This is a genomic window from bacterium (assembly GCA_035549195.1).
Lineage (GTDB): Bacteria > Oederibacteriota > Muellerivitia > Muellerivitales > Muellerivitaceae > DASZRK01.
In genome coordinates this window covers 1-57,270 of record DASZRK010000060.1, presented here as the reverse complement: position 1 = coordinate 57,270, position 57,270 = coordinate 1, and the positions used below count along the sequence as shown (strand labels likewise).

Sequence of the window (57,270 nt, the reverse complement as noted above, 5' to 3'; positions counted from 1 at the left end):
GGTTGGCCTTCTGGGCGAAGAAGGCCGCGATGGAATGGGCCACGATGGGGCCGATGCCGTCGGTGGCGGTCAATTCCTCCTCGGAGGCCTCGCCCACCTCCCAGATGTCCCGGTAGCGGGCGGCCAAGATCTCCGCCACATGCACGCCCACGTGCCGGATGCCCAGCGCGAAGAGGAGCCGCCCCAGGGTTCGCCCCCGGCTGTCCTCGATCTGGCCGATGAGGTTCTGGGCCGACTTCTCGGCCTTGCGTTCCAGGTCAGCCACGTCCTTGGGCTTGAGCTTGTAGAGGTCGGCATAGTCGTTGATGAGCTTCTCCTCCAGGAGCTGTTTCACCACCGCCGGTCCCGCGCCCCGGATGTCCATGGCGTCGCGGGAGCAGAAATGCTGGATGCGGCGCTCCACCTGGGCCGGGCAGGCCAGGTTCTCGCAGCGCCAGACCGCCTCTTCCTCCTCCTTGACGAGCTTGGAGGAACAGACCGGGCATTCGGCGGGCATCTTGAAACGGCGTTCCTTGCCCGTGCGCTTTTCCGGGAAGGACTGAAGGACCTTCGGGATGACCAGGCCGCCCTTTTCCACCAGCACCCGGTCGCCGACCCTGAGGTCCTTGCGCTCGATCTCGTCCTGGTTATGGAGGGTGGCCCGGGAGACGGTGGTCCCTTCCAGCTGGACCGGTTCCAGTTCGGCCACGGGCGTGATGGCCCCGGTGCGGCCCACCTGCAGGGTGATGTCCTTGAGGGTGGTCTCGGCCTTCTGGGCGGCGAACTTGAAGGCGATGGCCCAGCGCGGGATCTTGGAGGTGGTGCCCAGCTTCTCCCGTTGGGCGTAGTCGTCGATCTTCAGCACCACCCCGTCGCAGTCGAAGCCGATCTTGTCGCGTTTGGCCTGGTATTCCTCGCAGTAGTCGTGGACCTCGTCGATGGTCTTGGCGAGGCGGTGATGCTCATCCTCGGGGAAACCCATCTTCTTGAGCCAGGCCAGGCTCTCGGCCTGGGTATCGAAGGGCAGTTGGCCGGGCGAGAAGACGTAATAAAGGAGGATGCGCAGGGGCTTCTTGGCCGCTTCTTCCGGGTCCACGGTCTTGAGGGTGCCCGCCGCGGTGTTCCGGGGATTGGCGAAAAGGGGCAGTCCCGCGTCCTCCCGTTCCTCGTTGATGGCCTCGAAATCCTTCCGGGTGAAGAAGACCTCGCCCCGGATCTCCAAGCGGTCGGGATAGCCGGACCCCTTCAGGGTCGCGGGCAGGCCCTTGATATTGCGCACATTGGCGATGACGTCGTCGCCCTTTTCCCCGTCGCCCCGGGTGATGGCGTGGGTGAGCTTCCCCTTCTCATAGATGAGTTCGATGGAGACCCCGTCGATCTTGAGTTCGCAAACATACTTGTACTTCTCGCCGCCCAGGCCCTTTTGGACCCGCTCGTCGAATTCCTTCAGTTCTTCCAGGGAATAGGTGTTGTCCAGGGACAGCATGGGCACCCGATGGGGCAGGGTCTTGAAGTGCTTGCCGGTGGTCTCGAAGACCGTTTGGGTAGGGGAATCCTGGGTCTTGAGGGAGGGGTATTGGGCCTCCAGGTCCTTCAGTTCCCGGTAGAGGCGGTCATACTCGAAGTCGGTGATCTCGGGGCTTGCCTGGTCGTAGTAGAGCTTATCGTGATGCCGGATGGTCTCCCGGAGCTTCTCGACGCGTTTTTGAACGGCTTGGGGAGCCCCATCTTTCTTCATGGTCATTTCTTTTCAGGCAGGCCTTTCAGCCATGCTTTTTCGAATTCCTTCACAAATCCGTCAAAGGCCCTTGGATCCAACTTGGACCTTTTTGAACGAATATAAGTATTGTAAAGACGGTTGAAGCAATCCTGTATCCCGACTTCGGCCGGGTCGGTTTGAACGTCCTCAAGATCACTGCCAAGATCAACGCCGACAAGTCGGCTAGTTCCGGTGCCCGGGTCCACTTCGAAAGTGGCGACCGCGGCGCAACAGATGGAACAAGATTGCAATCCTTCCAATTTTTCCGGACCCAACCTCAGACTCATCAGGTCATAAGGTGTGACATTGACCTCCGCGAGGATCCTTCCATTTTCAGCCTTTGCTGAAAGCAAACCGCCGTTGCATCGATCTCCGCCCAGGACATTGAACACCTTCAGTAATGTCCTTCCTTCAATCCGGACGCCTGCCAACCCGCTGAAGATACCGGTCCCGCCGCCACCCCATTGGTATAGGACAATATAGTTATCCCCGAATTTTCCCACGAACCGATAGGCGGAAAATGGATGACGGCCTCCGTCTTCCCCATCTTTGGGATCCATGTCCTCAAATTCGATCATCCCTTGGGGCCGGGTCTCGACGCCTTTCCAATCGACTTTGCACTTCGAGAGATCGACGCTTTCTTTTCCCTCATCTTCGACCAATTCCCCCAAACAACTGGGATGGATGGGTTTACCGTCATAGGAAAAATCTTGTCCCGAGGCCAACAAGGACGAAGGAAACAAGGAAGGAAGGAGAAGAAGAAGGAGGAACCAGTTCATTGGCCAGTTATTTTCCCGTCTTCAACCGCTGGGCGAGATATTCGGGAAGCCCGGCGTCGAGGGTCTTCTTGGCGGTGGTCTCGAAGTCGTAGTCGAGCCGCTTGATGGAGAGGGTCTTGGCGGTGGAATCGTAGAGCACCCAGCAGGTCTTGGGGCTGCCGTCCCGGGGTTGGCCCACGGACCCCACGTTCACCAGGTAGCGGCATTCCGGATCCAATTGGTAGTCCGCGTCCTCGATGATCCTCACCGACCCGTCCTTCTTTTGTTCGGCGATGAAGGGTTTGTGGACGTGGCCGAAGAAACAGATGAAGCCCTGGAAATAGCGGAAGTTGCGTTCCAGGTCCTCCTGGGCGGTGAGGTAATGCCACTCCTCGCTCTGGAGCGGCGAGGAATGCACCAATTGGATCTCGCCGATCTCCTCGCGCAGGCGCAGGCCCTGGAGGAACTGCCGGTTCGCGGGGGTGATGCGGCCCCGGGTCCAAAGGATGGCCTCGGCGGCGGGTTTGTTGAACTTGTCGAGGGAGGTGAGGCCCAGGAGCCCGGCATCGTGGTTGCCCATGACCGATTTCCAGCAGTCGAGGGACCGGATGAGATCGATGGTCGCGTTGGGGTCGGCGTAATAACCGACGAAGTCCCCGCCGCAAAGGGTCTGGACGACGCCCGCGTCCTTCATGGACTTGGCGACGGCCGTCATGGCCTCGAGATTACTGTGAACGTCGGAAAAGAGCCCGTATCGCATGGGAGGCATTTTAACACAAGGGACGCGGCAAACCTTGCCGGAGCGGAGGGAAGAAAGACGGCTTTACCGGACCTTTTTCTGGAGCAGGTAACTGAGGATCCGCAGGCGGTTCTCCTGGTTCTCGTTATAGGCCCAGAAGCGCTGGAGGGATGCATAGCGGTCCGAGTCGGGGTTCAACCGGCAGACCAATTCCCCATCCCCCCTCTTCTCCATGGTGATCAGCCCCAATTGTTGCAGTTTCCGGGCCGGTTTTTCCACATCCTCGGCCATGCGGCCCAGCATCTGGGCGGCTTGGGCGGGCGTGTGCGATTCGAAGTTCTTCTTGGAGCAGAAGATCAGCAGGTCCCACATGACGAAGGAATCCACCACTTCGTCCAGGAAGGTCCGGATGTCGGACGGGATGTCGATTTCCACTCTCTATCTCTCCATATGGTGCGGCAGGACGGAACGATCCACGGAATAAGGAAACAGCATATCCAAACCAGCAGGACCCTTCATTTGTCGGAGCCTTTAGGCCGGTTTCTCCAATTTGTCCAAGATGCCGTTCACGAATTTGCTCGACTCGTCGGTGCTGAAACGCTTCACGATCTCGATGGCCTCGTTGATGGCCACCGACTTGGGCACTTCCTTCTCATAAAGGATCTCATAGGCCGCCAACCGCAGGATATTGCGGTCCACGGCGGCCATCCGGGCCAGGTCCCAGTTCTCGGCCAATCCCCGCAGGCGCTTGTCGATGTCGGCCAGTTTGTCCCAGGTGGCCCGCACCATCTGCAGGGACAGCACCTTGGCCAGTTCGGGGGCGCTGGCCTGGGGTAGGAAGTTCTCCTCCAGGTCCTTCATCTGGACCGTTCCCATGTCCATCTGGAAAAGCATCTGCAACGCCAATTCACGGCTGCGTCGTTTCACGCCCATGACGGCCCCCTCATGACAATTGCCCCAGGACCGAAAGGGTCTCCAATAAATGAAGGGCGGCTTCCGCCCCCTTGTTGTCGCTATGCTCCCCCGCCCGGGCCAGGGCCTGGTCCAGGTCCTCGGTGGTGAGGACCCCGAAGGCCACCGGAAGACCGTAGCGCTCCGTCAATCCCCTCAAGGCCGCCGAGACCTCGGAACCGATATGCTCGTGGTGGGTGGTCTCGCCCCGCACAATGGCGCCCAACGCGATCACGCCGTTGAACTTCCCCTGGGCCGCCATCCGGGCCGCCACCACCGGGATCTCCCAGGCGCCCGGCACCCAGGCCACCTCGATATCGCCCTCGGCCACGCCCCGGGCCTTCAAGGTCTCCAGGGCGCCCTTGAGCAGGCGCTGGCCGATCAGGTCGTTGAAGCGGCTCACGACCACCGCGATCCTCGCGCCCTTCCCTTCGGGCTTTCCTTCGATGACTTTCAAGGCCGACCTTTCCATTTCCGGCCGGGACCTTCCGGTCACACGGCCACGCATTGTAATGCCCGCCCCTACTTTTGGTCGGTTTTTTTCCCGAGAAAGTGGCCGAGCTTCAAACGTTTCACGTCCAGGTATCTCTCGTTCGAGGGATTGGGTTTAACCTCAATGGGAACACGTTCGACCACGTGGAGCCCGTAGCCCTCCAGGCCCACGATCTTCTTGGGATTGTTGGTCAACAGGCGGAGGTCCTTGATCCCCAGGTCCACCAGGATCTGGGCGCCGATGCCGTAGTCCCGCAGGTCCGCCGGGAACCCGAGCTTCTCATTGGCTTCCACCGTGTCCAATCCCTCGTCCTGGAGACGGTAGGCCTTCAACTTATTGAAGAGCCCGATGCCGCGCCCTTCCTGGCGCATGTAGAGGATCACGCCCCGACCCTCCTTTTCGATCTGGGCCATGGCCGCGTGCAGTTGTTCCCCGCAATCGCAGCGCAGGGACCCGAAGACGTCGCCGGTCAGGCATTCGGAATGGACCCGCACCAACACCGGACCGCCCTTCAGGTCGCCCTTCACCAGGGCCAGGCTGTCGTCGTCCTCGGTCTGGGCCCGATAGACATGGACCCTCCATGGGCCGGTCTCGGTGGGCAGGGGCACTTCCAGGACCTTGCGGACCAGTTTTTCCTTCTGGCGGCGGAAGCGGATGAGTTCGGCGATGGTGATGAGGGTGAGCCCGTGCTTTTGGGCGATGAGCTGCAGGTCCTCCAGGCGGGCCATGGTGCCGTCGTCGCGCATGATCTCGCAGATGACGCCCGCGGGCTTCAAACCCGCCAACTGGACCAGGTCGATGGCGGCCTCGGTGTGCCCGGCCCGACGCAGGACCCCGCCGACGCGGTAGCGGAGCGGGAAGATATGGCCGGGCTTCACCAGGTCCGCGGGACGGGAAGCCGGGTCCATCATCACCTGGATGGTGCGGGCCCGGTCGGGCGCCGAAATGCCCGTCGTGACGCCCTGGCGCGCGTCCACGGAAACGGTGAAGGCGGTGCGGAAATTGTCCTGTTGTTCGGTGACCATCATGGAAAGCCCCAGCCGGTCCAGGTCCTCCCCCAGCATGGGCACGCAGATGAGCCCCCGGCCTTCCTTGGCCATGAAGTTCACGGCTTCGGGCGTGGCTTTCTCGGCGGCCATGACCAGGTCGCCCTCGTTCTCGCGGGTCTCGTCATCCACCACCACGACCATCTTGCCGGCGCGGATGTCGGCGACGGCCTTTTCGATGCGTTCAAATTCCATTTTCAGGTCCTGGGGGGATCCCCCGCTTAAAGATAAGTGTCCAACAACATGCCCCGGATCTCGTCCAGGGCGGCGATGAGGCGCATGGGGTCCTGCTGGCCCGCCAGGAGCATCTGCCCCAGGATGTCCAGGGCCCCGTCCACCTTCTGCATGGTCAGGTAGACCACGAACTTGCCATCCTTCTTGTGGCCGTGCTTCTCCTCCAGCTTGAAGGAACTGGCCACCACCTTGTCCATGAACTTCTTGACCGAGCGCTTGTAGTTCTCGAACTCCCGGCGGCCCTTGCCCGCCAGGAGCTTTTTGCCCTTCTCCTCGACCTCAACGATAAGGTTGGAGAGCTCGGCCCTCAAGACCGGGTCCCCGACCTGTTTCATGCGTTCGGTCAACGCGGGAGCGAAGAGCTCGGAAATGGAGGACGGCTTCTCGGGAGCGCCGCCGTCGCCGACCTTTTCGATCTTCATGCTCATGCCTTCCCTCCGGCCGGGCCATAGGCGCCGGTGAGGCGTTCCACGTATTTCGCCAAGAGGTCCACCTCCACCTGCACACCGTCGCCGGCCTTCCGGAACTGGAAGACGGTCTCCTTCAAGGTGTGGGGGATGAGGGCGACCTCGACCTCATCCCCCTTCACGGCGGCCACGGTCAGGCTGACCCCATCCAGGGCGATGCTCCCCTTTTCCACCACATAGCGGGCGAATCCCTTCGGGAGCCGGATCCCCAAGCGGGCCCCGCCCTCGAAAGGCTCGAGTTTCGTCAGGGTGCCCACTCCGTCCACATGCCCTTGGACGAAATGGCCGCCGAGCGCGGCGGAGGCCGTCAGGGGCGGTTCGAGATTGACCCGGTCGCCTTCCTTCAGGCCCCCCAAAGCGGTGCGTTGCAGGGTCTCCGGGACCAGTTGGAAGACCAATCGGGGCGTAGCTACCTCCACAACGGTCAAACAGCATCCATTGACCGCCAGGCTGTCCCCCACCTTCAGAGCCGGGGCCGTCTTGGGGGCCTCCAGCGTGAGGGTCAAAAGGTCCGGGGTCCGTTGGACCCGCAGGACCCGCCCCATCTCTTGGATCAAACCCGTGAACATGTTCTTTCCCTCAAAAGGTCCCATGGACCCAAAGGTCTCCTGCCAGTGGCTCGACTTCGAGCCCCTTGAGCCGGACCGCCAGGTTGGGGTCCGTTACACCCTTTCCCCCGGCCCAGGAGGGCGCCTTTCCCCCGATCACCTTGGGGGCCACGAACAAATGAAGCTCGTCGGCCAGCCCCTCTTCGAGGAAGGACGCATGGACCGCCCCGCCCCCCTCCACCAAAAGGGACCGGACCTCCAGCCCCTGCAGCAAGGCCAAAATAGCCTTCAACGATAACATCTTTCCACGGGAAGGCACCCGAAAAACTCGGGCACCCAGCGACTCCAAGGTCCTTTGTTTCGCCTGGGGCGCTTGGGGCGCGGCGAAAAGGACCGTTCCCGCGGGACCCTTCAGCACCCGGGCCTTGAGGGGGATGCGCAAACGGGAATCCAGAACGATCCGGAGGGGCCATCCGTCCTTCCGGCGCCAGCCCGGCAGGCGGACCGTCAAGGAAGGGTCGTCTTCCAGGAGGGTGCCCGAACCGACCAGGATGGCGTCCGCCCGGGACCGCAGGAGATGGGCCTTTTGCCGGGAGACCTTGTTCGTGATCCAACGGGATCTGCCGGTCACCCCGGCGATGCGTCCGTCCAGGCTGGTCCCGGCCTTGAGGGTGACCCAGGGACGGCCTTGGGCGTGGCTGAAGAAGAAAGCCTGGTTGAGCTCGATCGCCTCGGGCGCCGCGGGCCCCACCTGGACGCCGATCCCGGCCGCCCTCAACAGACGGAAGCCCTTCCCGGCGACCTTGGGGTTGGGATCGCCCGTGGCGGCCACCACCCGGCGGACACCGGCGTCGAGGATCGCGTTGGCGCAGGGCGGGGTCTTGCCGTAATGGGAGCAGGGTTCCAAGGTCACATAAAGGGTGGCGCCCCGCGCGCGGGATCCCGCCCGTCGCAGGGCCATGATCTCGGCGTGTGGGCCACCATAGGGTTGGGTCACCCCTTCCCCCACGATACGGCCGCCGCGAACCAGCACCGCGCCCACGCGCGGATTGGGCGAGACATAGCGGGCCCGGGTTCCGGCCAGATGCAGGGCGCGCTTCATATATTGGAGGGCGGTCATGTCTTACCTTGTTCTTTCGGATTTCCAGTATGCCGAAACCCGCGGGGGGGTTCAAGGCGCGGCCTTTAAGGCTTTTCAAGGACGGAAGGCGAGGTTAAAATCACCGCTCTTTGGAGGATCACGACGCAAAGGGGCTCCCATGCCGACTCTCGTTCTGGTGCGACACGGACAATCACAATGGAATCTGGAGAACAAGTTCACCGGCTGGGTGGACGTTCCCCTGACCGAACTGGGCGAGCAGGAGGCCCACCGCGCCGGCCGGCACCTGAAGGGCATGAAATTCGACATCGCCTTCACCTCGGACCTCCAGCGGGCCCAGAAGACCCTGGCCGTCATCCTGGATGAGATCGGCCAGGCCGGCCTCACCACCGTGAAGGACAAGGCCCTCAACGAACGGCACTACGGCGCCCTGCAGGGCTTGGACAAGGCCCAGACCGCGGCCAAATACGGCGAGGACCAGGTCAAGATCTGGCGGCGCAGCTACGACGTGCCGCCCCCGAAGGACCAGGATGGTTTTTCCGAGTCCCTGAAGGACACCGCCGCCCGCACCCTCCCCTATTTCGACGAGAAGATCGTCCCCTATCTCCAGAAGGGCAAGAACGTGCTGGTGGCCGCCCACGGCAATTCCCTGCGGTCCATCGTGATGCACTTGGAGCATTTGACCAAGGAACAGGTCCTGGAACTGAACCTGGACACCGCCGTGCCCCGGGTCTATGAGCTGGACAAGGACCTCAAGATCCTTTCGTCCAAGGACCTGAAATAAGTCCCGTCCTTCCCGTCCTACCCCTGACCCACCGCGCCTCCCTGTTGGGGTGGCTGGCTTTCGTCCTCATCCTGGGGGGGTGCGCCACCCCCCGTCCGAAACCATCGGCCGCTCTCCCCGCACCCGGGTCCGGACCCATAACCGAGCAACCACCCGCCTTCCCCACCCCGCCGCCCCTGACCGACCGGCAGATCCTGGGCTTGGACCATCCTCCCGGACTGGTCCAGGACCCGGCGAGCGGGCAAAAGGCCCAGGGACCCGTCCTGGAATATTTCTGGAAGCTCAAGGAAAAGGCCAAGAAGGACGGCTGGGACCTCATCCTGGTCTCCGGTTTCCGGTCCTTCTATCACCAGCGCCAGATCTGGAACCACTACGACCGTCTTTATAAGAAGTCGGAGAACTTGGACCAGAAGGCCCGGGTCAGGGCCGTCATGACCCTGGTCTCGATCCCCGGCCTTTCCCGGCACCAATGGGGAACGGACCTGGACATCTCGGAGGCTTCCCTGCGGGGCCAGTTGGAGAACGTGAACCCCGGGACACCCAGCCGGGTGATCGCCTTCTACCGCTGGATGGAGGATAACGCGCCCGACTTCGGTTTTTGCAAGACCTACCAGGGAAAACGGGGCGCGGTGCGGGACGAGCCCTGGCATTGGAGCTTCGTGCCTTTCGCCAAGGTCTATGAGGCCCATATCAAGGGATTGGGCGACTACCATTTGATCATGAGCGACCGCGTGGCCGATGTGGACTACCTGATGCGGTATTTTCCCCAGTTGATGGCGGCCGAAATGAAGTCCATCAGCGATGACTGTTCGAAGGGAAACACCGGCCCGGACGGCCGCTGACCCCTCAGCCCTTGACGCCGATCAGGCGAAGGGGGCTTTTCGAAGGCCCCACTTCCAGCCGGTCCCCCAGCCGGAAAGGCAACCACAGGTTCGGCCCGTCCACGAAGATCCGCCCTTCCTTCATCCGGGAAACGATCCCCAACCTTTGACCCGGTCTTAGAATGCCCCGCACCAGGCGCCGGACGCCGAACTTCCGTTGGTAGGGTTCGCGGACCAGGAATTGGAAGGACCGGGACGTCAGGGACTGGGCCTTCCCGCCCGCTGAGAAGATGGCCGCACTGGAGCCCGCCGCCGTCGAAACCCAGATGCCGCTGGACATTTGTTCCTCGGACCTATCACCGATCTCCAGGAAATAGCGGGAAGTACCGGCGGGGCTGGCCGTACAAACCAGGAGATCGTTAAGGACCCGCCAAGGGTTCGGGCGACCATTGACCCGGAACTGGAGCCTGGGGACCGGGACAGGCTTGGTTCGTCCTTCGAGATGTCCCCGAAGGACCTGGGGAAAATCCTCCAACCGGCATCCGCTGAAACGGGCCACACTGCGCATCGGGTCCGAGTTGACGCCAAGGATGGGGACCCGTTCGACCAGGTGGGAGGCGTCCAGGAGCGTCCCATCCCCCCCCACCGAGACCACCAAGGCATAACGGTGGTCCACGTTCCGGAGCCGGTAGGCCTTGTGGCGCAGGACCCGGTCCACGGGGAGACCTTCGGCCGCCAGGGCCTTCAGGACGCCGGCCAGGGTCCGGTGGTGGCGGTCATGGCTTCCCCGCACCACGGCCAGGTAATCCCCTTTTTTCAGTCCCTTGGTCAAGGAGCCCGAAGCCTGGAACTGGCTGTAGGCGCTTTCCTTATAAATGACCAGGACCTTGCGGTTCTTCATGACCTCAACCTTGGAAGAAGTGATGGAGGGAAAGCAGGCCGGAGCGGATCATCATCACCGCGTAGGCGGCCATGAGCAGGGCGGCCAACTTGGAGACCACGCGGCTCCCCGCGGGCCCCATCCAATGCATCAAGAGCTCCGACTTGCGGAAGACGACCCAGGCGATGGCCAGGTTCGCCAGGAGGGAAGCCCCCACTTCCAGGGGGGAGAACCGGTCCCGCAAAAGGATGAGGGTCGCGAAGACCGCGGGCCCCACCAGCAAGGGGATGCCGAAGGGCACGATCCCCGCCCCTTCGGAGGACTCGCTCAGGCTCAACATCTTCTGTTCCCAGACGATGTCCCGCAAGGCCACGACCAGGACCAGGAGCCCGCCCGCCACCTGGAAATCGCCCGTCTGGAGGCCCAGGACACCCAGGAGCCAAGGGCCAAAGGGGATGAAAAGGAGCCCCACCACCCCGGCCGTCAGGATGGAAAGATCGACGACCCGTTTTCTTTTGGGGGCCGAAAGATCGGACGTGAGTTGGATGAAGGCCGGAAAGAGACCCAAGGGGTCCATGGCCACGAAAAGAGGGAGAAATAACCCCAAAAGGACGGAAGTGCTCATGGAAAGATTATGGGGCCAAGAAAAGGTCGGGACAATGGCTTTAGGAAAGCCGAAGCCTCAACCGCCACCGCCGCCGGAATAAGTCTCATTGGTGCAATTGGCTTTCCCGTAGCTGGTGGCTTCGTACTTCATGTAGGAATAACCTTGGGTATTGACCCGGAACCCAAAATACACCTCATCCCCGGACCCGCAATTGTAATCACCGGTGATCTGGAGCCAAACATGGGACGTGGGTGAAATTTGGATCGCGTAGACATCGCCGTAAGCCATGCCGCCATTGCCGGCCCCCAGAATGGCGGTCTTGGCGGCTTCCGAATCGGCGTAGTAAACGGTCCCCGACGGGATCTGGGTGTAGTTCAACCAATCCCCCGTTCCGAGATAGGCGAAACCATGGCTGGCACCGGAAGGGCTGGTCATGGTTTCAGTACCATTGTTCTGGTCGTATACGATCTGTATGTCACCCGTATCGAGGTTGGTGGAATAACCAATAAAACCCGAATCGAAAGTGAAGATATCCCCGCTATAGGTCGAATAACAGCTATTTGGATCGGCCAGGTAATCGTAGGAGCAACCATAAAGGGTGACATCCCCCATCTGGAGGTTCAGGTTGGTGGTCCCATTGACCACGGCCTGATCCGCGCCGATGAACCGGGGGTTCCCGTATTCGAGCCACTCGGCCGAAACCAGCCAAGTTCCATTGTGCGGCAGGGGAATGCTCACGGTCCCCATGGTCACTCCGTAGGAAATATCCACGAAACCCGTCACCGCCTCCGAACCGGCCGAGATGTTGTATTCGAAAGTCCCATAGCTCAGGGGTAAGGCCGATTTCGGAGAAGGAACCCCCGACCGGGACCTGTTCTTTAAGGCCGGAGAGACCGTTTTAGGCACAGGAAAGGCGATGACCAAAGACGCCGAATCCCGGGGAGTGACCGGAGGATTGGCTTGGTTACAACCCGTCAAGACCAACAAACCGCCTAAAACAAGCAACCCGATCGGGAACAGAATTTTTTTTACCATTTGAACCCCACATTCGCTCCGAAGGTGAATTGATTGAAGGTGACATTCGTCAACTGACCGCCCGTATCCTTCGCGTAATCTTTCGCAAGAACATATTGATAAGAACCGGCCAAATTGAAGAAGGTCGCGGGATCGACCTGGAAGGTAGCGCTTTGCAACGCCCCCAAGAGGTCGCCGCCACCGTTATAGGCCTGGTCATCGGTCGCGTAACCGTTCGAGAGGATATGTTTCCACTCCAGTCCGCTTTCCATCGCCACGCCCGGGGCGAAAACCCAGGCCAGGAACGGCCGGACCCGGAGTCGGTCACCCAAAAAAGTCTCCGAGGTCGGTGAATTGATGCCGGAGGACATGTCCGGAAAAGTGCTTTGGCCGAACAGGTCATAGGACACGGTCAACTGAAGGCGATCGCGACCCAGCTTCTTGACCCATTGCCCGGACGCTTCCACGGTCGGGCTCAGGGTGAAAGCACCCGACACATGGGGAGCGTTCGCAGCCAGGGGCCGGCTATAGACACCGCGCAAGGCAAAAAGCTCGTCCGCCCCGGCCGGAAAACCCAAAGTCCCCATTCCCACCAAAGCCCCCCAGGGAGCGGGCGCTTCACCCGAATTGAGATAACTGGAGGCTTGAAGGAACCCAAACCCAACACCCCACTGGGTCCCTTGCCCCAGCGAGTTGAGGGTATAGAAGACGTTGAAATCCCAACCACGCCCATGGTAATAGCTGGGGTCGAAATTATAGGGAACCGCTCCATCCCCCGCCTTCGCTTCCCACTGGTCATCGCCCGTGGGGATGTTCAATCCTCCCGAAAAACTGGACTTCACATCGCCTCCCGTCGGAAGGACGACGGAAGCCCGGAGGCTCAGGTCGGAGAGATCCTGACCGCTGAACTTGGAAACGTCCGAAGAGGGGGTTGCGTCCGCCTGGTAGTCGCCCAGAACGAAAGCGGTCGAAAGTTGGAAGGACCACTTCTCATTCGAAAGACGATAGGAAAGGGGTAGACGGCTTTCACTGCCGTGATAGATGAAATTCGAATTCCAAAAGTCAAAGACATAACCCGTCTGGAGTTCTTGGTCCCAAGCACCGGCCTTCGAAAGACCGAACACCAAGAAACAGGCAACAAGCGTCGAGAAGAAAGAGGGCGAAATCTTCATTTCCCGCCTCCTCGGACAGACGGTGATCCACCGCCACCACCACCCAATGGATTACCGTATTCAGGAAAGTCCAATTGAAGGACCAGGCCCGCGCGGCCCGTCTGGTTACGGCCGTCATCCCCGGTCTGGCCGACCACATCCCCCGTGCCACCCGAAAGATCACCCAAGAGAGCACCCGGATCATCCCCACCGTTCCCGTTGAACCCGTAGAAGGGGTTGAAGTCGTTCCCACCTTTGCCCTGGTTCCCGTTCCCGTTATTGCCGGTCCCGTTGCCCTTATCAGGGTTCCCATTGGTGAAGGACCCACCTTGGCCTGCGCCGTAGGTATAGGTGTTGCCTCCCGACTGGACCCAAACGGTCCCGTCGAGCACTTGGATATTGGTCTTTCCGGTGGTTGGATCGTATTGCAGGGTGTACTCGGTGCCACGAACACCGCAGACCACGCCTCCAGCCTCGATCTCGAAGGATGATTTGGAGGACGCCAATTTTTGGACCGAAGCGAAGAGTTTCCCGACCAGAAGCTTGAAATGGAGGACCTTGTCCTGACCTGCCAGCTTGCGCATCTCGCCCATTTGAACGTCCGAACCGGGGCTGACCGACAATTGGGAGCCGTCGAAGAAACGGACAATGGTCTTGGAATCGGCGGCCGTGACCACCCGTTCCCCTTCTTTGACCTTGGACCCATCCTTGGCGTCACGGACCTTTTTACCGGACCGGTCCTTCACCTGGACCTTGCCCGCGACCTGGGTCAGGACCCCGGATTCCGTGGACGCAGCCCAAAGAGGGCCGACCGCCATCAGGAGCAGAAATACCGCAGAAAGCTTAAGGAGTGTTTTCAAAAGACCCTCGATCGTTGGGGATTGGAATGGGGCGAATTCTACCAAAGTCCTTATGAATATCAAATCTCAGGACGAAATTTACTCTACCTAAACCTACCGACCGACTGACGGATCACCAAAGGGTACTGCACCCGCCGCCCGTATCCGCCGGGGTCCGAAAATAGGAAAAATACGGGTTCGGCGAAGCCCGGAAAAGGAAACTGGGTCCCACGCTAGCGGGATCACCCGGGTTGACGACTTGGACCCAGGCAAAATCCCCAGGAGTACTGGTCAATTTCAGGCAATAAATATCCCCTGTCTCCAAGGTCGGGACCGCTCCTCCCTTCGATATCGTGGAATCGGCATAAAAGGCAGTGGAAGCGGGCACATAATCAAAATCGACCAAATCGCCGGTTCCCAAGTAGGCGATCACACTGACCGGAAGGCCAACGGGGGTGGCCTCTTGAAAATAGAACTGGTTCGTTGGCGGACCATAGGGATTCACGATCAGGTCCGTCGTGGAAAGCGGGGTCAATGTATTGGCCAAGAGGTCATTGGTGAAATTGTAGATCATTCCCGAATAAAGGATCGAAACCGCCGCGGACTGGGTATTGGTGAAATAGCAATTGCGGATCACGGAGCCTAAATCGATGGATATCTGTTTGGTCGGCGCCGAAACCAGGTCCAGCCTGTCGGCACCGATCGCCAAAGGCGAATGGGTAGCGGCGTCATTCAGTTGGACCGACAGGACCATGTTGTCCTGGCTGGGCACCTCAAGTGAAAAATTCAGGGAACCGGAACTGACCGCGGCCGAAAAGGGGCCGACGCTCCCCTTTTGGATCAAGCTATGATTGGGGCCGTCCAGGCGGTACAAGACCTCGTTCTGGGTGATCCCTAAGAACGACGCCCGGACGTTCGAGCCCAGGGGCAGGGAAACGTCCAGGGCTGTCGGTTTGTTCGGCGAGATCGGTTGGGAGGAGTTGCAACCCCAGGAAAAGAGAAGCGCTGCGCAAGCGAAATAAGCCCATGGGACCAAAGAACGGAATCTCAAACAAACCTCCCCCATCAAACGCAGAATCGAACTACAACTTCACCTCATAGGTCGCGCCAAAAGTGAACATGTTGTAATAAGCATCCGTAAAGGTGGTGCCTGATTCGTTCGCCGGCACATCGCGATGGAGGATGAAGTCATAACCAGCGTTCACTTTCAGATCGCTGGTCCCATCGAGGCCGAACTTCAACTCAGGTTCAAAACCCGCCAAAATCCCGCCACCCTCATGAAGGACATCCGATAACGGGTAATCGTTGGGAAGAATGTATTTAAAATCACCGACCAATTCCAGATCGCCGACCGGAACAGTCGGGATCAAATAAAGCTTAGGCGCATAATATGCGTTCGATTCTTGCGCCAGTTTGCCCGCGGACAGATCCAATCTTTTAGACGCGAAAAAGTACTGGGCGCCGACATCGATCGAAAGACCCGTCGGATTCACCCAGCTATAAGATCCGTTCAGGTTCAAACCCGGTTGATAGGAATCCTGTTCGTTCAATTGGGTCGGAAGAAAGGAATAGGCCGATAGACGAAGGTACTGTCTTTTATTTTTTTCAAATGTCATGACATGGCTCAGGGAAACGAAATAAGAGTCCCCAAATTTGACGTCATCCCCCGACGCACTACCGATCGTTCCCGTATTAAAGGCTCCCGAATAGGAGTACCCGCAGGCCACTCCCAATTCCGTATTTCCCGACGGGAAGGTAAGTCCATACATCACATTGACCCCCAGACCCCTTCCGTGATACCGGCTGTCCATGAAAATGACCGGCACGTTCGCCGTGATCTCCTCGGTCTCCCATGACGTATTACCCGTTGGGAAATTCACCCCAATATTTAGAAGGGCCGGCAAGGAGAAATTATTGAATCGCAGTTCGGTTCCTAATATCGAATCGGAAAGATTTGAGACATGAATGGTGTTCGGATCGCTTTGGGTCGAAAAATAATTCCCAATGCCAAACTGGGAAAAACCGTAGAACGAAAAATCAGGATTGAGATTGATATCGAATGCGATCGGGAAATAGAACTCATTGCCATTGGTCTTATCAGTGAAATTAGTCGTCCAAACACAGCTTTTCTCACCCAAGGAGAAATAACCGGCTTTGGAAACCGAAGGCGCCAGGAACAAGAGGACTATCGAAAAAATATATGCGGGAACAGAATTTTTCACGGGACCGTCTCCCCCGCCCCGACATTCACGATAACCGACAAGTGGCGAACACCTTCCACCGCGGGATCGTTCAAAGCCTTGTCCCCATTCCCCGTCAAGCCACCCGTGAACTGATGGCTAAGGTCGTTCAAGGCGCCCCCATTGTTTCCCCCGCCGTTCCCACTCCCCTTCCCGTTAGCGCCACCGTTCCCATTGCCCCCGTTGCCCGGGTGGTCGGGTTCACCATCATGGAAATTCACGTTCTGGCCCGCCCCATAGATCTGGGAATGGCCGTGGTAGTGGGTATAGACACTACCCTCAAAGACCCCCAACCCCACCTTGTTCTTGACCGGATCGTAGTCCATCCCAAATTGGGTCCCCCGGACGCCGCAGACCACCCCGCCCGCCTCGACCTCGAAGGAAGATTTCGAGGAGGCCAGCTTTTTGACCGAAGCAAAGACACGGCCGACAAGAAGCTTGAAGTGCATGATCTTGTCATCGCCCCCGGGTCTTTCAACTTTCGTGACCTGGAATTCGGTCCCGGGGCTCAGTTTCAACTCGGACCCGTCGAACATCTGCAAGGTCGCCTTGGAATCGGAACCAGTGATGACCCTCTCCCCTTCGGCAACGACCGAGGCTTTCTTGGCCGCACGACTTTTCTTTTTTTTGTTCTGGATCTGGACCTTCCCGCTCAGGTCCGTGATGACGCCTTGGGAGCCGGCCTTGGTTGCCGCTGAAGTCCCGGAAAAACCCGATATGAGGATCAAAGCCAACGCCGCGACCAGTAATTTCTTCATGGGTGCCCTGGTAATTGGGATTTTAAGGAGGAGTTGAAGTGGTGTGACGCATTCTATCGGAACGCCAACAAAATGGCATTAATAGGCTGAAAAACAATGGACGGAAGGAAAACGAGAAAAAAATAGGGATTATTTGGTTTTCATGACGAAAACACCGTCCCAACCCTTTCCGGGCGGATTCTGGCGGAGCTGTTCGCAACGTTTAATGAAGATCTCGGCCGGCCCATCCTTGGGATCCAGCTCGAGGCATTTCTTGAACCCCTTGACCGCCTCGTCCCATTTTTGTTCCCGGTAAAGGGCCAGGCCTTCCTCGAAGGCTTTCACCTTCGATTCTTTGACCCCCGCACCCTTCAGCCGGTGATCCACCAATTCGTAAATGCGGATGGGTTCGTTCTTCCCCTTCACTTTGATGAGGTCCAGTTCCCGGCAAAGCATGTCGTTCTTGACCTGCTCATAGGTGCTTTCGGCGATGATGATCTCGACGTGGTACTCCTTGGTCGTCCCTTCCAGACGGCTCCCCAGGTTCACCGCATCCCCGATGAGGGTATAGCTCTTGATGGATTCGGATCCGACGAACCCGACGACCATGGGACCCGAGTTCAAGCCGATCCCGATCTGGAGCTTTTCCTTGCCCTCCAACTCCCATTTGGGATGGAGCACGTTATGAAGGAGATCCACCATCCCCAGGGCGGTACTGCAAGCCCGGTAGGCGTTGTCCGGTTGATGGGTCGGGGCGCCCCAGAAGGCCATGATGGCGTCCCCGATGTACTTGTCCAGGGTCCCTTCGGTCTGGAAGACCAGGTAGGTCATTTGGGTCAGGTATTCGTTGAGGACCTCGACCACCTCATGGGGCGTATGTTTCTCCGAATAGGTCGTGAAACCCCGGACGTCAGAGAACATGACCGTCAGGTTCTTTTCCTCGCCCCCCAGTTCGATCCCGGCCGGCAGTTTCAGGATCTCCTCCACGACCGAAGGCGCCACCATGCTCTGGAACATCTGCTTCATATAGCGGCTGTGCCGGACCTCCGTCCTGAATTTATAGGTGGTCAGCATCATGAAGGTCAGCAGGAGCGAAAGGCTCGGGAAGGTCACGTTGAGGATCGTCTTGAAATGGTCGAAGCAAACACAGGCCACCCCCACATACCCGACCAGAAGGACGAGGAAGAACAGTATCCCGAGGAAAGGACTGTACCGGGGGACCAAATACCACATCAGCATGGCCATCAGGACGATCAGGAGCAGCTTCCAATAATCGGGCGCCAGGGCCTTGAAGTGGTTGGAATAGACGTTCTCCACGATGGTGGCGTTCAATTCCACGCCGGGTGAGACGTGGCTATAGGGCGTGGGTCGCAGGTCGTAAAGGCCCTGGGCGGTGGCGCCCACCAGGATCGCCGCTCCCTTGAATTGGGCCAATTGCTCCGGCTTGAGGCGGTCGTTCAGGATGTCGCTGGCCGAAAAGGTCGGGATGATCCCCGGCTTCCCACAATAGTCGATGAAGGCGTTATCGTTATCCAGCAGGGGGATCTTCCGATCCCCGATCTCCGCATGGTCGCCCGAGTAGATCTTGATCGGATCTTTGACCCCCAGCAGATAGCGCGCCGCTTGGAGCGCCATGAAAGGGATGTACTTCCCTTCCTTTCCATACCGGATGATGGCGGGGTAATAACGGAAAACACCGTCGGACTCCGGGACCGGCCGGATATTCCCCGCGTCCAGGGCCGCCTTTTGGAGCTTGGGGATCGAGACCAAGAAGTTCTCGCTCCAGAAGGGGTGATCCTCCAATTCGGGTTGATAATCCGCTGCCGTGAAATTCATGTCCGCTTCGTCCAGCTCGGCCGCTTTTTCCGTCTTACCCAGGGTCAAGATGGGCAACAGGACGTTATGGGTCTCCTTGAGGGCCTGGGCGAAGATCTCATCCCCATCCTGGGTGCCCTGGAACTTCCGGACACTTTCCAGGACCTTTTCCTTCATGGCCCTCGTGGACCGGTTGGTCCCCTGCATGGAGGAATCCAAGAGCGTCTGCAACTGTCCGAAAGCCTTGGCCTGATTGCGTTCCGGTTCGGGGAAAAAGACGTCGTAAAAGACGACCTTGGCGCCGTCCGCCTTCAGCTTCCGGATCAATTGGGCATGGATGGACCGCGGCCAGGGCCATTGCCCGATCTCCCGAAGGCTGTTCTCGTCGATGGCCACGATGGCGACCGGAGCCTCGGGTTTCCGTTCTCCACGCACCGGATAGCGGATATCGTCCACCGTCACCGATTCGATGACCTGGAAAATGGAAAGGTTCATCTGGTTGAGGATGAGGAGAAGGAAGATGACCCCGAGGGTCATCCAAAAGGACTTCTTTTTGCTGTAATTGACCTTGAGCTCACGGGCCTGGGGTTCGGGCATGGGTGCATTTTAGGGGCGAAATTCCCCGCCACCAACGCTTTTCATTCCACAGGACCGGACGGATCTTACGGAGGGACAACGTTCAGGAAGAAGCGCTCCGATAGCGTTGAAGCCCTTTCTTCCAGATCCAGACGGTCAAGCCGAAGAAGACCGCCCCCAGGGAAAAGGCGTAGAGGGCCCATCCGCTTTGAAGGCCATGGACAAAGACCTGGGCTGGGAAATTCGAGACCACCAGCATGGGCATCACCGTCAGCAAGGCCCCCTTCAGGAGCAAGGGATAGATGTCCCCGGGATACCGGGAGAATTGGCCGAATTGCCAATAAAGCTCCATCAGGTTGTTGGAGCGTCCGATCCAGAAAGTCCAGGTCGAAAGGATGAAAAGGATGGCGTAATAAATGAGGATACCGTTCAGGAGCAGGGCCCCGAACAAAAGGGCCCCGGACCAGGTCACGGCCGCCCCCATTTTGTTCAAACCATAGAGGACCACCCCGATCCCTACGGTGCTGTTGAGGATCGAGGAGTAATCCGTATAGCGCAGCGAGACCAGGAACTGGGTGTTGATGGGTTTGATGAGGTTGAAATCCAGGTCGCCCTGGCGGATCTGGTCGATCAACCGCATGCAGTTATCGTAGAAGAAGGCCTCAAAGAGTTGGGCAATGGCGTAGTTGGTGCCCACCAGGACGATCATGTCCCACTTCGTCCATCCCACGATGCTGTTCGTCTGGCCGTACATCACCTCGATATAGATGAACTGCATGAAGAGCCACATGAACTCGGTGAAAAGGCGCACCAGGAAGTTCGCCTTGAACTGCATCTCCCGGATAAGGCAGTTCTTCATCATCAGGCCCATCAGCCTCAGGTACCGACCCAAGTCCGCCATGTCAGCCTCCCACTGCCGAATAGCGCTTGAGGCCGGATCTCCACATCACCTGGCTGATCCCATAGAAGACCAGGACCCACAGGAAGCCCAGTCCCAGGACCTGCGGCAGTTGGTCCGCCGGGACCTTCCCCAGGAGGATCGCGCAGGGCCAATAACCCTCGTAACCGAAAGGCGAATGGAGCAGGAAGGGCTGCATGGAGGCCGGCAGGATGTTCAGGGGGACCAAGTGCCCGGAAAGGAAGAACTCGGTCATCATAATGACGAAAAGAAAACCCGAAAGCTCGAGGAACCAGAAGGCCAAGAGCCCGATCGAAAAGGTGAAGAGCATCCCCAGGCAAAAGGCGATGACCAAGGAAAGGACGAAGGCCAGCAATTCCAGGCCGGTGGGCACATGGGTGAAGAACCGGTGCGAAAGGTTCATGAAAAGGAAAACGAACGGGAAGGTAAAAAGGGCGACGTTCCAGAACACGATCTTATGGGCCAGCCGATAACTGACCTGATACCAGAGGTAGCTCATGGGCCGGATGAGGTAACGGTTCAGGAGACCGTCCTTGATGTCCTTGCTGATCTCGTTCATGGTGCCGGGGATGCTGGAGAAGCCCCGGGCGATGTACATATAGGCGTTATAGGCCACCATGTCCTCGAAGCTCATACCCATGATGGTCCCCGGGTTCCCTTCGGCTTCGCGCGCCTTGTAGACCGCCCACCAAAGGAAGATCATGGTGACCAGCGGAAGGAACCGGAAGACCGCGCCAAAGATGTAATTGGCCCGGTAGACCATGTCCTCTTGGGTCCGGGTGGAAAGAATGACCCAATACTTATGGAACGGTGGTTTGGACTGCAGGACTTGAACGTTATCCAGCTTGGGCCCCCTCGAACACCTTTTCGATCACCTCTTCAATGGGGACTTCCTCGATATTGATGTCATCCACATCGAATTGGTTCAAAAGTTCATTGGAGGCATTTTTGACCTTGTCCCGGGGCACCCGAAGGATGGCCTTGACCCGGGTGTGTTCCACCAAGTCACCGAAAACGGATAACTTTTCCCTGGGGATCTCCCCATCCTTGAAAGAGACCGTGACCAGCTTGGATTGGGAGAACTTTTCCACAACGCTATCCAGGCGCCCGTCGAAGACCTTTTTCCCATGGTTGATGACCACCACCCGGTCACAAAGGGCCTGGATGTCGTTCATATAGTGGCTCGTCAGGACGATGGTGGTCTTGGTGCGGCGGTTGTAGTCCTTGATGAACTCCCTGATGTTCTTTTGGGCCACCACATCCAGGCCGATCGTGGGTTCGTCCAGGAAAAGGACCCGGGGGCGGTGCAAGAGCGAGGCAATGAGCTCGAATTTCATCCTTTCGCCCAGGGAAAGCTCGCGGACCATGATCCCCAGGAGCCGCTTCACCTGGAGAAGCTCGGTCATCTCGTCCAGGACTTCCTGGTAGGCCGAATCGGTCACCCCATAGATCTCCTTATTGAGATAAAGCGATTCCTGGGCCGGCAGGTCCCACCAAAGCTGGTTCTTCTGGCCCATGACCAAGGCGAATTGACGGCGATAGTCGTTCTTCCGCTCCCAAGGGGTGAACCCCATGACCCGGGCCGTTCCGGACGTCGGATAAAGGATTCCCGACAGCATCTTCAAGGTCGTGGTCTTCCCGGCCCCGTTGGGGCCCAGGAAACCGACCAGTTCCCCTTCCTCGATGGAAAAGGAGACCCCATCCACGGCCCGGATTTCGGTGAACTGCCGGTTGAAAAGTCCCTTGAAGGCTCCCCCGATGCCCGGGAGGCGTTTCTGGGTGCGATAGATCTTCGACAGGTCCTGCACTTCGATGATGGACATGCGGTCGTGCTCTTTCTTGAACGGTTCCAAAGGGTCGAAAAGCGTGGTTATCATAGGAAGCGCCCCCGGGAAATTCCAATGTTCCGGGACGATATTTAAGAAAGGTCCACCGCTTTCCATGGCCAACCCGAACACTTCCAGGATCATCAAGGAACTACAGCGTCTTTACCCGGATACCCGCTGCTTCCTCCGTTACCAAACTCCCTTCCAATTGCTTTGCGCGGTCATTCTTTCCGCCCAATGCACCGACGAAAGGGTGAACCTAGTGGCCCCCGAACTTTTCAAGGTTTTCCCCACGCCTGAAAAGCTGGCAAAAGCCAAGATCAAGGACATCGAGAAGATCATCAAGTCCACGGGCTTTTACCACAACAAAGCCAAGAACCTATCCGGGGCCGCGAACGCACTTTTGGAGCTCTATAAGGGGAAGATGCCAAGGACCATCGAGGAGATGGTGAAGATACCCGGGGTCGGGCGCAAGACGGCCAACGTGGTCTTAGGGGAAGTCTACGGGATCTCGGAAGGCATCACGGTGGACACCCATGTGACCCGTCTCTCCAACCGCCTGGGCTGGACCAAGCATCAAGATGCGGTCAAGATCGAGCAGGACTTGATGCGGATCGTACCCAGGGAGGAATGGCTTCACTTCTCCCATCGCCTCATCCAGCACGGCCGCAAGGTCTGCGATGCCCGTAAGCCGCTATGCGGCGCCTGTACCCTGGCCCAGTGGTGTCCGTCAGCGAGCAGCCCAAAAGTCAAACATTGAACCGGAAGTGGACGACATCCCCATCCCTCATGACGTATTCCTTGCCTTCGGTGCGGAGTTTGCCCGCTTCCTTGGCCTTGACCGTGGACCCGGCCGCCACCAAGTCCTCGTAAGAATAGACCTCCGCCTTGATGAAGCCCCTCTCGATGTCCGAATGGATCTTCCCGGCCGCTTGCGGCGCCAAGGTGCCCTTCGTGATGGTCCAGGCCTTGGATTCCATCGGGCCCGCCGTGAAGAAGGAAATGAGGCCCAAGGTTTCGTAGGATTTGCGGATGATGGCGTGGAGGCCCCGTTCCTGGATGCCTAGGTCGGCCAGGAATTGGGCCGCTTCCTCCTCGGACAATTCGGCCACTTCGGACTCGATCTTGGCCGAAATGGGCAGGCAGGCCGCCTTTTGGGCGTCCGTATATTTCAAAAGCGCCTGGTAATATTTGTTCCGGGTCACGTCCGCCAGGTCCCCCTCGGCCACATTGCCGATGAAGAGGAAGGGCTTTCGGGTCAGAAGGCTCAGTTCCTTGAGCTTCTTTTCCTGCTCCGGGGTCGCGGGGATGGCCATGGCCGGCTTTCCCTCTTCCAGGACCTTCTTCACGCTTTGGAACAGGTCCCATTCGGCGACAGCCTCTTTATCCCCCGCCTTCTTCCCCTTTTCGGTCCTTTGAAGGCGTTTATCGACCGTATCCAGATCGGCCAGACAAAGTTCGGTCAGGATGACCTCGATATCCCGCACCGGATCGATGGAACCTTCCACATGGGTGATATTGGGATCCTCGAAGCAACGGACCACCATGGCGATGGCGTCCACTTCGCGGATATGGGACAGGAACTTGTTCCCGAGTCCTTCACCTTTGCTGGCTCCCTTGACCAGTCCGGCGATATCGACGAATTCAACGATGGCCGGGACCTTTTTACCGCTCTCTTCCATCTGGGCCAGCCTATCGATCCTTTCATCGGGGACCATCACCACCCCGACATTGGGTTCGATGGTGCAAAAAGGATAGTTTTCCGCTGGGGCCTTGGATTTTGTAATGGCGTTAAAGAGGGTCGATTTTCCGACATTGGGCAAGCCGACGATTCCGATCTTCAAGCGGTCTTCTCCAAAAAGGGATGATCCAACAGGAACAGTGGCACAGTTTAAGGATTTTGTTCCCTTTTAAAACCTAAAAGGTGGACGTCCGTTCCCATCCGGAACGGCTCAAGGGATCTTTTGGATCAGGACCGGCTGCTGGGCAGGCTTGGGGATCATTTGGAGGACCCAGGAGCGGGTCGAGGCCGGGGTGACGGGCGGGGCGTCATCGTACCAAAGAACGGTCCGGTCGGCGTAATTCTCCATCCGTTTGAAATGGATCGAATGCCCGGAACCCGCTCGGGGGCCCAGCGTCAGGATCACCAATTGATTCTTGGTGAAATCCACGGCCGGCGGTTCCAGCCCCGGTTCCAGGATATGCCAAAAAATATCGTAGTGGGCTTGGTCCTCGATGACCTCCTGGTAAGGGATCGCGATGGGGATCGTGACGCCTCCCCATTGGGGCTGATTGGTCAGGTCGAGAACAAGGTCCAAGGAAGGGGTTCCCAGAACGGTGATGCCGTGTCGAGAGAGCCAGCGTTGGGTCCCTTTGACCAGGGAATTCTGACCGGCGTTCTGGATGAAGTGGGTCAGGAACACCAACCCAACGAAAAGGAAAAGAACGCCCAGGACCGGGATCAGGGTCGAAGAACGGGCGCGCTTCAGGTCGGGCATGACCACAGCAGAAGCTGAATTCGGCGAGGATGAAACGGCCGAAGATTCCTTGGAAGGCTTGGCTCTCTTGGAAGCCACGGGTTCAGGGGTCTTCGTGGTTTCCTTGGGTTTTCCCTTGAAGAGCCAGCGCAGCGCCTTGAAATCCCAGCTTTCCTTGGGAGGATTCGCCGAAACAGCCGGGCTCTTGAGGTTCCCTCCCCGAAGCCGGTCCAGTTCCTTGCGGGCGGAAGCACAGAGGTTCAAGTGACGGGCCACCATCCGTCGGTCCCGCGCCGACAAGGTGTCGCCCAGGTATCCCCTTAAAAGAGGATGGAGCTGCTCACATTCGTTCATTGACCACGATTCCCCTTTGGGTAAAGGAAGCCCGCCGGAAGTTCATGGTATCAAAAACGACGCCTTTCATCATCGGCCTTCAAAGCGGGAAGGTGGACATCGGATGACCTCGTCTTGACATTTACGGGACCCCTGAATACCGTAAGGCAGTCGAGACCGAAAAACCTTTCAAGAGGGAGGACTGGATGGAAACAAGTGGCGTTTATCTCGCCGAAATGGTGACCCGGTGGCTTCATGTGGTGGCCGGGATACTTTGGATCGGATTGCTCTATTTCTTCAATTTCGTCAACTCGAACTTCGCCAAGACCTTGGACGCCGACTCGAAGAAAAAGGTGGTCCCTGAACTGATGCCCCGGGCCCTTTTCTTCTTCCGGTGGGGGGCGATGTTCACCTTCCTCCTGGGCCTCCTGCTGATCTATTTCGTTTATCTTTCGCCCACGGGCGCCCGTCACGGTTCGTTCATGACCAACCCCATCCTCATCGGGGTCATTTTCGGGACCATCATGTGGTTCAACGTCTGGTTCATCATCTGGCCGGCCCAACGGAAGATCATCAATGGGATCAAGACCGGCAACCCGGCGGCACCCGAACTGGTGACCCGGGCCACCAACGCCTCGAAGGTCAATACCTATCTTTCCATTCCCCTGGTGTTCTTCATGCTTTCCGGGCCCCACCTATCCTTCTTGACCCTCGACATGGCTTCCAATTGGATCTGGATCCTCGTCATCGTCGCCATCGGCTTCGCGCTGGCCTGGCATCTTTACAAGATCGGCGCCAAAGTCTCGACCAACGTTTAAGAACGGCACAAATAAAAAAGGCCCAGGGGAAACCCGAGGGCCTTTTTTATTTTACGGACCGGTCATTCAATTGGTGATGGGATGGATCCCCGAGGATGAATTGCCCAAGATCTCCGGATCGAACTCGATCTTGTTCTCCAGGAAGTTCTTGAGGTAGGTGCGACGGACGATCTTGAAGAACTTTTCCAATTCGGGATCGGCGTGGTTGGCCTCTAGTGTCAGTAAATTCAAGGCGATCGCGAAAGCCGTCTCCACGTGCTCGTGACGGAATTGGATGCTTTTGGCCACATAATCGTTGTAACGTTTGATCCCCTGCCGGTAGATCCCCTTGGCCTTTTCGTTGTCGTTCCCTTGGTAGAACTTCCCCATCAAGTAGAAGACCTCCAGGTCCAGGACATCGGAATGGACGATGTTCTCGAACTGATTGACGGCCTCCACCCCATGGAGCTTCGAGGAAGAATCCTCGAAATAATGGTTCAGGCAATATTTCGCGAAGCGGGCCCGGAGTTGGTGATCTTGAGGGTTGCGGCGGAGGGCATCTTTATAGCGTTTCACTTCGACTTGGCGCACAAGCCGTTTGAGAAAGTTGAGGAAGGGCGAAGCGAGACTGGCGAGAAGGCTCATGGTAAAAAAATTTTACCATCGAGGGGGAACTTGTCAAAGCGTAAGGTTCGGGCCAAAAACCATCCGTCAAAATTGTTGGGTGGTTTTTGGTTCCACCTGGGTGGACCTTACAAAAAATGGCTTAAAAAATGTCGTTCGGGACGAAAACTTCCCGGCTTTGCAAACTCCGCAATTGGTCGACCTGTTGGGGCGTGAGGATGTTCTTCTCGATCTCAAGCTCCGCCTTGATCTGGGCGCTGTATTTCTTGGCCAAAAGGGCCCCGATCTCGGAGGTCAATTGGTCGATCCGGTCCGGGTCCGGTTCCGGTTTTTCTATTTCATTCTCAAGCTCGACCCTTTTCACCTTGAATTGACCCTCCAGGACCGCGATCTGCTTGCGGTAAGCGGCCCGGTTCTTACGTAAAAGGGCCTTCTGCTCCCTTGTCACCTGGAGTTTGTCCATCAACTCCTTGCGGGTCAACCGGGGTTGGGTGGCCTCTCCGGACCTCGGGGCCGCAGGAGTGGCCGAGGGGGCATCCGCCCAAAGACAGGTGCCTCCCAAAACCATTGTCAAAAGCAGGATCGAAAACCCAAGGTTCTTTTTCATCGGTGCTCTCCCGGTCTAAAGAAAGATCGCGTCGGAAGCCAACTCATCGACCTGCACCTCGTCCGTCATCGCGGGGGTCAGGGGTGAACTATCGGACAATAAAGTGGAGACCTTGATCAAATTCTGGTCCCGGACCATGGCCCCCATCGGGTTCGAAACATTGATCAAATGAGTGGCGATCTCGCTGTTATCGTCCATATTCCCTTGATAGAAATAGGCCGACAAGGCCAAGAACAGACAAGCGGCCATGGCGACCCAACGGACCGGATGGCCCCAAGGCCTCCAGACCCAATGGGTTTTCGGTTCGGCCAAACGCTCCTCGATCCGGGTCCAAGCCCTCTCGAAAACGGCGGGATGGGACTGGATCTTTCCCATCTTCCGGATCTCGCGTTCTATCTGGTTCTCGATCTTCGACTTCTGCATAACGACTCCCTCTTCGTTCAGACATCTTCCTTGCTCAGGCCCTCTTTTTCCAGGGCCTCCTTTAAAAAAGCCTTGGCCCGGTGGATGTTGGACTTCACGGACCCCAAGGACAACTTCAACGCCACCGCGATGTCCTCGTAACTCATGTCCTCCATCTCGCACATCAAGAGGCAGGCCTTTTGTTTTCCGGGCAGCCGGCCCAATGCCCGGAGGATGGCCGGACTGAACCCCAGATCAGGGATTTTTTCGCTGTCCTTTTTATCTTCCGCCTCGGGCGTGTTCTCGAAACCGAGGAACGTCAATATCTTCCTTCGTCGAAGGATGTCCAAACAATGGTTCGTGGTCATCCGATACAACCATGTGCTGAAGGCCGAATCACCCCGGTATTTCCCGATCCGGTCGAAGACTTTCAGGTAGATCTCTTGGAGCACATCCTCCGCGTCCTGGGGAGACCCTAACATGCGCCAGGAAAGGTTATAGACCTTGGTGCGATGAAGCTCAAAAAGCACCTGGAGCCCAGAGACATCCCCTTTTTGGCAGCGCTCAATGGCTTCCAATTCCGTCATGGATCACCTGGTTCTCTTGAACATTGGACGGCCCAACGGTCTTTTCGGTTCCAAATAAGGGCTTTTCCCGTCCCTACGAGTAACTTGGGCCGGAACAGGTTTATCACGTTCTTTCGGCCCTTTTTAAGCCCTTAGGCATCCCGGAGGAAGGTCAAAAGACTGCGGACCATCAATCCGGTCCCTCCATAGGCCAGGTAAGGGACGGCAGGATACTCCCTCTCCAAATAGGCCGGCCCGGCGATATCCAAATGGACCCAAGGCGTTTCCCCGACGAACTCCTGGAGGAAAAGTCCGCCGATGATGGAGCCTGCCTCGCGGCCGCCCCCAATATTCTTGATATCGGCCACTTTGCTCTTGATGTCCTCCCGATATTCCGGGACCAAGGGAAGTTCCCAGATCCGCTCGCCTTCCTTCTCCGTGGCGGCCTTGACCTGGGCCATCAAGGCCTCGTCGTTCCCCATGGCCCCGGTCACCAGGGACCCAAGTGCCACGATACAAGCTCCCGTAAGGGTCGCCATATCCACGATCTGGTCCACTTTCCGCTCAACGGCATAAGAAAGGGCGTCGGACAGGACCAGGCGTCCCTCCGCGTCGGTGTTCAAGACTTCCATGGTCTTGCCGTTCATGGCTTTGAGGACATCCCCCGGCTTATAAGCCCGGCCCCCGGGCATGTTCTCGGTGGTGGCGATGATGCCGTGGACCTCCACCGAGGGTTTGAGCTTGGCGATCTGGCTGAAGACACCCAGGACGGCCGCGGCGCCTGACATGTCCATTTTCATGGTTTCCATCGAACCGGCAGGCTTCAGGGAAAGGCCACCCGAGTCGAAAGTGATCCCTTTGCCCACGATGGCCACGGACTTACGGGCCTTGCCCCGGGGTTTGTAATGCAAATGGATCAGATAGGGCTCCTGGGCGCTCCCGATATTGACCCCCAGGATCCCCCCCGCTCCCATCCGCTTCAACTCGGCCTTGCCGAAGATCTTGACCTTGACGGCACCGCTCGCCATTTTCCGGGCCGCATCGGCCAAGACCCTGGGGGTCACGTCGCTCGGGGCCCCATTGATCAGGTCCCGGGCCAACAGGACACCCGAGGTATAGAGCTTGGCCTCTTCAAGGGCCTTCACGACCTGCCCTTTTTGCTCCTTGGCTACATGGACGTCCAGTGTTTGAAGGCCTTTCGGGGCGTCCTTCATTTGCGTCTTATAGCGGTTGAATTGATAGGAACCCAGGATCGCTCCCTCGGCGAAGGCTTTAAGGAATTCGGCCCCGAAAGAACGGGGCCATTCCATAGTGGCCTCTTCGACCCTTAATTCTCGGGCTTTACGGGCCAGCCGGCCGCCTGCCCTTCGAAAGGCCTCCAGGTTTTTCTCCCCCTTTGACCCAAGACCCAATAGGACCCAACGGATCTCCTGGGTGTGGAGAACCCCACTTTGTCCGGTCTTCCCCTGGAACCCCTCCTGGGCGATCTCCGCCCGCAAGGTCGTCCCGCTTTTACCCGGATCGTTCACGATCCCAGTATCCGAATCGAATGCCAGCCCGATCTTGGTCTTCAAGTTCTTGGAAGCGTTCACGGAAAATTCCATCACGGTCCCTCCCGGGAAATTTCAAGTCGTTCTCGGATGCCCATCTTATATAAGTGAATATCGGGGAAATTGGAAGTCGTGGATCTTTGGATCTTTAAGGAACGAACTGTCGGTAAAGACCCTGCCTTTGGAGCCGTCGCTTGATCAACCCCAAAGCCCGGTCCAGTTTTTCCTTATTGCCCGGTAAATAAGGCCAAGGACTGGCTCCCGAAGGATGTGGCAAGGGGATGACCCAAACGGGACCGGCCGGAAGCTCTTGGCGGAACTCCTTCCCAATGGCCTCTGAAAAAGGAAGAGGGCCCAGGATGCGCTCGATGGCCAATCCCCCGATCGGAACGACCACGGTCGGAGCCAACAACTCCAAGGCCTTTTCCAGAAAAGGTGCGCAGTGGGCCACTTCCCGAGGATTGGGCTTCCGATCGCCCTTTCCATGGGAGGCTTTGCCCGGGTAGCACTTGGTCACCGCCGTGATATAAGCATTGCGGCGGATGAGGTCTTCGGTCATTCCCAATGTGAGGAACCACTGGAAAAGCCTCTTCCCGGCCGTCCAGGCAAAATTCTTTTGGGCCAAGGGCTCCCGCACGCCCGGCGCCTGGCCCAGGAGGAACAACCCTCCCTTTTCAGCTTTGCCCGTTCCAGGGACCGGTTTGTTCCCCCCATGCAGAAAACAGAGGGAACAGGATCGGATCCTGCGATGAAGCCCCCCCAGTTCGGCGGAAAGGCCTCTCTTTCCGTTAATTGCCGTCCTTATTGTCCCCATCCGTTTTGGACTTATCGCTCGTGTCATTGGCATTCTTGTCGCCGTCCGAAGCGCCTTCATCCTTCGCCGAATAGGCCTTAGCCGCTTCCGGATCGACCTCCCTCAATTCATCCAGGGCCATCTCCAAATTGTCGTGATGATAGGAGGGATCGATCGAATTCATCTGGTAAAAACAATCGACCGCCTTCTTAAGCTCTCCCCCCTTGCCCTTCCCCGAATCATAGATCGCAAGGTAACTCACCCCAAGGCTGTTCAGGAAGACCTTCTTTTCTTTATCGCTCAATTTATAGGTAAGGGACCTTTCAAAATGAGGGACCGCATCCGCCGGATGATGGGTATCTAAAAGCAGCTTGCCCTGACGATTGGCGGCCGATCCCTTGGCATCGGCTGAATGCGCCGCATCCTCGGCCATTTTATAGACCTTCATCGCCTCTTTGAACTGGCCTTCTTCCTGGATCTTATCTCCGTAGGCGCAGAGTTCCTTGAAACCCATCCGGGTCAGATCAGGCGCAGGTTCCGGAGTAGATTTCGCATAACTCTCTTCGCGGGTCTGATCGGCCTTGGCCCGCTCTAGAAGCTCCGGGTCGTCCCCGCTGGCTTCCAGGTTCTTGATCACATCCGCGAGGATGACGGCATCCGCCAAACCATATTCATAAAGGTGGTATTCCACGACGCCCAGGTTCTTGAGTGCGACCTTGTTCCCGGCGTCCTGCTCCACCGCACGGGAAAAATCCTTTTGGGCCCCTTCCAGATCCTTCGCCTTCAGCAAGGCCCATCCTTGCGCATTGGCCATTTGGCTTTTTCCCTTGGGCGTCGACGCCAGGGTTTCGGCCGCACCATAAGCCTTGGCCGCGTCCTTGAACCGGCGGTCCTTGAGGGCATCATTACCGGCGGAATAAGCTTCTTTGAAACTGCCGTAAGAAGGTTCCACCTGGGCGGACGCCCCTTTATCGCTTTGAGCGCCGGCACCCACAGGGATCAAGAACATCCCCAGAACGACCCAACGTCCAAGATTGAGCATTTCACCCTCCCGAGATAAACGATCCAAAGGCGCCTCTATCTTACTTCGGAAAAAGATTTCAGGGTGGAATCTCACGCATGCCCGACACCGGCCTAGGTATAATTCCTTTGTTTTAGGGCCACGAATGTATTATTTTCAAAACCACCCGGCGCTCCCAAAGGATCCTCTTCATGCTCAAGCAAAAACGTACCTGGATCGGCTTGGCCTTCATCCTCTTTACCTTTTATTTCCTGTTCCGGAACATCGACAAGGACAAATTCTTGGCCGCACTGGCCCATTTCCAGTTGATCTGGCTGGTTCCCGCCCTCTCCATCTATATGTTCGGGTACGTCATCCGAGGTTTCCGGTGGGTCGTCCTTCTTTCGCCCATCAAAAAGTGTAAATTCACCTCCCTTTTCCCCACTCTCATCGTCGGTTTCATGGCCAACAACGTACTTCCGGCCCGTGCCGGGGAATTCATCCGGGCCCATCTGAACGGGACCAAGGAGGGCATCAGCCGAAGCGCCTCCTTTGCAACGATCATCCTGGAACGTCTCTTCGACGGCTTGACCATGATCATCCTGCTCTGGGCCTCCTTGAGCCTGGGCCACCTACCCATCCAGGAATCCACGATGCCGGCCAGCATCCAACACGCCATCGATTGGTCCCCCTGGGTCTTCGGTTCCGCCTTTTTGATCCTTTTCGGCCTGCTCCTCTTCAAAGAACTGGCCATCAAGGTCATCGGTTTCTTCATCTCACTTGCCCCTTCCAAGTTCCACGAACCCATGGAAAAGCTGGCCCATACCTTTATCGATGGACTGACGATCCTCAAGAGCGCCAAGGAATCCATTTTGGTGCTGACTTTTTCTCTGGTCGCCTGGGCCTGTGAATTCACCTCGTACTATTTCTTCGGGGTCGGCATGGGCATTGCCCCCAGCCCCTTGACCCTTTGGTCCTCGGCCTTGTTGATGGCCATCGTGAACCTGGGGATCTTGATCCCGAACGCACCCGGCGGGATCGGGCTTTTCGAGTTCATTGGAGTGGCCCTCCTGTTGCCTTTCGGGGTCCAGAAAGAGACCGCGGTGGGTTATATGTTCTTGGTCCATTTCCTGGTCCTGATCCCCATTACCCTCCTGGGTTTTTATTTCTACCGGCACGAACATATCCAGCTGAACGCGATCGAGAAGGACGATAAACCTGCGCCCAGGACCAAGAAGACCTTAAGACCGAAGAAAAGAAAGGTTTCAAAATGAGGATCGGGATCGTCGGCGCCGGGGTCTCAGGGCTGACTGCGGCCTATCGTTTGGCCAAGAAAGGCCACCAGGTCGAGGTCTTCGAGGCGGCCGACCACGTGGGCGGGTTGGCGGCGGGGTTCAAGGTGGCCGGGACCTCCCTGGAAAAGTACTACCATCACATCTTCACCAGCGATACCTGCATCCGGGGCCTGGTCGACGAATTGGGTCTCCGGGACAGCCTCCATTGGCTGACCAGCCAAATGGGCTTCACCTATAAAGGCAAGCTCTACCCTTTCGGTACCCCCCAGCAATTGCTGGCTTTCACCCCTTTGCCTTTCTGGGAAAGGATCTGGTTCGGGGTCCAGGCCCTCTACTTGGGAAAGGTGAACGATTGGAAAAAGTACGAGGCTGTCACGGCTTCCGACTGGATGAGGAAATACTCGGGCCCGAACATTTGGCGGGTGATCTGGGAGCCTTTATTACGGGGCAAGTTCGGGAAATACGCCGATAAGGTGGCCATGGCCTGGCTTTGGGCCCGTATCCACACCCGCGCTTCCTCCCGGAAAGGGTCCCAGGAAAAGCTCGGCTATTTCCAAGGAGGGTTCGAGGTGTTCCATGACGGTCTAGCTAAGGCCGCCAAGGAAGCCGGGGTCCAATTGAACCTCAGCGCTCCTATCCAAAGGGTTCTGACCCAGGACAGCAAGATCAAAGGATTGGAGGTGTCCGGGAAAATCAAGGATTTCGACCAGGTCATCTTTGCGGCCGCGACCCCCATTTTCTTGCGGACCTGTCCGGAACTTCCGGCCGATTACGTCAAACGCCTGACCCAATTGGACTTCCTGGGAGCCCAATGCTTGGTCTTGGTCTTGAAACGGAAGTTCAGCGACCTTTATTGGATCAACATCGCTGACGCCGATATCCCCATCCTGGCCCTCATCGAACACACCAATTTCGCGCCTAGGGAATGGTACCAGGGCAAACACATCATGTACGTGGGCAATTATCTTCCCCAGGACCACCGCTATTTCAAAATGAAGAAGGAGGAGATCCTGCAGGAACTCCTTCCCCACCTCAAGAAGATCAATGCCGAATTCGACGAGAGTTGGCTGGAAGAGGCCTTCCTATTCCAGGACCTTTTCGCCCAACCGGTCGTCCCCCTCCACTACAGCGACGTAAAACCAACCTACGAAACCCCCATCCAAGGGCTCACCTTGGCCAATATGGCCTTGGTCTACCCCGAGGACCGCGGAACCAATTTCGCGGTGGATGTCGGGAACAAGGCCGCCCGGTTGGTGGATCCCAGCGTCGAGATCCCCGCTTTCCACGAATAGGCTCGCCCACGCGCCTAAAAAGTCGCTCCCCTTCCGTTCTCGTTCCATGGATGCTCGCCTTTTCAAGTGGCCCCCGAACGCTGAACTTGAAAAGCGTTCGGGGTCACTCAATAATGCAGGCGTCACTGGTATTTCCAGCGTTCCAAGCTTTCCCAACTCATGCTTGAAGGAGCGGTCATGCCCAAGGTTTCCTACCTCTCGGTCTTTTTCCCCTGTTACAACGAGGAAGCCAATGTCGAACGGATGGTGAACACGGCCCAACAAGTCCTCCCTGAATTGGCCGAAAGATGGGAGATCATTCCCGTGAACGACGGGAGCAAGGATAGGACCTGGGAGATCATCGAGCGCCTCGCCAAGGCCGACCCCAACGTCCATCCCGTAAATCACGAAAAGAACCAGGGTTATGGGGGCGCCGTCATCTCCGGCTACAACGCCAGTAAGGGCGATCTGGTCTTTTTCACCGACGGCGACCTGCAATTCGACTTGAGGGAATTGACACTTCTGATCGAGAAGCTGGATGAAGGGGACCTGATCCTGGGCTACCGCAAGAACCGCCGGGACCCATGGCACCGTAAATTGAACGCTTTCATGTGGGGTTCACTGGTGAAATTCTTGTTCGGGTTCAAAGTGAGGGACGTGGATTGCGCCTTTAAGCTCATCAAGCGCGAAGTGGTGAACAAGGTAAAACTGTCGGCCGGTGGGGCGATGGTCTCGACCGAACTTCTGGCCCGGGCCAACCGGGCGGGGTTCCGTTTCGTAGAAGTGGGGGTGACCCACTATCCCCGCACGGCGGGCACCCAAACAGGGGCCAAACTTTCGGTGATCCTTCGGGCCTTCAAGGAACTTTTCAAGCTTTACGGCAAGATCAAGGACCAGCCCCGGGGCTGAATCGCCTCAATCGGCCTTGGTTTGGAGGAATTGAATGTGGGTCTGGGCGTTCTGGGTGAGGTCGGGGCTCTTCGAGTACTGGGCTACTTTCTGCCAAGCCTCCAAGGCCTCCTCCCTCTTCCCCATCTTCTCATAAGAAATGGCGATATCGTCGTAGATGGCGGCGTCCTCGGGTTTTAATTCCGAAGCTCGTTTCAGGTGCTCAAGCGCTTCCGGATATTGGCTCTGGTCCAAATACGCGTCGCCGAGGTCGTAAAGATAATCCGCGTTCTGGCCATCGGCCTCGACGGCCTTTTGGAACAGCGGCATTGCCTCTTCGTAATTCCCCTCTCTTTTCAGATGCATCCCGAGATTGTTCATGACCTGGGCATTGTTTGGATCGAAACGCAGGGACATCTTGTACATCCGGACCGCCGGGTCATCCATGTCAAAGCGGGAATAGAGATACCCCAGGGCGAAATAGGCCTTAGCGTAGGTAGGATCGATCTCTAAAGCCTTCTTCAAGTAGTCGAAGGAGGCCTGGTAATGATGGGCATCATACTGTTGCTGTCCTTTTTTATAGAAACCTTCCGGCGAACCTAGTTCGACCGGTCTTTCGCTTACCATGGGTTTCTTGGGGGCTTTCCCCCGGGCATGATGCGCCGGTTTCACAGGTTCTTCCGGGGCCACCATCTTGGCCTCTTGCCGCTCGGTCAAATGCCCCGTCCAATGCGTCAATTCACCCCAAAAACCGCCGCAAACCAAAAGGATGATCAGGAAGAGCCATAGGAGCTCCACCAGATCGCGGCCCAGGTCCCGAGCTTGATAGCCCCCTTCCTGGGGTTCCGATTCGGCCTTGGCTTTGGCGGCCGCCACCTTGGGCAGTTCGGTGCCGCACTTAACGCATATCTTCGTGCCATCCGGATTTTCAGCATGGCAGGCAGGGCAGACGATCATGAAAAGACCTCGAGCTCTTTTTTGTTCCCCGGAATCGATTTCGGAACCGAAAAAATCCAATCCTGCGAGGGGATACTTTACCCCCCGGTCTCAAAACCTGTCAATTTTTTTGGCGCTCTGCCCAGGTTGACCCTTCCAAACCGGAAGGTTTCAGCCCTTTCCCTGATCGACCGCGGACCTTAGCTGCTGGGAGACCTTTTGGAGTTGGGCCAAGCCATCCTCCACCACCACGAATCGGTCCCGGACTTGGTCACCCGAAAGGTAGATCCGGTTGATCAATTGCAAAAGGAGCTCGTTGTCGTTCCGCTGATCCTCCAGGGCCTGGGATATCTCCCCCAAAAGACCTCCTGCCTTGCGGATGGACTTGACGATGTTCATGAAGACGTCCCCCGCGCTATAGACCACATTGACGTTCTCCTCGATCTTCCCGGTCGTGCTGATGAGCGAAATGGCGCTGGAGGTCTTGGAACGAATGTCATCCACCAGGTGCTTGACATCTCCCGCCGCTTTGGCCGAAGCTTCCGCGAGGGTCTTGATCTCCGCAGCCACGACCGCGAATCCCTGCCCATGCTCCCCAGCTCGGGCCGCTTCGATACCCGCATTCAAGGCGAGGAGATTGGTCTTTCGGGCAATGGTGGTTATGGTCGCCAGGAAATCGCCGATCTGGTCCGATGCCAGGCTCAATTGCTGGATGACCTCGGCGGAGGAACCGATGGTGGCCTTCAAGTCCGTCATGGCCTTGATCTCCTTCCCCACCGACTTGATCCCCTCCGTGGCCGAGCGAGCCGCCTCGTCCGTGTCCTGGGCTACCTTTTTGCTGTCGTTGACGATCAGTTCATTGAGTTGAAGGACCGAGCGGTTGATCCTCCCGGCCTTTTCAATGCCAGAGGCCCAATCCCGGGTCACTTCCCGGAAATTGTGGACCGATCTGTTCAGTTCATCCAATTCCTGGAAGAACGAACGCCATTCCTCCTCGGCGACCGGACGACGGAGCGCGGAAGGCACAATGGCCAAGGGATCGGGGGCAACGGAGGCGATCGGGGTCCCGCGTTCCAGGAGGGATCGAACAAACCAGAGGGACGGCTCCTCGGGGAGGTTTCCCTGGCTGAGGGCCGAACGCAATTCCTCGGGGCAATTGGGATGATCGGCAAGTTTCCGAAGGTCGCGGGACCGCCGGGCGGACAAGCGGCGGTGGTGGATATATCCGAGGGTCCAAGATAGAAGGGCTCCCACCGGAACCCCTGCCAGGGGCCCCAACGGAAGGAAAAACCCTAAAAATCCGCCCACGATAGGGAATAAGAACCAAGTATCGAAAAAGATGGATGTGGGTTCTATCTTCATGAAGAGATTATGGTCCGGTGGACTTGGCCAAGTACCCCTTCAGGAACTCGACATCTTCTTCCTTCATGGCCAAGAAGTGAAGACCTCCACCCGTCTCGTTCGACCAAACCACTTCCGCAAAAGCGGAGACAAGCCTGCTCTTTTCGGGCACCGAAATATCAAGACGGAGGATGCTGCCCACGTTCAGAAGTTGGTCCGCGACGATGTAAAGACCCCCCAGGCTCACGTCCATGGTCTGGGTGGTCTGTTCCTTTTTACGGCGTTCAAAGACGGTCTCGATCTCTTTTTGGTCCTCGATGACCCTGAACTTCACCGGGATCTTGACCGAAACACGGGGGTGGACCCTTTTTTCAACATACATGTTGGCTTCAGGCATTCGTTTCCCTCCGAATAGACCGGATCATTATAAGGGCCTGAAAGCAATGGAAAGCGAAAAGACCCATCCCGCATCCGGTCGATAAACCGGGGTCAAGAATTCCTCAGGGAAAAAAGCCAGGCTTCCATCCGCCGAAAAATCCTTGTCGACCTTGATCACTAAACCCGCCTTCGAGAAAAAAAGCCAATCCGTGATCCCGCTTTGCCCCGTCAAACCATAAGGGACCGGGGATCGGTCGAAAAGCATCTCCCCACTGGCCCTCATCTGGAGTTGATAGTAAAGACTTACGGCTCTTTGGGCCCGGTGAAAGACGGCCCACTCACCACGGAATTCGGCGAAAAGGTTGTCCGGCCAATGGAAAACACCCCCTCCAAAAAGGGGGTTGGATGGATCCAACATCAAATCTTCCGATTTTTCATAGTGTATACTTTGAAAAAAGGAAAATCCATCGAGTTCTTCCCCGGCCACCAGACCGAAAGCCGCCGAACCGGCTCCTTTACCGGTGGATAGGAGCGGGAAAGCCATCGCGAACGGATTCGTCCCGGTCGGCAGCCTTACCCAGCCATCCAAACCGAAAAAACCTCCACTCACCCTCTGCCCTATCAGCAAGTAGCTCGCCCCGACCTCGACGTCCCCCAGCTTGGCCAAGTTCTGGGTATTTCCCACCGCATCCACCAAGGCGTTCGCCTCGAACGGGATGGTCAAACGACCTTGGAGACGCTCGTCGGCCCACCCCTGGACCCGGACCCCGTATTGGATGCTTTGTATGGAGTAGCTGACAGGCCCCGGGGAACCACCGGTTTGTTTCACACCGTTAAAGAACAAGTCGGGAACACCGATGTTGACCCAATAGAAGCTTGGGCGCTCCTCGCGGAACAAGGCGATCGAAAAAGGATCGCGCGTGAAGTCAAGAACGGGATAAGGGTCCAATTGGAGAGCGAAAGACTGGCGCGGAATGAAAAGGACCAGGACGATGAACAGGAACAAGTTCCTCAAAACCGCCACGATCGCTCCGTCCGCCCTAGAAGCGGTAAGCCAAAACAGCGTTCGGATAAGGTTCAAGACCCAGGGAGACCGTCAAATGGTTCTGCTTGTTGTAATCGGAAGCGGTATTCATGGCATCTTGGATGCCAAATCCATAGGCCGCTAAAGTAGCGAGGCCAAAAAGGTTGCCGGCGGTCTCGTCCTTGGCCACCAGATCCCCGGAACCATTGTGGACCAATTGAAGGTTATCCAATGTCTGCCATAGACCCACCCCAAAAAGGGCCGCGAAGGCGATCCCTTTGAGCGGGTCCCCGGCGTAAACATGCCCTGATCCAGGGAGCACCACCGAGAACAAGGCCGCCACGGTCGGGTCTTTCGGCGAAAGCCCGGGCAAAGGGGTGGGTGTCGGGGTGGGAGCTTCGACTTGGGGCGCCATCACGGGGGTCGGCGTGGGTTGGGGCGTATTGTATTCGGTGATCTGACCCCAATTTTGGATCTCGGGGGTCGGGATCGGGGTCGGAGTAGCATTAGGAACATCCCAAAAACTCGGAGCCGCTTGAAGGAATCCGGCCAAAGCGAAAGAAACCAAGACCAGGAAGGAACGGTATTTCATGGGCACTAACTTATCCTTCGCCTATGGGGCTGTCAAGGAAAGGGTCCACGGATGTTTGCATCATCGTGTGACACCAAACGCTTTTCCGGATATAGCGTTTAGTGTCACCCATTAAGAGAACATACGTGGTTCAAAAACGAACGAATTTCAGGTCCTTAATGTGGGAGATGCCCCGCAATTCCGCCATGACATGCTCGGGAACTTCATTGTCCACATTGACCATGGCGATGGCGGTCCCGCCCACCGCCTGGCGCCCGACATAAAGCCCCGCGATGTTCACATTGTTGCTGCCCAGGATCGTCCCTAGGCGACCCACAATGCCAGGACGATCGTCATGGACCATCCAGATCATGTTCCCTTCCGGTGTGAAATCGGTGGTGTTTCCATCAAGACTGACGATCCGGAACTCCTTCTTGCCGAACACGGTCCCGGCAATGCTATGGGTCCCCTTCTCGTTCTTGACCGTGACCCGGATGAGGGATGAGTAATCCTGGACCCCCGTGTTGACGGTCTCGGCGATCTCATAACCCCGTTCTTTGGCGATGAAAAGGGCGTTCACGTAGTTGACCGATTCGCTCATGCCCCGTTGGAGGATCCCCTTGACCAGGCTCAAGGTAAGGGGGCGGGTGTCGAACTTCGACACTTCCCCGCTATATTCCACCTTGATCTCCTTGATGAAGGATTCGGCCAATTGGGCTTGGAAAGTACCGATCTTTTCCACCAGGCTCAGGTAGGGTTTGAGTTCTTCCAGGACCTTGGGGTCCAGGGAGGGCATGTTCACCGCGGCCTTGACCCGACCTCCCTTCAAGGCCTCCACGATCTGTTCGGCCACGACCACCGCGACGTTGACCTGGGCCTCCTGGGTCGCGGCGCCCAAATGGGGCACACAGACCACATTGTCCAAGGTCAGCAGCGGACTGTCGAAGGGAGGTTCTTTTTCAAAAACGTCCAAAGCGGCCCCGGCCACCTTGCCGCTTTTCAGGGCCTCATAAAGGGCCGTTTCATCGATGATGCCGCCCCGGGCGCAGTTGATCAGCCGGACACCATCCTTCATGGCCTCAATCTGCTTGGCTCCGATCAACCCTTTGGTTTCCTTGGTGAGCGGCGTATGAACGGTGATGAAATCCGAACGCTTGATGATGTCGTCCAGGGTCACGATCTCGAACTCATGCCCCTTGTTCTTGGCCGGGTCCACGTAAGGATCGAAAGCGATGATTCGCATGCCCAGGCCGATGGCCTTTCGGGCCACATTGGTGCCGATGCGGCCGATCCCGATGACCCCCAGGACCTTCTCGTTGAGCTCGGTCCCGATGAACTTGCTGCGCTCCCACTTCTTCTCTTTCAACGATTGCTGGGCCTGCGGGATGCGCCGGGCCATGGCCATGAGCATGGCGATGGTGTGCTCGGAGGTCGAGATGGTGTTCCCGTCCGGCGTGTTCATCACGATGATCCCGCGTTTGGTGGCCGCTTCCAGGTCCACATTGTCCACACCCACGCCCGCTCGCCCGATGATCTTCATCTTGGTGGCGGCTTGGATCATGTCGGCGGTGACGGTGGTGCCGCTGCGGATGACCCAAGCGTCGAACTCGGGAAGGATCTTCTTCAGGTCTTCGGGGGTCTTCCCGATATGCTCCTCGGTCTTCATCTCCTTCTCTTTATGGAAGACCTCCATGCCGAGTTCGGAAAGCTTGTCCGTGATCAGGATCTTGAACATGGGATTCACCTCGTCCGGTTTTATAGGTTCTCGGCCAGCAGGATCTCTTCGGCCGCTTTGACGCCCGCGCCCAGGGGCACCTTTTTGCCCACCTTATGGAGCACCATTTCCAGGATGCCCACCCCTAAGATCACATCGGAGCCATCCACGTAACCCAGATGCCCCAAGCGGAAGATCTTGCCCTTCACCTTGGCCTGGCCGCCGGCGATGCTGATGCCATAGGTGTCCCGGAAGGTCTTGTTGATGAGACCGCTATCGATACCCTCGGGCGAGACCACGGCGGTCAAGGCGTTGGAGGGGGCCGTCGGGGCGAATATCTGGAGGCCCAAGGCTTCCACACCCGCCCGGGTGGCTTTGGCCAGGCCCGCATGCCTTTTCCAGACGTTCTCCATCCCCTCTTCTTTCATCAATTCCAGGGCCTTTTTCAGTTGAATGATGAGGGAAATAGCAGGGGTGAAGGGAGTGTCCGGCATTTTTTCTTCCACTAGTTTTTTGATGGCCTTTTCATAACTGAAGTAATAGCGGGGATTTTTGGCCATCTTGCTCTTCTCGACCGCCTTGGGACCCGCGCAAACGAAACCCAACCCAGGAGGGATCATGAACCCTTTTTGTGAACCCGAAAGCACCAGATCGATGCCCCAGGCGTCCGTTTCGCAGGGCATGGCCCCCAACCCCGAAATGGCGTCGACCACGATCAAGGCCCCTGCCTCATGGGCGACCTTGGTCAGGGCCTCTATGTCGTTGACGACCCCGGTCGAGGTCTCGTTCAGGGTGGTATAGACCAGCTTGATCTCGGGATTGGCCTTGAGGCGTTTGCGGACCTCTTCGGGATCCACCGCCTTGCCCCACTCGGCCTCGTAATGCTCACTGGAAACCCCATAAACAGCGCAGATGTCCTTCCAACGGTTACCGAAGTGGCCCGCGGCAGCCACCAACACCTTTTCCCCAGGCGAGGTCAGGTTGGCCACAGCCGATTCCATGACCCCGGTCCCGACCGAGGCAAAGGTCATGACCGGCTGCTTGGTCCTAAAGATCATCTGGAGGCCCTCGTGGGCCGCCTTAAAGATGGCCTGGAATTGGGGGGTCCGGTGGTGCGGGATCATCATGCTGGCTTCGGCCAAGACCTCAGCCGGGATAGGGGTAGGCCCTGGGGCCATGATGTATTTCTTGCGCATAAGGAACCTCTTGGAGGCGAGGGTCGGGGGGGCGTAGGCCTGAATTTAAGGGTAAAACAGGCCTTTAAAGGCCCTTTCCTTGTGAAAGATTTCACAAAGTAGGCCAAGTATAGATTTTCCAGGATCGGAGTCAAGGGACTTTGTGAAATGTTTCACAAAGTTAGCAAAACGGCCTCCGCGGATCACTCCATCAAGAAATCAAGGATGGCGGTCCCCACCTCGAGCGGCTTCTCTTGGGCCACGAGGTGCCCCGCTCCTGGAATGACCCTGAATTGGGCGGAAGGAAGGACCTTTCGGAACGTCTTTTCGCTATCCCCGGTAAAAGTGGTGGAATCCTCTCCCCGGATGACCAGCGTCGGGCAGGGGATCCGGGCCGCGAAGGCCCAAACATCGGTCGGGATGGTCTGGTAGATCCTGGCTTCCCACTCGGGGGGATAGATCAATCGCATCCCGCCCTGCGGGGCCGGACCCGTCATATGCTCCGAATAGGCACGGACCGTACCGTCGGGCCAAGCCTTGAACAGTGGGCGTTCCCTGAAATATCGATAAGCCTCTTCCTTCCCTGCCCAATGGGTCCTGCGCCGGAAGGCCCCTTTCACCAACTGAGGACGCGCTTCCAAACCGAAGAGCCGTAAGAACCGGACCTCCCAAAGGAGTTTGGGCGCCAGCATGGTGGGATCGATCAGGACAAGGCGGGAAAAAAGTTCAGGACAGCGGACGGCCGCGTAAAGCATCAGGACCCCGCCCAAACTATGCCCCAAGCCAACGACCGGGCGGTCCCCAAGTTCCACGAGTCCTTCCAAAAGGTCATCGGCCATTTGGGACCAACGCTTCAACCAGGTCGCGGGAGTGTCCTCCCAAAAGGGACGGGCGCGGAAAGCGATCACATGAAAGTGTTGCCGAAGAGGCTCTAATACCGGTGCATAGGTCTCGGGTGGGAACCCGTTGGCATGGGCCAGGAAAATCAAAGGTCTGCCGGAACCGGGACTGAAGTCATGAAGGTGGGCGCTGGACGACAAGCTACGGACTTCCCTAAGCCGTATTCTCGCCCCGGCCCTTTTGATAGACCAGGATGGGCTCCTCTTTCTTGAGGATGACCCCCTCGGTGATGACCACTTCCTTGATGTCCTTGCGGGAAGGGATCTCGAACATGAGGTCCATCATGACCGATTCCAGGATGGCGCGTAGGCCCCGGGCGCCCGACTGGCGCTTGATGGCCTCTTGGGATACCGCGTGGAGCGCCTCCGGGGTGAACTTCAACCGGACGCCTTCGATGTCGAAATAACGCTGGTATTGTTTGGTCAGGGCGTTCTTAGGCTCGGTCAGGACCCGCACGAGAGCCGCCTCGTCCAACTCATGTAGGGCCGCGAAAACAGGCAACCGTCCGATGAATTCGGGGATCAGGCCGAACTTGATCAGGTCCTCCGGCTGGACCTGTTCGAACAATTCGCCCAGTTTCTTCTCTTGTCGGGTGATGGCTTCGCCCTTGAAACCGATGCTGCGGCGCCCCAGGCGGTTCTCGACGATCTTCTCCAGCCCTACGAAGGCCCCGCCGCAGATGAAAAGGATGTTGCTGGAATTGACCTTGATGTATTCCTGATGCGGATGTTTCCGCCCGCCCTGGGGCGGCACGTTGACCTCGGTCCCCTCAATGATCTTCAAGAGAGCCTGTTGGACGCCTTCCCCGGAAACGTCCCGGGTGATGCTGGGGTTCTCGGACTTGCGGCTGATCTTGTCGATCTCGTCGATATAGATGATGCCCCGCTCCGCACGTGAGACGTCGAACTCGGCGTTCTGGAGGAGCTTGAGGATGATGTTCTCCACGTCCTCACCCACATAGCCGGCCTCGGTCAAGGTCGTGGCGTCCGCCACGGCGAAAGGAACGTCCAGGATGCGGGCCAGGGTCTGGGCCAAAAGCGTTTTCCCGACCCCCGTAGGTCCTATCAAAAGAACGTTGCTCTTCTGGAGCTCCACATCCTCGGGGCCCGTCTTCACCACCAGGCGTTTGTAATGGTTGTGGACCGCGACCGACAGGATACGCTTCGAACGTTCCTGGCCGATCACATACTCATCGAGGATGTCCTTGATCTCGGCGGGCTTGGGAACAACCAGCTTTCCCTTGGGGACTGTCCCACCACTTTTGGCATCGCCTTTGTCCTCTTCCTTAAGGATGTCATTACAAAGGGCGATGCACTCGTTGCAGATATAGACCGTTGGACCCGCCACGAGCTTCTTCACCTCCTCTTGCGTTTTTCCGCAGAAGGAGCACCGAAGAAACGAATTTTTATCCCGCTCGCCCGCCATGGAAACCCCTTATTTCTTCTTGATGTCCGGCCGCTTGGTCAGGATCTCGTCCACCAGACCGTAATCCTTGGCCTCTTGGGCCGACAGGAAGTAATCCCGTTCCACATCCTCAGCCACTTTCTCAATCGGCTTACCCGTGTGATGCGCGAGGATCTTGTTCAGATTCTCCCGCATCTTGAGGATCTCCTTGGCCTGGATCTCGATGTCCGTGGCCTGGCCCTGGGCGCCGCCCGAGGGTTGGTGGATCATGATGCGCGAATTGGGCAAGGCGTAGCGCTTGCCCTTGGCCCCGGCGGCCAAAAGGACCGCCCCCATACTGGCGGCCTGGCCCACGCAAATGGTGGAGACCGGCGCCTTCATGAACTGAATGGTGTCATAGATGGCCAAACCCGAGGTGACCACACCGCCTGGGCTGTTCACGTAGATATTGATGTCCTTGTCCGGGTCCTCGGACTCCAGGAAAAGGAGCTGGGCGATGATGGTGTTGGCCACGTCGTCATTGATGGGGGTCCCCAAAATGACGATGCGGTCCTTCAAAAGACGGGAATAGATGTCATAGGACCTTTCCCCGCGGTTGGTCTGCTCGACGACGATCGGAATCAAAGCCATGGCCGCCTCCTAGTTATTTTCAGGCATTCGTAATCTTGGACTGGGCGATCAAAAAATCCAGGGTCTTCTCGTAGCGGATCCAATCTTTTATCCCCTCGATATTCCCCTGTTGTTGCAGGTAACGCTTGACCACATCGGCCGGCTGGTTGGCACCCTGGGCGATCTTGGCGTAATAGGCGTCCAAATCGGCCTCCTGGGCCTCGATCTTCTCGGCGGCGGTGATCCGTTCCACGATCAAGGCCATATGGACGTTCTTCTGTGCGATCGGCTTCAGGTCGTCGACCAGTTTTTTCTTCTGTTCATCGGGCAACTTGCCGGCGTCGATCCCCTGGCCGCGAAGACGCTCCACCCCTTGCTGGACCAGCCGCTGTTGTTCCATCAACACCAGCGAGTGCGGGATATCGAATGGTGTATCCTTAATCAGGATCTCCCCGATCTGCTCGACCAGTTTTGAACGCTGGGCCGCTTCTTTGCCGGCTTTCAACTGGGCCTCGAGCTTTTCCCGCAATTCCTTGACGGTCTCCGCCTTGCCCATGTCCTTGGCGAATTCATTGTCCACCACCGGCAGTTTCTTCTCCTTGATCTCATGGAGGGCAATGGTGAAGTCCGCCGTTTTCCCGGCCACATCCGGCTTCCCATAATCCTTCGGAAAGGAGACTTTGAAGGTCTTGGTCTCCCCCTTTTTCACGCCGATCAGGTTGTCCTCGAAATCCTTCAAAAGGCCTTGAGAACCCAAAAGGACCGGGTAATGGTTGGCCTTGCCGCCCTCAAAGGATTTCCCGTCGATCTTTCCCTCGAAATCGACCACGACCAGGTCATCGGTCTTGGACGCTCGGTCCTCGATGGGCACGAACTGGGCCAACTGCTCGCGAAGACCTTCCAGGGCCTTATCCACTTCTTCCTCGGTGACGGCGGTGCTTTCCTTCTTGAGTTTGAGTCCCTTGTAATCCTTGAGCTTGAAGTCGGGTTTGATCTCGACGGTGGCGACGAACTTCAACGCCGCCCCTTCCTCGAACTGGAGGTGGGTGATCTGGGGCTGGGCGACCGGTTCGATCTTCTTATCGACCAGGATGGTCCGGAAGATCTCGGGCAATTCATGATGGACCATCTCTTCCCGGACCGCCGACTTGTACTGTTTCTTGAGCTCGCTCAAGGGGGCTTTCCCTTTGCGGAACCCCGGCATCTTGGCCTCTTTTGAGATACGGCCATAGATAGAATCCACCTTGGTTTGAACGGTCTCGGCCGGCAACTCGACCTCGAGTTCTTTGGCGCAGCCCGAGACGTCCTTGACGTTGACTTTCACGATGGCTCCTTAAGCATTCAGAAGAATTATTTTTAGAGAGGATTGGTGCGAGGGGGGGGAGTTGAACCCCCACGGGTTACCCCGCCAGATCCTAAGTCTGGTGCGTCTGCCAATTTCGCCACCCTCGCAATCAAACGAGCGGCGACAATGTCGCCGCGTAATAAAGGAGGGGCAAAACCCAATAGGGCAAAAAAATAGGCCCAATGGCTATTTTGGGCCTACAAAAAACCCTAAAACCACCCCATCTGCCACCATATTAAAGGGGGCTACAAATAAGGTCAATTTAGATGCCCCGCGAAACCCTTTAAAAGGCTAATTCCACCCTAGCCAAGCCCGATAATGGCCTGGAAAACTATGGCCTAATCCATTTCCAGCACAGGATCCAGTCAATGCCCATGGCGCTTCCCAACCAAGTCTTTGACCTCGCCATCCTCGGGGGCGGCATCAATGGGGCCGGGATCGCCGCCCAGGCCGCCCAAGCGGGTCTATCGGTCATACTCCTGGAGAAGGACGACTTCGCCTCCGGTACTTCCAGCAAATCGACCAAGCTCATCCATGGCGGCATCCGTTACCTGGAGCAATTCCGCTTCCCCCTCGTTTTCGAGGCCCTCCACGAACGCAAACGCTTGATGGACCTGGCACCCCATCTGGTCCATTCCATGCCTTTCCTGTTGCCATGCTATGAAAAGGATGGACTGCCCCCCTGGAAGCTGCGTGCGGGACTTTGGCTCTACGACCTTCTGGCTGGCAGCACCAAGTGGGCAAGCCATCAATGGTTCACACCCGCCGAAGCCCTTCAAGAAGCCCCGGACCTGGATCCGAAAGGCTTGAAGGGATGCGGGCTTTATTTCGACGCCCAGGTCAACGACGCCCGGTTGGTCCTGGAGAACATCCTTCAGGCCGAAAAAGCCGGGGCCCAATGCTTAAGCCGTCACCAAGTGGAAAGGATCACCGAGAACACCCATGGGATCCTCCTGGAAGTGAGGAACCTGGAAGCCGGAGCCACTTTCGAGGTCCGCACCTCCCACTTGGTGAATGCTTCCGGCCCTTGGGCCAACCAAACCCAAAAAATGATCGTTCCGAACGCCCGAAACCTCGTACGCCCCACCCGGGGGACCCATATCGTCGTTCCCCAAGTCCTGACCGACCGGGCGGTCCTCATCAAATCCCAGCAGGATGACCGGGTCCTCTTCGTCATCCCATGGCGCGGTTACAGTTTGGTGGGGACCACCGACTTGGACGATCCCCATGACCCGGATCATGTTCAACCGACCGAAGAGGAGATCCAATACCTTTTAACAGAAGCCGGACGGGTTTTCCCAGGACGTTCCTGGAAGAAGGACTCGGTCCTGTCCGCTTTCGCCGGGTTAAGGCCTTTGGCCCATTCCGGCGACGGCCAGGCTTCTTCTGTTTCGCGCGAAGACAGGATCCTGAAAACCGGGCGGGTCATCACCGTGGTCGGGGGAAAACTGACCACCTATTATGCCATGGCCGGAAAGGTTCTATCGGAGGTCCTTGGTTCCCTTGGGAAGAAAAAAAAGCCTGCCCCCGAGAAACTCCCAGGCTCTCCCCAGGAACCCTGGGACTTGTTCCTCCAAAAGGCCATCCGGGATTGGCCCAAAGAATTCGGGATCGATGGGGCACAGGCACGCCACTTGGCTTCGCTCTATGGGAAGCGCGCTGAAGAGGTCCTGCTATTGGTCCAAAAAGAACCAACGCTTCTCGGGCGTTTGGCCCCCGAAAGACCCGAGATCGCCGCCCAGGTCATCTTTGCCGTCCGGAATGAAAAGGCCAGGCACCTGGAGGATGTGATGCTTCGTCGGACCGAACTGGGTTACGGTCCGTATCGTTGGGGGACCGCTTCCCGGAAGGCCTCGGATCTGATGGCCCGGGAACTTGGCTGGAATGAGGTGACAAAAAAGAACGAACTTGAGGACTACCGGAAAAAGTTGTTCCCTGCGCCCAAGCTTTAAAGGCCCTTCAGGGCCATCCCTTGCTTGTTTTCCCTCAAATTCCTAGGTTAGCATACAGCGCCTCACAGAACTTCGGAGGACTCCCATGGAAAAAGTCATCATCATCGGTTCCGGCCCCGCCGGCTATACGGCCGCGCTTTATACGTCCCGGGCCAACCTCAATCCCCTTTTGATCGACGGCCCCCAGCCGGGTGGCCAATTGACCACCACCACGGAGGTCGAGAATTTCCCCGGTTTCCCCGAAGGGATCCAAGGCCCCCAGCTGATGGAGAACATGAAACAGCAGGCGGCCCGCTTTGGGACACGCTATAAGACCGGCTTTGTCACCAAGGTCGACCTTTCCAAGCGCCCCTTCAAGCTCTGGGTGGACGAGACCGAGCTCATCGAGGCGGAATCCATCATCATCGCCACCGGCGCATCGGCCAAATACGGAGGCGTTCCCCGGGAACTGGAATTCATCGGCCGCGGCGTATCGGCATGCGCCACTTGCGACGGTTTTTTCTTCAAGAACCAGGAGATCGCGGTGGTGGGCGGCGGGGATTCGGCGATGGAAGAGGCCAATTTCCTGACCAAGTTCGGAAAGACCGTCACCATCATCCACCGACGGGAGGAGTTCCGGGCTTCCAAGATCATGTTGGAACGGGCCAAGGCCAATCCCAAGATCCAATGGGCCACTAATACCGTTATTACCGAGTTGGTCGGGGATAAGGTCCTTGAAGCCATCAAGACCAAGAATGTGAAGACCGGCGAGGAAAAACAGATGCCCGTGACCGGGCTCTTTTTCGCCATCGGCCACACTCCCAACACCGCCATCTTCAAGGGGCAATTGGACATGGACGAGGTGGGTTATCTGAAGCTTCCCCATCCGCCCAAGACCATCACCAACATCGAAGGCGTCTTCGCCGCCGGGGACGTCGCCGACCACTACTACCGCCAGGCCATCTCGGCCGCGGGCATGGGTTGCATGGCAGCCATTGAAGCCGAACGGTGGCTTTCCGAACAGGGAAAGTAACTTCCCGGCCATCACCCCAACGAGATCTGTTTCAAATACTGGGTATCGATATCCACGCAAAGGATGAACATTCCCTCCTCCGCGTTCTTGAAGATCCGGGCAAAGGTCATGCTGGTCCTTCCAGTGACCATCGACAGATAGGGTTCACTGATGAACGTGGCCTTCTTCAAACCTCCGTCCACTAGCATGAAAAAATAATCCTTCATGGTATGGTCCGTTCCAACGGGCGAAGGCTGGAACAAAAGACGGTTCTTGGGCTTTTCTTCCAATGTCCCGAAGACCGTCTCGGTCACCTGGATGCCCTTTTCATCGATCACATAGAGACATTCCACGAGCGGGAAATAATGGACCATTTGGGATAGAACTTGGTCGAACAAATGGGCCGGATTTTTGGAAAGCTCCATTTGGATCTCTCGCGTCATCAACTCGTACTTCCTCAGATTGAATCTCTTGACATTGTGGTCCTGGAGTATTTTTTCTTTATAGCGGGCCGAGACGAACTCCATCCGTTCGCGGGGACCCGACTCGTCCTGGCCGATCAAAGGTGCGGGCCGGGCGAAATGATAGCCTTGGACCAGGTCCACGCCCGCCTCCATCAAGTAAAGTGCTTCCTCCTGGGTCTCGATCCCTTCGGCCAGGATCAAGGAGCCGGTCTTATGGGCCAACGTGATCAGGGCCCGGAAGACCTGCTGTTTGTGGAAATCTTCCTGGATACCATGGACCAGATAGCGATCGATCTTCAGGATGTCGGGCTTCAGGAGGGCGATGCGGTTCAGGTTGGAATGGCCCGCGCCTACATCGTCCAGCGCGATCAAGAATCCATAACTGCGGTGGGCTTGGATGAACTTTTTCAGGTCCGCCGTCTCCTGGACCTTGGACTCGATGATCTCCAAAGCGACCTGCTGGGGATCCAAGCCGATGGCCGTGACCTGGTCGATCAGTTTGCGCGATCCGACCACGCCCTGGTCCAGGACGGAAGACTCGAAATTCAAGGAAAGGAAACGGTCCCGTGGCGCGGTCTTGGATTCCCCCAGGAATCCTTCCATGACCTTCCGGCGGCAGAGCCTGTCCAATTCCAGGGTCTTGTGGCTCCGGTAGGCCTCATGGAAAAGATCCACCGGTGGAATGAGGCTGCCCTCCTTGGGATGGATCCCGCGGATCAACCCTTCGTAACCGACGACCACTTTTTTTCGGACCGAAAGGATCGGTTGGAACTCCACTCCCAGGGTTTCCCCGGCCAGCACCTCGTCCAGCTCAAAGGAACTCGCCACCCTCCCCTCCTTGAGGACGACATCGCCCCAATAGAACCAATTATCGTGCCAATAGGATCGATGGATTCATTGGGATTGCGCAGTCCCGAGCCCTTGTTGAAAAACACTTATGGAGGAAGTGGACAAAAACGTTCGCGAATGAAAAGAAACAACGGCCTAACAAAGAACGGCCCATCAGGCGGGCTGGGCCGGGATCAGATCTCCATCACGACGGGCAGGACCACGGGCCGACGATTGGATTTTTGGGAAAAGAATTTTTGCAGCGATTTCCGCATGGTCTCCTTCACCGTGGACCAATCGGTCACCTTGTCCCGGACCTCCGACTCCAGCCGGTGGCGGATCAGCTCTTTGGCCTCGTTCATCAGCTCATCCGAAAGGCTCTCCGAGAACCCACGGGTGACCAGGTCCGGGCCTCCCACGATCTTGCCCTTGGCGGGATCGACCGTGATCAAGGCCACCACCACGCCGTCCTGGGACAAGTGAAGTCGGTCCCGGAGCACCACTTCTCCCACATCCTCCATGCTCTTCCCATCCACCAGGATGGTTCCACCGGAGAATTCCTTCTCGATGCGGACATCCGCCTCCTCGAAGATCAACCTTTCCCCATTCTCCAGAACAATGGTGTTATGGGGATCCACCCCCACCGACTCGGCGAGCCGGGCATGTAGGACCAAATGGCGGTATTCGCCATGCACCGGGATGAAATACTTGGGTTTCACCAGGGAGACCATCAGTTTCTGTTCTTCCCGGCAAGCGTGCCCTGAAACATGGATCTCGGAGACCGACTCATAGAGGACCTCGGCCCCTCGGCGGTAAAGGAGGTTGATGATATTGGAAATGGCCCGTTCGTTGCCCGGGATGGTCCGAGCCGATAAAAGGACCATATCATCCGGTTGGATGGCCATGAATTTGTGATCCCCCATGGCCATTTTGGCGACACTGCTCATGGGCTCCCCTTGGCTTCCGGTGGTCACGACGACGATCTGCTTGGGATCCACACCTTTGAGGTTCTCCGGGGATATCAACATGTTGGAAGGGACGTTCATGAAACCGAGTTCCCGTGCCACGTTGGTGTTCCGGATCATGCTGCGGCCCATGATGCAGACCTTCCGGCCGATCTTCTTGGCCGAATCGATGGCCTGTTGGACGCGGTGGATATTGCTGGCGAAACAGGCCACGATGATGCGCCCCTTGGCCTTCGGGAAGATGCGGTCGAATTCCTCGCCCACGACCCGTTCCGACAAGGTGTAGCCTTCCCGTTCCACGTTGGTCGAGTCGGAAAAGAGGGCCAGAACACCCTTCGATCCATAGTCGGCGAATCGGTTCAGATCGATGGGGATCCCGTCGATCGGGGTCGGATCGATCTTGAAATCCCCCGTATGGACGACCACCCCCGCCGGGGTGGTGAAGGCGATGCCGCAGGCGTCCACGATACTGTGGGTCACGCGGATGAACTCGATGCCGAAAGGACCGACCTGGAAAGGCACCTTCGGATCCACTTCCACGAAGGTCGGCGCCTCCTTGAGCTTGAACTCGGACAACTTCCCCTTCACAAAACCCAGGGTCAACTTGGTGCCGTAAATGGGAACGTTCAGCTTTTGGAGAAGATAAGGGACCGCCCCGATATGATCCTCATGGCCATGAGTGAGGAGGATGGCCTTGAGCCATCCCGGTTTCTCCGCAAGGAAATTGAAATCCGGAATGATGTAATCAACACCTGGATGCAGATCGTCCGGGAACATCAGCCCCGCATCGATCATCACCGCTTCTCCATCGTAATCCAACAACGCCATGTTCTTGCCGATTTCCCCAAGGCCTCCCAAGGGGATGAAGGATAATTTTCCCATTTTCGCTTTCTTTGAAAGTTCTGTTTTTAAAGGTTTCTTTGGGCGCGGCCTTGATCAGCGGTTCCCGAAATTATCGTCGAGGTCCTGGCCCCCACGCCCCGAAGGCCCCTTCTTCCTATAACCACCGTCGTTCCACCCACCCTGGTCCCGTTTGAAACGGTTATCCCGTCGGTCCTGACGGTCGTTACGGTGTTCGCTCCGGCCTCCCAATTCACGCCCACTCCCTTGGACACCTCCCCAACGGTTCCCGCCACCACCGCCGCCATTGCTCCAATGATCGTTGGGCCGGGCGGGACGCGGTTTGAAGCCTCCTCCGTTGCCCCCGTTGTTGCCCTTGGACGGGGGACGCCGGTCCTCCATGGGCCGGGCTTCCTTCACCACGATGGTCCGGCTTCCCAAGTTGCTCCCGTTGAACTTCTGGATGGCCGCTTCCGCCTCAAGGGCGGTGGCCATCTCCACGAAGCCGAACCCCCGGGACCGACCGGTGGCGCGATCCACGATGATCTTGGCGTTCTCCACCCGCCCACAAGCGGTGAAAAGCTCGCTCAATTGGCTTTCGGTGGTCTCGAAGGGAAGGCTGCCGACATAGATCTTATGGCCCATCTTGTCCCTTTAGGGTCCCGGACCCAGGAAAGGGCCCGGGAAGAAGCCGAACGTTCAGGCCTTCTTGAGGAAGACCTGGCAAAAATCGTTCGACAGATATTTGGCTTTGAACTCCTCCATCTCGGCCATCTTGGCGAAAGACCTTTGGAGGATATATTCGGGGTCCATGCCGACTTGGTCCCCATACTTCTTGAGGTTCCGCACCTCATAGACTGCCAATCGGACGAAGGCCTTCCACCAGATCTTGAGGAAGAAGGTCTTGAGGGTTCCGGAATGGTCCATCAAGGTCTGGACGCCCATCTTGGTCCCGGCAATATGGCGGGATTCATCCTTTAATTGCAGACGGACCATTTCCTTGCCGATGGGATCGATGGTATCGAGTTCCAAGGTCTTTTGGAAAATGGCGCCCGCCAGGGTCTCGGTGAAGTAGGTGGCCAGGATCCAGCGTTCGACCTTGACCGGTCCCGAGGTCGACAAGAACACGATCCAGTCGAAGGCCTTTTGCTTGGCCGGAGGGGAGTTCAAGCGGTGGAGATATTTCTTGAACACAAAGAGGTGCTTGGCCTCATCCGCGCATTGAGTGGAATAATAGGTGACCATCTCGTTGATCCGGAACATATGGGCGGCCTTGTTCATGAGCCGCTGGATGATCTCCAGCCCTTGCCATTCGCCCTCGTAAAAATAATGAAGGATATTGATCCATCCTTCCTTGATGGCTCCCAATTCGATGGGCTGGTTCCAATTGATCGCCGTTTCCGGGTCCCAATTGGCCGCAAAGGCCATCCGCGATAGTCCATCCCAGGTCTTGGCGTTGGGCTTTTCCAGGATGTCCGACTTCGGTTCCTCGGATTGGACAACGGGGGCTTCCATGACTTGTGGCATAAAGGCTTGACCTCTTCTCTTTGGTTTATTGAGCTACGCTCTTCGCCCACACCATATCGATCTGGACCGGGACTTCATCCTCGACAGGCATGGTCAATAAGCTGGGTGGTTTGATCCCATAAGCCTTCAAGCTCAGGGAAAGTCGGCCGATCACTCGGACACTTTGGGATGTCCATTCCTTCGTTTCCAAACGGACCCCCGGGTATTCCACGGTACGACCCGCGAACTTGACCGATAGGTCGGCCAGAAGGACGTTGGGATGAAGGGAAATGTCCAACTTTTTCAACCGGATCCGGACCTCGATCAAGGGATGGTCCCCGGCCCGGGTGACTTCCAACATATGCAGGTCCCTGTTCTCGTCCCCCGAATCGAAACTTTTGACGGGGACCGCCACCAGGAACTCCCCATGGCCGCCATAGGATACACCTTTTCCACGGGCCGATGCAGTTTTTCCATGGACCACATGTAAAGGGTGTGTAACCACATAGGAAACCTGGGATTTCTCAAGTTTCCAAAGGACTTTCGGTTCCGCCGGGGCCGCCAAAGCCGGAAGGAGGATGGCCAGGGCCAGGAAAGCCGGGATCCCTTTCATGATCAAAAGGTCATGACGGTCAAGGAGGTCATATAGGAAGCCCAGAGGGTGGTCGCCATCACACCATGGACCTCTCCCAGGCTACCGATGGGTTGATGGTTCGCGATACGGTCATTGACCATGTCCCCCACCAAAGGGGCCAGGATCATCAAGGGCAAATGGATCCAGGACAAGGCCTCATGGACCTCCGTATTCCCTGTGGGTTTCAAACCCTTTGGCTTGGGGGCCAGGATCTCGAACATCGCGGTGGTCCCGTAGAGCGCAACGGTGGCGAGCCCCAAAGTGGTGTGGAGGGTGGTGTCCGAACTTCCACGCTCGACATCCGATGCCGTGGTGAGTCCAAGGATCATCTGGGCCGTCATGGGGATCGCAGTGATCAACCCCAAGGTTTGGTGGATGCGGAGCATATCCGAACGGGTTTCCAGGTCCTTTTGGAACTGGGGATCGGCCTGGGTCTCCTCCTTCGAAAAACCAAGGTCGTCCACGGACAGCTCGGAGCTTTCCGGGGCTTTGGCATAAAGATGCAGGTCCAAATTGGGATCGTCCGCCCACAAGGTAGGCCCCAGGAACATGGTCCAAAGAACGACCAGGATCGAGAGCTTGTCCATTATTTTCCTCCAGGACATCCTATTTTGACGCGGGCGTTGGTGTTGCTGGCATCGTTAAAGAGTCCATGTTCAAAAGGGTCTTTTCGTCCTCTGCGGGCTTGGGAAGGATCTCCTCTTCACCATGGGCAAATCGATTGTAACGCTGGACCGCGTTGAAACGATCGGCCTTAGCGTCCGCGGCAAAGATGTTCCCCAGACTGAAAGAAAAAACCCCTCCGGCACCCACACCCCAAAAGATGTCCCGTTGGTCCCCGGTGGTCCTAAGGACTCCCACCACCCCGGTCACGACCGCGGCTATCCCGATCCAATGGAAGATCTCCCCCATTCCCGCCGCATTCCCCTCAGCCTGGATCAGGCGATCGGCCTCATGGTCGCGCAATGGGTCGATCAGGGTCTTGAACTGTTCGCGGGTATAAAGGTCCTCACCATCCCGTGAATAAAGAACACCCAACAGGGGGTCGGCCCGCATCAGGATGGGTTTCAGGACGATCGGCGAAGGACTGGCCGTTGGGGTCGCTGTTTGTGCCCTTGGTCCGGAAAGAACTCCCAGGAAAAGGACGAGGAAAGCTCGGAAGGATCGGTGCATACCCCTAAAGGATACCAAAGGGCGGATCGGCAATCCAACAAGCTAAAATCAGTGCCGGACCAGGATAGGAACGACCTGCTTTTGGACCATCCGGCCTTGGGGATCCACCAGATCCACGGCGGCGTAATAAATACCGCTGGCCAGGCCGGAAGCATCCACAGGGGCTTGTTTCGAGCCCGGTGTCCCCGTCACCGGCGCCTTCACCAATTCCCCGGCGATGTCGTAGAGCCGGATGGTCAAGGTATAGGCCACCGTTGAATCGACCAGGACAGTGGTTTGCTCCGTCCCGCCCACGAGGACGTTCGGCGCCGCCCGGACCACCCCGTCCGCCAAGGAATGCCCACCCCTTTGGACCACGACCGTCTTCGAGACCACTTCCTCCCCGCCGCTTCCATCGATCCAATGGACCTCGATCTGGTAAGCCCCATTGGTCACCATGGCTCCCGAGTCGCCCCTTCCGTCCCAAACCAGTTGGGTCCCGTTCAAGGTCAGGGTCACGCTGGCATTCCCGCCCGCGGTCGGCGTCCCCGGTTCGGGTGCCAGCAAACTCCCGGACAATAGGACGTTCCCAAGGGGCGCATTCCCCGGGTCATCCACCAGGGCATAGAGGTGTCGGATCACTTCCCCCGCTTCGTTATAGACGTTCACCTGGATCTTCGCGATCCCACGGCTCACCGTGACCAATTGGGACACATTGGTCACGACCCCGTATTGGTCCGTACTGGAGACTTGCAGGTGGTAGATGCCATTGACGACCGGATCCCCCTTCTGGTTCGTCGCGTCCCAGGCGGTCAAGGTCTGCCCCGCCACTTCCACATAGGTCTGGCCTCCGAGCGTCGTGATGGCCGCATTGGAAACGTCGAAATCCTTGATCTGTTGGGAAAGCTCATTGACCCACACCTCTTTTACCAATTCCCCCGCCTCGTTATAAACGGAGACCTTGACCTGGAAGTTGGATGCGATGACCACGTCCACCGAAGCCTTTTGGGGACCAGGTCCCCCTGAGTAGGTCAGTTCGGCGTTGTTCGTCAGGATCGTTCCGCCCGGCAGGAGGGGCGCGATCTTGGCCTGGTAAGTGATCGTGACGGGACCGACCGGGAGGGCCGGGAAGGTCCATTGGAGGTCGCTCCCCGAACTCGAGGCCGTCCCGCCAAAGGGCGTCAGGAGGAAACCAAAGAAGGTCTCGTGGGCGGGCAATCGGTCCACAACGGTCACGGCCCAGGCTTGGGATTGGGTCACGTTCAACACCAAGCTGTAGGTCAGCAAGTCGTCCGAGCTTGCCGAAGTTTCCGAGACACGTTTGGAAATGGTCACGCCCGGGACCGGGGTCCAAGTGGGGGTGTCGGTTCCGGTCCAAGTCGCCGTAGCTGTCCAGGTCGCCGTCCAAGTGAAGGTCGGGGTGGGACTATGGGTCGCGGTCGGGCTAGGGGTCGGGGTCCGGGTGGAGGTCGGGGTAAAGGTATCCGTCGGAGTGGCGGTGGGAGTCCGGGTATTGGTCGCGGTCGGGGTATTGGTAGGTGTGCGGGTGTTGGTGAAGGTGAAGGTATCGGTAGCCGTGAAGGTGTTGGTCGGGGTGTTGGTGGGCGTAAAGGTGAAGGTCACCGTCGGCGTATTGGTCGGGGTCTTGGTGTTGGT

At 57.6% G+C, this 57,270-nt stretch carries 59 protein-coding genes and 1 tRNA gene (1 of these 60 only partly in view); 9 read left to right on the top strand and 51 right to left on the bottom strand.

What is annotated here, in order from left to right; genetic code table 11:
• From ligA to ribD, 10 genes are all read right to left on the bottom strand, one after another.
• Positions 1-1,723 carry the 5' portion of an NAD-dependent DNA ligase LigA gene (gene ligA, locus VHE12_10980; GenBank protein ID HVZ81300.1) on the bottom strand. Its footprint begins 311 nt before the window's first position, so only the first 1,723 of its 2,034 coding nucleotides appear in the window; it begins with the start codon at positions 1,721-1,723; the stop codon falls past the left edge of the window.
• Positions 1,720-2,517, bottom strand: a complete 798-nt coding sequence (locus tag VHE12_10975; protein ID HVZ81299.1) for a hypothetical protein — start codon at positions 2,515-2,517, stop codon at positions 1,720-1,722. The genes ligA and VHE12_10975 overlap by 4 nt, the downstream gene beginning before the upstream one ends.
• Positions 2,518-2,524: 7 nt before the next feature.
• Positions 2,525-3,256, bottom strand: a complete 732-nt coding sequence (locus tag VHE12_10970; protein HVZ81298.1) for a metallophosphoesterase family protein — start codon at positions 3,254-3,256, stop codon at positions 2,525-2,527.
• A gap of 63 nt (positions 3,257-3,319) precedes the next feature.
• Positions 3,320-3,670 carry a hypothetical protein gene (locus VHE12_10965; protein HVZ81297.1) on the bottom strand — a complete coding sequence of 117 codons (351 nt, stop codon included), beginning with the start codon at positions 3,668-3,670 and terminating at the stop codon, positions 3,320-3,322.
• 96 nt (positions 3,671-3,766) lie between these two features.
• Positions 3,767-4,168, bottom strand: coding sequence for a transcription antitermination factor NusB (gene nusB / locus VHE12_10960; protein HVZ81296.1), 402 nt, complete (start codon positions 4,166-4,168; stop codon positions 3,767-3,769).
• A gap of 10 nt (positions 4,169-4,178) precedes the next feature.
• A complete protein-coding gene (gene ribH, locus VHE12_10955) occupies positions 4,179-4,643 on the bottom strand; it encodes a 6,7-dimethyl-8-ribityllumazine synthase (protein ID HVZ81295.1) in 465 nt (154 codons plus the stop codon).
• Between the two features lie 65 nt (positions 4,644-4,708).
• Complete coding sequence (locus VHE12_10950) at positions 4,709-5,920, bottom strand: bifunctional 3,4-dihydroxy-2-butanone-4-phosphate synthase/GTP cyclohydrolase II (protein HVZ81294.1); 1,212 nt, start codon at positions 5,918-5,920, stop codon at positions 4,709-4,711.
• Positions 5,921-5,946: 26 nt separating this feature from the next.
• Positions 5,947-6,387 (bottom strand): YaaR family protein, encoded by a 441-nt coding sequence (locus VHE12_10945; GenBank protein ID HVZ81293.1) that lies wholly within the window; start codon positions 6,385-6,387, stop codon positions 5,947-5,949.
• Positions 6,384-6,995, bottom strand: a complete 612-nt coding sequence (locus VHE12_10940) for a riboflavin synthase (GenBank protein ID HVZ81292.1) — start codon at positions 6,993-6,995, stop codon at positions 6,384-6,386. The genes VHE12_10945 and VHE12_10940 overlap by 4 nt, the downstream gene beginning before the upstream one ends.
• Positions 6,996-7,005: 10 nt before the next feature.
• Positions 7,006-8,094 carry a bifunctional diaminohydroxyphosphoribosylaminopyrimidine deaminase/5-amino-6-(5-phosphoribosylamino)uracil reductase RibD gene (gene ribD / locus VHE12_10935; GenBank protein HVZ81291.1) on the bottom strand — a complete coding sequence of 363 codons (1,089 nt, stop codon included), beginning with the start codon at positions 8,092-8,094 and terminating at the stop codon, positions 7,006-7,008.
• Positions 8,095-8,233: 139 nt separating this feature from the next.
• On the opposite strand from ribD, the gene VHE12_10930 reads away from it, so the two are divergent.
• Positions 8,234-8,857, top strand: coding sequence for a 2,3-diphosphoglycerate-dependent phosphoglycerate mutase (locus tag VHE12_10930; protein ID HVZ81290.1), 624 nt, complete (start codon positions 8,234-8,236; stop codon positions 8,855-8,857).
• 44 nt (positions 8,858-8,901) lie between these two features.
• A complete protein-coding gene (locus tag VHE12_10925) occupies positions 8,902-9,699 on the top strand; it encodes a D-alanyl-D-alanine carboxypeptidase family protein (protein ID HVZ81289.1) in 798 nt (265 codons plus the stop codon).
• Positions 9,700-9,703: 4 nt separating this feature from the next.
• Here the strand turns inward: VHE12_10925 and VHE12_10920 are convergent, their stop codons facing one another.
• The 12 genes from VHE12_10920 to VHE12_10865 all read right to left on the bottom strand — a co-directional run bounded on the left by VHE12_10920 (position 9,704) and on the right by VHE12_10865 (position 22,333).
• The gene (locus VHE12_10920) at positions 9,704-10,579 is read right to left on the bottom strand and encodes an NAD(+)/NADH kinase (GenBank protein ID HVZ81288.1); all 876 of its coding nucleotides are present in this window, start codon (positions 10,577-10,579) and stop codon (positions 9,704-9,706) included.
• A 4-nt stretch (positions 10,580-10,583) separates the two neighbouring features.
• On the bottom strand, positions 10,584-11,183 hold the full coding sequence (locus tag VHE12_10915) for a MarC family protein (protein HVZ81287.1): 600 nt from the start codon (positions 11,181-11,183) through the stop codon (positions 10,584-10,586).
• 57 nt (positions 11,184-11,240) lie between these two features.
• On the bottom strand, positions 11,241-12,200 hold the full coding sequence (locus tag VHE12_10910; GenBank protein ID HVZ81286.1) for a hypothetical protein: 960 nt from the start codon (positions 12,198-12,200) through the stop codon (positions 11,241-11,243).
• Positions 12,194-13,351, bottom strand: coding sequence for a hypothetical protein (locus tag VHE12_10905; protein HVZ81285.1), 1,158 nt, complete (start codon positions 13,349-13,351; stop codon positions 12,194-12,196). Before VHE12_10905 ends, VHE12_10910 begins: the two co-directional genes overlap by 7 nt.
• Positions 13,348-14,190, bottom strand: a complete 843-nt coding sequence (locus VHE12_10900) for a FecR domain-containing protein (protein HVZ81284.1) — start codon at positions 14,188-14,190, stop codon at positions 13,348-13,350. The genes VHE12_10905 and VHE12_10900 overlap by 4 nt, the downstream gene beginning before the upstream one ends.
• 112 nt (positions 14,191-14,302) lie before the next feature.
• A complete protein-coding gene (locus tag VHE12_10895; protein HVZ81283.1) occupies positions 14,303-15,220 on the bottom strand; it encodes a hypothetical protein in 918 nt (305 codons plus the stop codon).
• 31 nt (positions 15,221-15,251) lie between these two features.
• Positions 15,252-16,391 (bottom strand): hypothetical protein, encoded by a 1,140-nt coding sequence (locus VHE12_10890; protein HVZ81282.1) that lies wholly within the window; start codon positions 16,389-16,391, stop codon positions 15,252-15,254.
• A complete protein-coding gene (locus tag VHE12_10885; protein ID HVZ81281.1) occupies positions 16,388-17,167 on the bottom strand; it encodes a FecR domain-containing protein in 780 nt (259 codons plus the stop codon). Before VHE12_10885 ends, VHE12_10890 begins: the two co-directional genes overlap by 4 nt.
• 129 nt (positions 17,168-17,296) lie before the next feature.
• On the bottom strand, positions 17,297-19,558 hold the full coding sequence (locus tag VHE12_10880) for a CHASE2 domain-containing protein (protein HVZ81280.1): 2,262 nt from the start codon (positions 19,556-19,558) through the stop codon (positions 17,297-17,299).
• 82 nt (positions 19,559-19,640) lie between these two features.
• Positions 19,641-20,438 carry an ABC-2 family transporter protein gene (locus VHE12_10875; GenBank protein HVZ81279.1) on the bottom strand — a complete coding sequence of 266 codons (798 nt, stop codon included), beginning with the start codon at positions 20,436-20,438 and terminating at the stop codon, positions 19,641-19,643.
• Between the two features lies 1 nt (position 20,439).
• A complete protein-coding gene (locus tag VHE12_10870; GenBank protein HVZ81278.1) occupies positions 20,440-21,219 on the bottom strand; it encodes an ABC-2 family transporter protein in 780 nt (259 codons plus the stop codon).
• 73 nt (positions 21,220-21,292) lie between these two features.
• Positions 21,293-22,333 carry an ABC transporter ATP-binding protein gene (locus VHE12_10865; protein ID HVZ81277.1) on the bottom strand — a complete coding sequence of 347 codons (1,041 nt, stop codon included), beginning with the start codon at positions 22,331-22,333 and terminating at the stop codon, positions 21,293-21,295.
• A gap of 64 nt (positions 22,334-22,397) precedes the next feature.
• On the opposite strand from VHE12_10865, the gene nth reads away from it, so the two are divergent.
• Positions 22,398-23,042 carry an endonuclease III gene (gene nth, locus VHE12_10860; protein HVZ81276.1) on the top strand — a complete coding sequence of 215 codons (645 nt, stop codon included), beginning with the start codon at positions 22,398-22,400 and terminating at the stop codon, positions 23,040-23,042.
• Here the strand turns inward: nth and ychF are convergent.
• A complete protein-coding gene (gene ychF / locus VHE12_10855) occupies positions 23,032-24,126 on the bottom strand; it encodes a redox-regulated ATPase YchF (protein HVZ81275.1) in 1,095 nt (364 codons plus the stop codon). The genes nth and ychF overlap by 11 nt on opposite strands.
• 108 nt (positions 24,127-24,234) lie before the next feature.
• Positions 24,235-25,113, bottom strand: coding sequence for a hypothetical protein (locus VHE12_10850; GenBank protein HVZ81274.1), 879 nt, complete (start codon positions 25,111-25,113; stop codon positions 24,235-24,237).
• A 185-nt stretch (positions 25,114-25,298) separates the two neighbouring features.
• Here VHE12_10850 and VHE12_10845 point away from each other — a divergent pair, with 185 nt between their 5' ends.
• On the top strand, positions 25,299-25,910 hold the full coding sequence (locus VHE12_10845) for a urate hydroxylase PuuD (protein ID HVZ81273.1): 612 nt from the start codon (positions 25,299-25,301) through the stop codon (positions 25,908-25,910).
• 66 nt (positions 25,911-25,976) lie between these two features.
• Here VHE12_10845 and VHE12_10840 read toward each other — a convergent pair whose 3' ends face one another.
• The 7 genes from VHE12_10840 to VHE12_10810 form a co-directional block, all read right to left on the bottom strand.
• Positions 25,977-26,534, bottom strand: a complete 558-nt coding sequence (locus VHE12_10840; GenBank protein HVZ81272.1) for a hypothetical protein — start codon at positions 26,532-26,534, stop codon at positions 25,977-25,979.
• 121 nt (positions 26,535-26,655) lie between these two features.
• Positions 26,656-27,120 (bottom strand): periplasmic heavy metal sensor, encoded by a 465-nt coding sequence (locus VHE12_10835; protein HVZ81271.1) that lies wholly within the window; start codon positions 27,118-27,120, stop codon positions 26,656-26,658.
• 15 nt (positions 27,121-27,135) lie between these two features.
• The gene (locus VHE12_10830; protein HVZ81270.1) at positions 27,136-27,543 is read right to left on the bottom strand and encodes a hypothetical protein; all 408 of its coding nucleotides are present in this window, start codon (positions 27,541-27,543) and stop codon (positions 27,136-27,138) included.
• 17 nt (positions 27,544-27,560) lie between these two features.
• The gene (locus tag VHE12_10825) at positions 27,561-28,109 is read right to left on the bottom strand and encodes an RNA polymerase sigma factor (GenBank protein ID HVZ81269.1); all 549 of its coding nucleotides are present in this window, start codon (positions 28,107-28,109) and stop codon (positions 27,561-27,563) included.
• Positions 28,110-28,240: 131 nt separating this feature from the next.
• Positions 28,241-29,692 (bottom strand): leucyl aminopeptidase, encoded by a 1,452-nt coding sequence (locus VHE12_10820; GenBank protein HVZ81268.1) that lies wholly within the window; start codon positions 29,690-29,692, stop codon positions 28,241-28,243.
• Positions 29,693-29,786: 94 nt separating this feature from the next.
• Positions 29,787-30,452 (bottom strand): uracil-DNA glycosylase family protein, encoded by a 666-nt coding sequence (locus VHE12_10815; protein HVZ81267.1) that lies wholly within the window; start codon positions 30,450-30,452, stop codon positions 29,787-29,789.
• Positions 30,427-31,473, bottom strand: coding sequence for a tetratricopeptide repeat protein (locus VHE12_10810; GenBank protein HVZ81266.1), 1,047 nt, complete (start codon positions 31,471-31,473; stop codon positions 30,427-30,429). The genes VHE12_10815 and VHE12_10810 overlap by 26 nt, the downstream gene beginning before the upstream one ends.
• Before the next feature lie 170 nt (positions 31,474-31,643).
• Here VHE12_10810 and VHE12_10805 point away from each other — a divergent pair, with 170 nt between their 5' ends.
• From VHE12_10805 to VHE12_10795, 3 genes are all read left to right on the top strand, one after another.
• Positions 31,644-32,705, top strand: coding sequence for a lysylphosphatidylglycerol synthase transmembrane domain-containing protein (locus VHE12_10805; protein HVZ81265.1), 1,062 nt, complete (start codon positions 31,644-31,646; stop codon positions 32,703-32,705).
• Positions 32,702-34,018, top strand: coding sequence for an NAD(P)/FAD-dependent oxidoreductase (locus VHE12_10800; protein ID HVZ81264.1), 1,317 nt, complete (start codon positions 32,702-32,704; stop codon positions 34,016-34,018). Before VHE12_10805 ends, VHE12_10800 begins: the two co-directional genes overlap by 4 nt.
• Positions 34,019-34,195: 177 nt before the next feature.
• Positions 34,196-34,906: a glycosyltransferase family 2 protein gene (locus VHE12_10795; protein ID HVZ81263.1), complete on the top strand. Its 711-nt coding sequence runs from the start codon at positions 34,196-34,198 to the stop codon at positions 34,904-34,906.
• Positions 34,907-34,912: 6 nt separating this feature from the next.
• Here the strand turns inward: VHE12_10795 and VHE12_10790 are convergent, their stop codons facing one another.
• From VHE12_10790 to VHE12_10735, 12 genes are all read right to left on the bottom strand, one after another.
• Complete coding sequence (locus VHE12_10790) at positions 34,913-35,842, bottom strand: tetratricopeptide repeat protein (protein HVZ81262.1); 930 nt, start codon at positions 35,840-35,842, stop codon at positions 34,913-34,915.
• A 150-nt stretch (positions 35,843-35,992) separates the two neighbouring features.
• Positions 35,993-37,183, bottom strand: a complete 1,191-nt coding sequence (locus VHE12_10785) for a methyl-accepting chemotaxis protein (protein ID HVZ81261.1) — start codon at positions 37,181-37,183, stop codon at positions 35,993-35,995.
• A 7-nt stretch (positions 37,184-37,190) separates the two neighbouring features.
• The gene (locus tag VHE12_10780; GenBank protein HVZ81260.1) at positions 37,191-37,559 is read right to left on the bottom strand and encodes a PilZ domain-containing protein; all 369 of its coding nucleotides are present in this window, start codon (positions 37,557-37,559) and stop codon (positions 37,191-37,193) included.
• A gap of 27 nt (positions 37,560-37,586) precedes the next feature.
• Positions 37,587-38,555, bottom strand: a complete 969-nt coding sequence (locus VHE12_10775; protein HVZ81259.1) for a hypothetical protein — start codon at positions 38,553-38,555, stop codon at positions 37,587-37,589.
• Between the two features lie 25 nt (positions 38,556-38,580).
• Complete coding sequence (locus tag VHE12_10770) at positions 38,581-39,156, bottom strand: hypothetical protein (GenBank protein ID HVZ81258.1); 576 nt, start codon at positions 39,154-39,156, stop codon at positions 38,581-38,583.
• 130 nt (positions 39,157-39,286) lie between these two features.
• On the bottom strand, positions 39,287-40,870 hold the full coding sequence (serA, locus tag VHE12_10765; protein ID HVZ81257.1) for a phosphoglycerate dehydrogenase: 1,584 nt from the start codon (positions 40,868-40,870) through the stop codon (positions 39,287-39,289).
• A 20-nt stretch (positions 40,871-40,890) separates the two neighbouring features.
• Complete coding sequence (locus VHE12_10760; GenBank protein ID HVZ81256.1) at positions 40,891-42,045, bottom strand: alanine--glyoxylate aminotransferase family protein; 1,155 nt, start codon at positions 42,043-42,045, stop codon at positions 40,891-40,893.
• Between the two features lie 182 nt (positions 42,046-42,227).
• Positions 42,228-43,013, bottom strand: a complete 786-nt coding sequence (locus VHE12_10755) for an alpha/beta hydrolase (protein ID HVZ81255.1) — start codon at positions 43,011-43,013, stop codon at positions 42,228-42,230.
• A 64-nt stretch (positions 43,014-43,077) separates the two neighbouring features.
• Entirely contained in the window at positions 43,078-44,349 is a 1,272-nt protein-coding gene (gene clpX, locus VHE12_10750; protein HVZ81254.1) for an ATP-dependent Clp protease ATP-binding subunit ClpX, read from the bottom strand.
• 9 nt (positions 44,350-44,358) lie between these two features.
• On the bottom strand, positions 44,359-44,958 hold the full coding sequence (gene clpP, locus VHE12_10745) for an ATP-dependent Clp endopeptidase proteolytic subunit ClpP (protein HVZ81253.1): 600 nt from the start codon (positions 44,956-44,958) through the stop codon (positions 44,359-44,361).
• Positions 44,959-44,977: 19 nt separating this feature from the next.
• Complete coding sequence (tig, locus tag VHE12_10740; protein HVZ81252.1) at positions 44,978-46,261, bottom strand: trigger factor; 1,284 nt, start codon at positions 46,259-46,261, stop codon at positions 44,978-44,980.
• A 43-nt stretch (positions 46,262-46,304) separates the two neighbouring features.
• A tRNA-Leu gene (locus VHE12_10735) sits at positions 46,305-46,389 on the bottom strand.
• Between the two features lie 267 nt (positions 46,390-46,656).
• Here VHE12_10735 and glpD point away from each other — a divergent pair.
• Entirely contained in the window at positions 46,657-48,234 is a 1,578-nt protein-coding gene (glpD, locus tag VHE12_10730; protein HVZ81251.1) for a glycerol-3-phosphate dehydrogenase, read from the top strand.
• Positions 48,235-48,319: 85 nt separating this feature from the next.
• Positions 48,320-49,246: a thioredoxin-disulfide reductase gene (trxB, locus tag VHE12_10725; protein ID HVZ81250.1), complete on the top strand. Its 927-nt coding sequence runs from the start codon at positions 48,320-48,322 to the stop codon at positions 49,244-49,246.
• Between the two features lie 11 nt (positions 49,247-49,257).
• Here the strand turns inward: trxB and VHE12_10720 are convergent, their stop codons facing one another.
• The 8 genes from VHE12_10720 to VHE12_10685 form a co-directional block, all read right to left on the bottom strand.
• On the bottom strand, positions 49,258-50,517 hold the full coding sequence (locus VHE12_10720) for an EAL domain-containing protein (GenBank protein HVZ81249.1): 1,260 nt from the start codon (positions 50,515-50,517) through the stop codon (positions 49,258-49,260).
• A gap of 194 nt (positions 50,518-50,711) precedes the next feature.
• Positions 50,712-52,364 carry a ribonuclease J gene (locus VHE12_10715; GenBank protein HVZ81248.1) on the bottom strand — a complete coding sequence of 551 codons (1,653 nt, stop codon included), beginning with the start codon at positions 52,362-52,364 and terminating at the stop codon, positions 50,712-50,714.
• A gap of 54 nt (positions 52,365-52,418) precedes the next feature.
• A complete protein-coding gene (locus VHE12_10710) occupies positions 52,419-52,967 on the bottom strand; it encodes an RNA-binding protein (protein ID HVZ81247.1) in 549 nt (182 codons plus the stop codon).
• A 54-nt stretch (positions 52,968-53,021) separates the two neighbouring features.
• On the bottom strand, positions 53,022-53,849 hold the full coding sequence (locus VHE12_10705) for a ferritin-like domain-containing protein (GenBank protein HVZ81246.1): 828 nt from the start codon (positions 53,847-53,849) through the stop codon (positions 53,022-53,024).
• Positions 53,850-53,874: 25 nt separating this feature from the next.
• Positions 53,875-54,441, bottom strand: coding sequence for a YceI family protein (locus tag VHE12_10700; GenBank protein ID HVZ81245.1), 567 nt, complete (start codon positions 54,439-54,441; stop codon positions 53,875-53,877).
• Between the two features lie 2 nt (positions 54,442-54,443).
• Positions 54,444-55,049 (bottom strand): hypothetical protein, encoded by a 606-nt coding sequence (locus VHE12_10695; protein ID HVZ81244.1) that lies wholly within the window; start codon positions 55,047-55,049, stop codon positions 54,444-54,446.
• Between the two features lie 19 nt (positions 55,050-55,068).
• Entirely contained in the window at positions 55,069-55,635 is a 567-nt protein-coding gene (locus VHE12_10690) for a hypothetical protein (GenBank protein ID HVZ81243.1), read from the bottom strand.
• Between the two features lie 48 nt (positions 55,636-55,683).
• On the bottom strand, positions 55,684-57,270 hold a 1,587-nt coding region (locus tag VHE12_10685), incomplete at its 5' end, for a hypothetical protein (protein HVZ81242.1).

Coding starts and splice junctions, on each gene's coding strand:
- VHE12_10975 (HVZ81299.1), bottom strand. CDS start 2,517: ATGAACTGGTTCCTCCTTCTTCTTCTCCTTCCTTCCTTGTTTCCTTCG.
- VHE12_10970 (HVZ81298.1), bottom strand. CDS start 3,256: ATGCGATACGGGCTCTTTTCCGACGTTCACAGTAATCTCGAGGCCATG.
- nusB (HVZ81296.1), bottom strand. CDS start 4,168: ATGGGCGTGAAACGACGCAGCCGTGAATTGGCGTTGCAGATGCTTTTC.
- VHE12_10950 (HVZ81294.1), bottom strand. CDS start 5,920: ATGGAATTTGAACGCATCGAAAAGGCCGTCGCCGACATCCGCGCCGGC.
- VHE12_10945 (HVZ81293.1), bottom strand. CDS start 6,387: ATGAGCATGAAGATCGAAAAGGTCGGCGACGGCGGCGCTCCCGAGAAG.
- VHE12_10940 (HVZ81292.1), bottom strand. CDS start 6,995: ATGTTCACGGGTTTGATCCAAGAGATGGGGCGGGTCCTGCGGGTCCAA.
- ribD (HVZ81291.1), bottom strand. CDS start 8,094: ATGACCGCCCTCCAATATATGAAGCGCGCCCTGCATCTGGCCGGAACC.
- VHE12_10930 (HVZ81290.1), top strand. CDS start 8,234: ATGCCGACTCTCGTTCTGGTGCGACACGGACAATCACAATGGAATCTG.
- VHE12_10920 (HVZ81288.1), bottom strand. CDS start 10,579: ATGAAGAACCGCAAGGTCCTGGTCATTTATAAGGAAAGCGCCTACAGC.
- VHE12_10915 (HVZ81287.1), bottom strand. CDS start 11,183: ATGAGCACTTCCGTCCTTTTGGGGTTATTTCTCCCTCTTTTCGTGGCC.
- VHE12_10910 (HVZ81286.1), bottom strand. CDS start 12,200: ATGGTAAAAAAAATTCTGTTCCCGATCGGGTTGCTTGTTTTAGGCGGT.
- VHE12_10905 (HVZ81285.1), bottom strand. CDS start 13,351: ATGAAGATTTCGCCCTCTTTCTTCTCGACGCTTGTTGCCTGTTTCTTG.
- VHE12_10885 (HVZ81281.1), bottom strand. CDS start 17,167: ATGAAGAAATTACTGGTCGCGGCGTTGGCTTTGATCCTCATATCGGGT.
- VHE12_10880 (HVZ81280.1), bottom strand. CDS start 19,558: ATGCCCGAACCCCAGGCCCGTGAGCTCAAGGTCAATTACAGCAAAAAG.
- VHE12_10875 (HVZ81279.1), bottom strand. CDS start 20,438: ATGGCGGACTTGGGTCGGTACCTGAGGCTGATGGGCCTGATGATGAAG.
- VHE12_10870 (HVZ81278.1), bottom strand. CDS start 21,219: ATGGTCTACCGGGCCAATTACATCTTTGGCGCGGTCTTCCGGTTCCTT.
- VHE12_10865 (HVZ81277.1), bottom strand. CDS start 22,333: ATGATAACCACGCTTTTCGACCCTTTGGAACCGTTCAAGAAAGAGCAC.
- nth (HVZ81276.1), top strand. CDS start 22,398: ATGGCCAACCCGAACACTTCCAGGATCATCAAGGAACTACAGCGTCTT.
- VHE12_10850 (HVZ81274.1), bottom strand. CDS start 25,113: ATGAACGAATGTGAGCAGCTCCATCCTCTTTTAAGGGGATACCTGGGC.
- VHE12_10845 (HVZ81273.1), top strand. CDS start 25,299: ATGGAAACAAGTGGCGTTTATCTCGCCGAAATGGTGACCCGGTGGCTT.
- VHE12_10840 (HVZ81272.1), bottom strand. CDS start 26,534: ATGAGCCTTCTCGCCAGTCTCGCTTCGCCCTTCCTCAACTTTCTCAAA.
- VHE12_10835 (HVZ81271.1), bottom strand. CDS start 27,120: ATGAAAAAGAACCTTGGGTTTTCGATCCTGCTTTTGACAATGGTTTTG.
- VHE12_10830 (HVZ81270.1), bottom strand. CDS start 27,543: ATGCAGAAGTCGAAGATCGAGAACCAGATAGAACGCGAGATCCGGAAG.
- VHE12_10825 (HVZ81269.1), bottom strand. CDS start 28,109: ATGACGGAATTGGAAGCCATTGAGCGCTGCCAAAAAGGGGATGTCTCT.
- VHE12_10820 (HVZ81268.1), bottom strand. CDS start 29,692: ATGGAATTTTCCGTGAACGCTTCCAAGAACTTGAAGACCAAGATCGGG.
- VHE12_10815 (HVZ81267.1), bottom strand. CDS start 30,452: ATGGGGACAATAAGGACGGCAATTAACGGAAAGAGAGGCCTTTCCGCC.
- VHE12_10810 (HVZ81266.1), bottom strand. CDS start 31,473: ATGCTCAATCTTGGACGTTGGGTCGTTCTGGGGATGTTCTTGATCCCT.
- VHE12_10805 (HVZ81265.1), top strand. CDS start 31,644: ATGCTCAAGCAAAAACGTACCTGGATCGGCTTGGCCTTCATCCTCTTT.
- VHE12_10800 (HVZ81264.1), top strand. CDS start 32,702: ATGAGGATCGGGATCGTCGGCGCCGGGGTCTCAGGGCTGACTGCGGCC.
- VHE12_10795 (HVZ81263.1), top strand. CDS start 34,196: ATGCCCAAGGTTTCCTACCTCTCGGTCTTTTTCCCCTGTTACAACGAG.
- VHE12_10790 (HVZ81262.1), bottom strand. CDS start 35,842: ATGATCGTCTGCCCTGCCTGCCATGCTGAAAATCCGGATGGCACGAAG.
- VHE12_10785 (HVZ81261.1), bottom strand. CDS start 37,183: ATGAAGATAGAACCCACATCCATCTTTTTCGATACTTGGTTCTTATTC.
- VHE12_10780 (HVZ81260.1), bottom strand. CDS start 37,559: ATGCCTGAAGCCAACATGTATGTTGAAAAAAGGGTCCACCCCCGTGTT.
- VHE12_10770 (HVZ81258.1), bottom strand. CDS start 39,156: ATGAAATACCGTTCCTTCCTGGTCTTGGTTTCTTTCGCTTTGGCCGGA.
- serA (HVZ81257.1), bottom strand. CDS start 40,870: ATGTTCAAGATCCTGATCACGGACAAGCTTTCCGAACTCGGCATGGAG.
- VHE12_10760 (HVZ81256.1), bottom strand. CDS start 42,045: ATGCGCAAGAAATACATCATGGCCCCAGGGCCTACCCCTATCCCGGCT.
- clpX (HVZ81254.1), bottom strand. CDS start 44,349: ATGGCGGGCGAGCGGGATAAAAATTCGTTTCTTCGGTGCTCCTTCTGC.
- clpP (HVZ81253.1), bottom strand. CDS start 44,958: ATGGCTTTGATTCCGATCGTCGTCGAGCAGACCAACCGCGGGGAAAGG.
- glpD (HVZ81251.1), top strand. CDS start 46,657: ATGGCGCTTCCCAACCAAGTCTTTGACCTCGCCATCCTCGGGGGCGGC.
- trxB (HVZ81250.1), top strand. CDS start 48,320: ATGGAAAAAGTCATCATCATCGGTTCCGGCCCCGCCGGCTATACGGCC.
- VHE12_10715 (HVZ81248.1), bottom strand. CDS start 52,364: ATGGGAAAATTATCCTTCATCCCCTTGGGAGGCCTTGGGGAAATCGGC.
- VHE12_10710 (HVZ81247.1), bottom strand. CDS start 52,967: ATGGGCCATAAGATCTATGTCGGCAGCCTTCCCTTCGAGACCACCGAA.
- VHE12_10705 (HVZ81246.1), bottom strand. CDS start 53,849: ATGCCACAAGTCATGGAAGCCCCCGTTGTCCAATCCGAGGAACCGAAG.
- VHE12_10700 (HVZ81245.1), bottom strand. CDS start 54,441: ATGAAAGGGATCCCGGCTTTCCTGGCCCTGGCCATCCTCCTTCCGGCT.
- VHE12_10695 (HVZ81244.1), bottom strand. CDS start 55,049: ATGGACAAGCTCTCGATCCTGGTCGTTCTTTGGACCATGTTCCTGGGG.
- VHE12_10690 (HVZ81243.1), bottom strand. CDS start 55,635: ATGCACCGATCCTTCCGAGCTTTCCTCGTCCTTTTCCTGGGAGTTCTT.